This is a genomic window from Mycobacterium sp. 1245499.0, from assembly GCF_001673615.1.
GTDB classification, from domain to species: Bacteria; Actinomycetota; Actinomycetes; order Mycobacteriales; family Mycobacteriaceae; genus Mycobacterium; species Mycobacterium europaeum_A.
Map to the genome: position 1 here is coordinate 1 of NZ_LZMG01000354.1, position 42,998 is coordinate 42,998.

Annotated in this window: 35 protein-coding genes, 1 tRNA gene, 3 rRNA genes and 1 pseudogene; 9 read left to right on the plus strand and 31 right to left on the minus strand. The window is 64.8% G+C overall.

What is annotated here, in order from left to right; genetic code table 11:
* Positions 1-34: 34 nt before the first annotated feature.
* Together A5646_RS21965 and A5646_RS21970 are read right to left on the minus strand one after the other, a co-directional pair.
* On the minus strand, positions 35-952 hold the full coding sequence (locus A5646_RS21965; RefSeq protein WP_066864634.1) for a tetratricopeptide repeat protein: 918 nt from the start codon (positions 950-952) through the stop codon (positions 35-37).
* Between the two features lie 180 nt (positions 953-1,132).
* On the minus strand, positions 1,133-2,326 hold the full coding sequence (locus tag A5646_RS21970) for an acetyl-CoA C-acetyltransferase (protein WP_066879060.1): 1,194 nt from the start codon (positions 2,324-2,326) through the stop codon (positions 1,133-1,135).
* A 78-nt stretch (positions 2,327-2,404) separates the two neighbouring features.
* Between A5646_RS21970 and mce the strand changes: the two genes are divergently transcribed.
* Positions 2,405-2,872: a methylmalonyl-CoA epimerase gene (mce, locus tag A5646_RS21975; protein WP_082972021.1), complete on the plus strand. Its 468-nt coding sequence runs from the start codon at positions 2,405-2,407 to the stop codon at positions 2,870-2,872.
* 11 nt (positions 2,873-2,883) lie between these two features.
* On the opposite strand, the gene A5646_RS28455 is transcribed toward mce, so the two are convergent.
* The gene (locus A5646_RS28455; protein ID WP_082975945.1) at positions 2,884-3,192 is read right to left on the minus strand and encodes a hypothetical protein; all 309 of its coding nucleotides are present in this window, start codon (positions 3,190-3,192) and stop codon (positions 2,884-2,886) included.
* 23 nt (positions 3,193-3,215) lie between these two features.
* Positions 3,216-3,887 (minus strand): endonuclease NucS, encoded by a 672-nt coding sequence (gene nucS / locus A5646_RS21980; RefSeq protein WP_067024169.1) that lies wholly within the window; start codon positions 3,885-3,887, stop codon positions 3,216-3,218.
* A gap of 45 nt (positions 3,888-3,932) precedes the next feature.
* Here nucS and A5646_RS21985 point away from each other — a divergent pair, with 45 nt between their 5' ends.
* The gene (locus A5646_RS21985; protein WP_066864623.1) at positions 3,933-5,567 is read left to right on the plus strand and encodes an adenylate/guanylate cyclase domain-containing protein; all 1,635 of its coding nucleotides are present in this window, start codon (positions 3,933-3,935) and stop codon (positions 5,565-5,567) included.
* A gap of 59 nt (positions 5,568-5,626) precedes the next feature.
* Entirely contained in the window at positions 5,627-6,001 is a 375-nt protein-coding gene (locus tag A5646_RS21990) for a hypothetical protein (RefSeq protein WP_066879055.1), read from the plus strand.
* A 17-nt stretch (positions 6,002-6,018) separates the two neighbouring features.
* Here A5646_RS21990 and A5646_RS21995 read toward each other — a convergent pair whose 3' ends face one another.
* Positions 6,019-7,248: an MFS transporter gene (locus A5646_RS21995; RefSeq protein ID WP_197505258.1), complete on the minus strand. Its 1,230-nt coding sequence runs from the start codon at positions 7,246-7,248 to the stop codon at positions 6,019-6,021.
* A gap of 89 nt (positions 7,249-7,337) precedes the next feature.
* Between A5646_RS21995 and A5646_RS22000 the strand changes: the two genes are divergently transcribed.
* Positions 7,338-8,237 (plus strand): LysR family transcriptional regulator, encoded by a 900-nt coding sequence (locus A5646_RS22000; protein ID WP_067024176.1) that lies wholly within the window; start codon positions 7,338-7,340, stop codon positions 8,235-8,237.
* 26 nt (positions 8,238-8,263) lie between these two features.
* Here the strand turns inward: A5646_RS22000 and A5646_RS22005 are convergent, their stop codons facing one another.
* Entirely contained in the window at positions 8,264-9,337 is a 1,074-nt protein-coding gene (locus A5646_RS22005; protein ID WP_067024179.1) for a diguanylate cyclase, read from the minus strand.
* 227 nt (positions 9,338-9,564) lie between these two features.
* Here A5646_RS22005 and A5646_RS22010 point away from each other — a divergent pair, with 227 nt between their 5' ends.
* Both A5646_RS22010 and A5646_RS22015 read left to right on the plus strand, forming a co-directional pair.
* Positions 9,565-11,052, plus strand: coding sequence for a DNA-3-methyladenine glycosylase 2 family protein (locus A5646_RS22010; RefSeq protein ID WP_066864604.1), 1,488 nt, complete (start codon positions 9,565-9,567; stop codon positions 11,050-11,052).
* A 115-nt stretch (positions 11,053-11,167) separates the two neighbouring features.
* A complete protein-coding gene (locus tag A5646_RS22015; protein ID WP_067024206.1) occupies positions 11,168-11,659 on the plus strand; it encodes a methylated-DNA--[protein]-cysteine S-methyltransferase in 492 nt (163 codons plus the stop codon).
* A 46-nt stretch (positions 11,660-11,705) separates the two neighbouring features.
* On the opposite strand, the gene rrf is transcribed toward A5646_RS22015, so the two are convergent.
* The 4 genes from rrf to murA form a co-directional block, all read right to left on the minus strand.
* A 5S ribosomal RNA gene (gene rrf / locus A5646_RS22020) occupies positions 11,706-11,818 on the minus strand.
* Between the two features lie 80 nt (positions 11,819-11,898).
* Positions 11,899-15,008: ribosomal RNA gene (locus tag A5646_RS22025) — 23S ribosomal RNA — on the minus strand.
* Positions 15,009-15,291: 283 nt separating this feature from the next.
* Positions 15,292-16,822: ribosomal RNA gene (locus A5646_RS22030) — 16S ribosomal RNA — on the minus strand.
* Together the 16S, 23S and 5S rRNA genes form the textbook arrangement of a ribosomal RNA operon.
* Positions 16,823-17,192: 370 nt before the next feature.
* Entirely contained in the window at positions 17,193-18,446 is a 1,254-nt protein-coding gene (gene murA, locus A5646_RS22035) for a UDP-N-acetylglucosamine 1-carboxyvinyltransferase (RefSeq protein ID WP_066864597.1), read from the minus strand.
* 68 nt (positions 18,447-18,514) lie between these two features.
* Here murA and A5646_RS22040 point away from each other — a divergent pair, with 68 nt between their 5' ends.
* On the plus strand, positions 18,515-19,087 hold the full coding sequence (locus A5646_RS22040; protein ID WP_066864595.1) for a cob(I)yrinic acid a,c-diamide adenosyltransferase: 573 nt from the start codon (positions 18,515-18,517) through the stop codon (positions 19,085-19,087).
* Positions 19,088-19,117: 30 nt separating this feature from the next.
* On the opposite strand, the gene A5646_RS22045 is transcribed toward A5646_RS22040, so the two are convergent.
* From A5646_RS22045 to argS, 21 genes and pseudogenes are all read right to left on the minus strand, one after another.
* Complete coding sequence (locus tag A5646_RS22045) at positions 19,118-19,561, minus strand: DUF2550 domain-containing protein (RefSeq protein ID WP_066864592.1); 444 nt, start codon at positions 19,559-19,561, stop codon at positions 19,118-19,120.
* Positions 19,562-19,578: 17 nt separating this feature from the next.
* Positions 19,579-19,944: a F0F1 ATP synthase subunit epsilon gene (locus tag A5646_RS22050; protein ID WP_066864590.1), complete on the minus strand. Its 366-nt coding sequence runs from the start codon at positions 19,942-19,944 to the stop codon at positions 19,579-19,581.
* Between the two features lie 34 nt (positions 19,945-19,978).
* A complete protein-coding gene (atpD, locus tag A5646_RS22055; RefSeq protein ID WP_066864587.1) occupies positions 19,979-21,448 on the minus strand; it encodes a F0F1 ATP synthase subunit beta in 1,470 nt (489 codons plus the stop codon).
* Between the two features lie 21 nt (positions 21,449-21,469).
* Positions 21,470-22,378: a F0F1 ATP synthase subunit gamma gene (locus A5646_RS22060; protein ID WP_066864584.1), complete on the minus strand. Its 909-nt coding sequence runs from the start codon at positions 22,376-22,378 to the stop codon at positions 21,470-21,472.
* 6 nt (positions 22,379-22,384) lie between these two features.
* Positions 22,385-24,073: a F0F1 ATP synthase subunit alpha gene (atpA, locus tag A5646_RS22065; RefSeq protein WP_066864582.1), complete on the minus strand. Its 1,689-nt coding sequence runs from the start codon at positions 24,071-24,073 to the stop codon at positions 22,385-22,387.
* 59 nt (positions 24,074-24,132) lie between these two features.
* Positions 24,133-25,473 (minus strand): F0F1 ATP synthase subunit B/delta, encoded by a 1,341-nt coding sequence (locus tag A5646_RS22070; protein ID WP_066877011.1) that lies wholly within the window; start codon positions 25,471-25,473, stop codon positions 24,133-24,135.
* A 6-nt stretch (positions 25,474-25,479) separates the two neighbouring features.
* A complete protein-coding gene (locus A5646_RS22075) occupies positions 25,480-26,013 on the minus strand; it encodes a F0F1 ATP synthase subunit B (protein WP_066864576.1) in 534 nt (177 codons plus the stop codon).
* 9 nt (positions 26,014-26,022) lie between these two features.
* A complete protein-coding gene (locus tag A5646_RS22080) occupies positions 26,023-26,268 on the minus strand; it encodes a F0F1 ATP synthase subunit C (RefSeq protein WP_065052998.1) in 246 nt (81 codons plus the stop codon).
* A 95-nt stretch (positions 26,269-26,363) separates the two neighbouring features.
* Positions 26,364-27,122, minus strand: coding sequence for a F0F1 ATP synthase subunit A (atpB, locus tag A5646_RS22085; protein ID WP_066864573.1), 759 nt, complete (start codon positions 27,120-27,122; stop codon positions 26,364-26,366).
* Entirely contained in the window at positions 27,119-27,610 is a 492-nt protein-coding gene (locus A5646_RS22090) for an ATP synthase subunit I (RefSeq protein WP_066864568.1), read from the minus strand. The genes atpB and A5646_RS22090 overlap by 4 nt, the downstream gene beginning before the upstream one ends.
* A 215-nt stretch (positions 27,611-27,825) precedes the next feature.
* A pseudogene (locus A5646_RS22095) lies at positions 27,826-29,092 on the minus strand (glycosyltransferase family 4 protein).
* Entirely contained in the window at positions 29,064-29,723 is a 660-nt protein-coding gene (locus A5646_RS22100; protein WP_067024182.1) for an L-threonylcarbamoyladenylate synthase, read from the minus strand. The pseudogene A5646_RS22095 and the gene A5646_RS22100 overlap by 29 nt, the downstream one beginning before the upstream one ends.
* The gene (gene prmC, locus A5646_RS22105; RefSeq protein WP_231998455.1) at positions 29,716-30,615 is read right to left on the minus strand and encodes a peptide chain release factor N(5)-glutamine methyltransferase; all 900 of its coding nucleotides are present in this window, start codon (positions 30,613-30,615) and stop codon (positions 29,716-29,718) included. Before prmC ends, A5646_RS22100 begins: the two co-directional genes overlap by 8 nt.
* A gap of 27 nt (positions 30,616-30,642) precedes the next feature.
* A complete protein-coding gene (gene prfA / locus A5646_RS22110) occupies positions 30,643-31,716 on the minus strand; it encodes a peptide chain release factor 1 (protein WP_066876624.1) in 1,074 nt (357 codons plus the stop codon).
* Between the two features lie 99 nt (positions 31,717-31,815).
* Entirely contained in the window at positions 31,816-32,046 is a 231-nt protein-coding gene (gene rpmE, locus A5646_RS22115) for a 50S ribosomal protein L31 (RefSeq protein WP_066873624.1), read from the minus strand.
* 179 nt (positions 32,047-32,225) lie between these two features.
* Positions 32,226-34,079 carry a transcription termination factor Rho gene (gene rho, locus A5646_RS22120; protein ID WP_067024188.1) on the minus strand — a complete coding sequence of 618 codons (1,854 nt, stop codon included), beginning with the start codon at positions 34,077-34,079 and terminating at the stop codon, positions 32,226-32,228.
* A 266-nt stretch (positions 34,080-34,345) separates the two neighbouring features.
* A complete protein-coding gene (gene thrB, locus A5646_RS22125; protein WP_066873644.1) occupies positions 34,346-35,281 on the minus strand; it encodes a homoserine kinase in 936 nt (311 codons plus the stop codon).
* A 41-nt stretch (positions 35,282-35,322) separates the two neighbouring features.
* Positions 35,323-36,405: a threonine synthase gene (gene thrC / locus A5646_RS22130; RefSeq protein WP_067024190.1), complete on the minus strand. Its 1,083-nt coding sequence runs from the start codon at positions 36,403-36,405 to the stop codon at positions 35,323-35,325.
* Positions 36,402-37,727, minus strand: coding sequence for a homoserine dehydrogenase (locus tag A5646_RS22135; protein WP_067024195.1), 1,326 nt, complete (start codon positions 37,725-37,727; stop codon positions 36,402-36,404). Before A5646_RS22135 ends, thrC begins: the two co-directional genes overlap by 4 nt.
* A gap of 4 nt (positions 37,728-37,731) precedes the next feature.
* Complete coding sequence (gene lysA / locus A5646_RS22140; protein ID WP_197498045.1) at positions 37,732-39,090, minus strand: diaminopimelate decarboxylase; 1,359 nt, start codon at positions 39,088-39,090, stop codon at positions 37,732-37,734.
* Positions 39,091-39,146: 56 nt separating this feature from the next.
* Positions 39,147-40,811 carry an arginine--tRNA ligase gene (gene argS / locus A5646_RS22145; protein ID WP_067024200.1) on the minus strand — a complete coding sequence of 555 codons (1,665 nt, stop codon included), beginning with the start codon at positions 40,809-40,811 and terminating at the stop codon, positions 39,147-39,149.
* 123 nt (positions 40,812-40,934) lie between these two features.
* Between argS and A5646_RS22150 the strand changes: the two genes are divergently transcribed.
* Positions 40,935-41,010 (plus strand) — tRNA-Arg (locus A5646_RS22150).
* A gap of 149 nt (positions 41,011-41,159) precedes the next feature.
* The gene (locus A5646_RS22155) at positions 41,160-42,848 is read left to right on the plus strand and encodes an AIPR family protein (RefSeq protein ID WP_067024203.1); all 1,689 of its coding nucleotides are present in this window, start codon (positions 41,160-41,162) and stop codon (positions 42,846-42,848) included.
* Positions 42,849-42,998: the final 150 nt, after the last annotated feature.

Here is a 42,998-nt window from a genome sequence, read left to right on the forward strand (position 1 = left end):
CACGTCGGCGCTGTGGCTGGCCCCCGAGTAAACCTCAGTACAGCGCGTTGGCGAGGTTGCGCCGCCCGGCGACGACCTCGGGGTCAGTCGGGTCGAAGAGCTCGAAAAGCTCGACCAACCTGGTGCGCACTCGGGTGCGGTCGTCGCCGGATGTGCTGCGCACCAAAGCAATCAGGCGATCGAAGGCGGGTCCGACCTCCTGGTTGAGGATTTGCACGTCGGCCGCCGCGAGGGCGGCTTCGATGTCACCGGGCGCGGCGTCGGCCACGGCAACGGCGTCCGGGCGTTGCGCGGTTGCGCGCGTGAGGAATTCGATCTGCCGGATCGCGCCCTTGGCTTCGGCGTTGGCCGGATTGGCGTCCAGGATCGACTGATACGACGTCTTAGCCGCCTCGAAGTCGCCGTCTTCCAGCTGCTGGCGGGCCGCGGCCAGCTCCGGGTCGACCGCCTCGGCCTCCGCGGAACCGCTTGGGCCCCTAAGCTTTCCGGCGGTCGCCGAGAGAATCTGATCCAGCCAGCCGCGCAACTGCTCGGTCGGCTGCATCCCCTGAAAACTCGAGATCGGCTGCCCGGCGGCCAATGCCACCACGGTCGGGACGGCATCGACACCGAATATCTGCGCCACCCGGGGCGCGACGTCGACGTTGACCGTGGTCAACGACCACTTGCCATTGTCCTGGGCGGCCAGCCCGGCGAACGTGTCGAGCAGCTGGACACACGCATCGCTGCGCGGCGACCACAACAACACCACGACGGGCACTTCCTCGGACCGCAGCAAGACTTCGGCCTCGAAATTGGCCTCGGTGACCGCGATGATGCCGGGGTCACCGTCGGCGGCTGACTGTGTGGCCCCTGCGGCTGGGCCGGCCGCGGGCTGGGCCCGTTGCTTGAGACCGGAGAGATCGACCGCACCAGCCAGGGCGGGGCCGATAGGAGGTCGCGGACGAGTCACGCCGTCAAGTTTGTCATGCGGACGGGCTACCCATCCACCCGGTGGCGGAGCCGCTCAGACGGCGACGCAGCGGGCCGAAAACGCCCACCGAAAAGCCCCGTGATCGGCAAATATGACGAAGATCACAATCGGCCACCGGCGCGCCGCGCCAGCAACGTCGGCAAACGTCCGATCGGGCGGCTAACCCGCGCGCAGAATCAGCGCGTCGCCCTGTCCGCCGGCCCCACACAGCGCCGCGACGGCGTATCCGGAGCCGCGTCGCGACAATTCCAGGGCGGCGTGCAGAGTGATCCGCGCTCCCGACATCCCGATCGGATGCCCGACGGCGATCGCGCCGCCGTTGACGTTGACCAGGTCGGGATTCACGCCCAGTTCGCGGGTCGAGGCCAGCGCCACCGCGGAGAACGCCTCGTTGATCTCGATGACGTCGAGCTGGTCGACGGAGATGCCCTCACGGGCGATCGCCTTCTTGATCGCGTTGGCCGGCTGCGACTGCAGCGTGGAATCCGGCCCGGCCACCACGCCGTGCGCACCGATCTCTGCCAGCCAGCTCAGCCCCAGCTCCTGTGCCTTGGCCTTGCTCATCACCACCACCGCGGCGGCGCCATCGGAGATCTGGGAGGCCGATCCGGCGGTGATGGTGCCGTCACGGCGGAAGGCCGGCTTGAGGCCGGCCAGCGACTCGGCGGTGGTGTTGGCGCGGATCCCCTCGTCCTCGGTGAACTGCAGCGGATCGCCTTTGCGCTGCGGGATGTTGACCGGCACCACTTCGTCGGTGAAGACGCCGTCCTTCCATGCCGCGGCGGCCTTCTGGTGCGACCGGGCAGCGAACTCGTCCTGCTCCTGCCGGGTGAACTGGTCGACGTCGTTGCGCTGCTCGGTGAGCGCGCCCATCGGCTGGTCGGTGAACACGTCGTGCAGGCCGTCGTAGGCCATGTGGTCCAGCACCGTCACATCGCCGTACTTGTAGCCCGAGCGGCTGTCCATCAGCAGGTGCGGCGCCTTGGTCATGGACTCTTGGCCGCCGGCCACCACGACGTCGAACTCCCCGGCGCGAATGAGCTGGTCAGCCAGCGCGATGGAGTCGATGCCGGACAGACACATCTTGTTGATGGTCAACGCCGGAACGTCCCAGCCGATCCCGGCCGCCACGGCCGCCTGGCGTGCCGGCATCTGGCCGGCCCCGGCCGTCAACACCTGGCCCATGATCACGTAGTCGACCAGCGAACCCGGCTCTTGAACATTTGGGAAGGCCTTTTCCAGCGCCCCGGCGATCGCGATCGCCCCCAGATCGCTGGCCGAAAAGTCCTTCAGCGAACCCATCAGCTTGCCGATGGGTGTCCGTGCTCCAGCAACGATCACCGACGTCGTCATGACACTCTCCTAATCCTGCGCCGACGGCCGGTTCGGCCTCCCGGGGAAGCGCAATCTTTGCCGCCAGGTTACCGTTATGTGATGACGACCGATCAAGTTGACGCCCGTCAGATCCTGGCCACCTCACTGGTGACGGCGATCGATCACGTCGGCATCGCAGTCGCCGACCTGGACGCCGCCATCGACTGGTACCACGACACCCTCGGCATGATCCTGGTGCACGAGGAAGTCAACGAGGAGCAGGGAATCCGCGAAGCCATGCTGGCTGTGCGCGGCGCTCCGGCGGGCACCGCACAGATCCAGTTGATGGCCCCGATCGACGAGTCCTCGACGATCGCCAAGTTCCTCGACAAGCGCGGGCCGGGCATCCAGCAGATGGCCGTTCGGGTCAGCGACCTCGACGCCTTGGTCGCCCAGCTGCGCGAGCAGGGTGTGCGGCTGATCTACGACGCGCCCCGGCGCGGCACGGCAAACTCGCGGATCAACTTCATCCACCCCAAGGACGGTGGCGGAGTCCTGATCGAGCTCGTCGAGCCGGCCGCCTGAGACGCCGACCCTCACGACCACTTCCTGGTCGGACCGCGGGTAGCGCGGTGCGTCCAGCACGGCGTGTGCCAATGCCGGCGGTCCTCCACCTGTCCGGGGCCGCCTGCGAGCGTCGAATCGGTGGGCCATACCACCAGATGCGCTGAGCCGGAACGTATTTCGTGGTCGCAGCCGGGACACCGATAGGTCTTGGCCGCCCGGGCCGCCGGTACGGGCCGAACCTCGTACTCGTGGCCGTCCGGGCCGACCTCCACCCGCCGCAGGGCCGGGGGCGGCGCCAACGGCCGCTGCCGACGTGGCGGGGGGCGGCGCCGAGCCATCCGGTCAGTGTAGTGGCGAACCGTCAGAAGAGCCGGTACTCGTCACTGTCCATGCCGCGCATCTTGTCGTAATCCAATGTCAGACAACGGATACCGCGATCGGTGGCGAGCGTGCGGGCCTGCGGTTTGATCTGCTGGGCGGCGAACACTCCCCGGACCGGCGCGAGCACGGTGTCGCGGTTGAGCAATTCCAGGTACCGGGTGAGTTGTTCGACGCCGTCGATCTCGCCGCGCCGCTTGATCTCCACCGCCACCGAGCCCCCGTGTTCGTCGCGGCATAGCAGATCGACCGGACCGATGGCCGTCATGTACTCGCGGCGAACCAGCGTGTATCCCTCGCCGAGCAGTTGCACGTGCTCGGCGAGCAGCGCCTGCAGGTGCGCTTCGACGCCGTCCTTGACCAGGCCGGGGTCGACGCCGAGTTCGTGGCTGGAGTCGTGTTCGATCTCCTCGACGGTGATGCGCAGTTGCTCGCCCGCCTTGTTCTCGACCACCCACACCGGCGATCGATCACCGGGCTCCTCGGTCAGCCAGCACGGCGGGCTCATCCAGTTCAGCGGCTTGTAGGCGCGGTCGTCGGCGTGCACGCTGACCGATCCGTCGGCCTTGAACAACAACAACCTGCGTGCGGAGGGCAGATGCGCGGTGAGCCGGCCGACATAGTCCACGGTGCATTGAGCGATCACTAGACGCACCCGACTCACCTTAGAGCGTCGCCGACAAATTAGGCTGACGCCACCATGTCGGCCAACCAGTCCGTGGCGCAGCGAATAGGCCGGGTGCTCGAGCGGGTCACCCGTCAGAGCGGCCGTCTGCCGGCCACGCCCGCGTACGGCTCCCTGCTGCTGGGGCGGGTGTCGGAAAGCCAGGGCCGTCGCCGGGTACGCATCCAGATCATCATGACCGTCCTGGTGCTGGGGGCGAACCTGGTCGGGATCGTCGCGGGGCTGATCTTGGTCACCGTCGCCATCCCGGTACCGAGCATCTTCGACGACGCACCGGCGTGGCTCACGTTCGGGGTGTCACCGGCCTACATCCTGCTGGCGCTGACGCTGGGCACGTTTTGGATCACCCGCAGGACCGTGCTGGCGTTGCGGTGGGCCATCGAGGAGCGCGCGCCGACGCCCGAGGACGAACGCAACACGTTCATCGCCCCGTGGCGGATCGCGTTGGTCGACCTCGTCCTGTGGGGAACCGGGGCGGTGCTGTATTCGGTCCTCTACGGCCTGGTCAACACGATGTTCATCCCCCGCTTCCTGGTCGGGGTGAGTTTCTGCGGTGTGCTGGTGGCCACCGGCAGTTATCTGCTCGCCGAGTTCGCGTTGCGTCCGGTGGCGGCTCAGGCGCTCGAGGCCGGTCCGCCGCCCCGTCGGCTGGCGGCCGGGATCATGGGCCGGACCATGACGGTGTGGTTCCTCGGTTCAGGTGTTCCGGTCATCGGCATCGCGCTCTTGACGCTGTTCGAGATCTGGCTGAACAATCTCACCCAGACCCAGTTCGCAGTCGGTGTCCTGATCGTGTCGTCGGCGGCGCTGATCTTCGGCTGCATCCTGATGTGGATCCTGGCGTGGCTGACCGCGACACCGGTGCGCGTGGTGCGGGCCGCGCTTCAGCGCGTCGAAAAGGGTGATCTGCGCGGCGAATTGGTGGTATTCGACGGCACCGAACTCGGCGAGCTGCAGCGCGGCTTCAACGCGATGGTCAACGGACTGCGCGAGCGCGAACGCGTTCGCGACCTCTTCGGCCGCCACGTGGGGCGCGAAGTGGCCCTGGCCGCCGAACGCGAGAAGCCGAAGCTGGGCGGCGAAGAACGCCATGTCGCAGTCGTATTCATCGACATCATCGGCTCCACCCAGTTGGTGACCAGCCGCCCGCCGGCCGAGGTGGTGGCCGTGCTCAACCAATTTTTCGGGATCGTCGTCGAAGAGGTGGACCGTTATTGCGGGCTGGTCAACAAGTTCGAGGGCGATGCGACGCTGGCGATCTTCGGGGCTCCCAACCGCCTTGATTCACCGGAAGACGCGGCCCTTGCCGCCGGGCGCAGCATCTCCGAACGGCTGGCCAACGAAATGTCTGAGCTGTCGGCGGGCATCGGCGTGGCGGCCGGCCAAGCCGTGGCCGGAAACGTCGGTGCCAGGGAGCGCTTCGAATACACCGTGATCGGTGAGCCGGTCAACGAGGCGGCCCGGCTGTGCGAGCTGGCCAAGGCGCACGCGAGCCGGCTGCTCGCGACGGCCGACGCGATCGAGCGCGCCAGCGAAACCGAGCGGGCGCGTTGGTCTCTGGGCGACAGCGTGACCCTGCGCGGCCATGAGCGTCCCACCCGACTGGCGGTGCCCGTCGCGGTGGACGACCCGTCGGCCGGACACGGTTGATATCAGACCGAAATGGGTAGAGGGACACAAGAACTGACCCCTCAGAGATTGGTTTGCGCATGACCGGTAGTGGAGTCACCCGTGTTTCGGTCGCCGCGGGAATCGCCGCGGCGATCGCCTTGAGTTCGTTGACCGCGGGTTGCAGCTCGGGCAAGGACAACAAGAACCCCAGCACGTCGACCGTCACCACCACCGTCACGACGCCGGCGAGCGTCACGACAACCGCTCCGACGGCGCCGGGGACCGGCGGACCGGGCGGCGGTGGACCGGGCGTCGGGCCGGGCGGTGCGACCACCGCCGGACCGGGCGGTTCGGGGGCCGGCGCCGGACCCGGCGGGGCCAGCGCGGGCGTCCCGGGTGCCGGGGCGTCGGCGGGACCGGGCGGTGCGGGTGCCTGCGCCGGTGGCGTGTGCGTCGGAACGCCTCCCGGCTGAGGCGCAGGCCTAGCGGTTCATCGGGCGACGGCGACGGCCAGGCGCGCATCGGGCCGAGTTGCCGTCTGCCGCACTAACATTGCGACGAGCAAGGTACCGGCCGCCAGCAGCCCGCCCACGAACAACACGGTCGCCGGCCAGCCGCCGCTGCCGTACACGACGCCGCCCAAGGCGCCGGCCACCGATCCGCCCAGGTAGTAGCTGAACAGGTACAGCGCCGAGGCCTCCGCGCGGTCGCGCTGCGCCACCGCACCCACCCAGCCGCTGGCGACGGTGTGCGCGGCGAAGAAGCCGCCGGTGAACACGCCGACACCGATGACGATGACGGCCAGCGCGTGCGGGACGGTGAGCAGCAGGCCGGCCACGGTGATCGGCAATGCCGAGCCGAGCACGAGCCGGCGGCCCCTGCGGTCCGCGAGCCGCCCGGCCACCACCGACGTCCAGGTGCCCACCAGGTACAGCACGAACAACAGCCCGACCACCGAGGAGGCCAATCCGAAGGGCCGGTCCGTCAGCCGGTATCCGAGGTAGTTGTACACCGTGACGAACGCCCCCATCACCACCGAACCCAAGGCAAACAGCTTCAGCAGCACGGGGTTTCGCACATATGCGGCAAGGTTGCGCACGGTGTCGCGCACGCTCGCCGCCTTCGGGCTGAAGAACTGCGACCGGGGCACCAACAGGGCGAACACGACCGTGCCGGCAAGCGTCATCACCGAGCACACCAACAGCGCGACCCGCCAATTGCTGACGTCGACGACCAGGGACGGCACGATCCGCCCGACCAGCCCTCCCACCGTGGTGCCCGCGACGTAGCGGCCCATCGCCGAACCGAGCGACGAGGCGTGCACCTCCTCGGCCAGGAATGCCATGGCGACCGCCGGTATGCCGGCCAGCGCGACGCCATGCAGCGCGCGTCCGGCCAGTAGCACGCCGAGGGTGGGACTCAGCGGCAGCAACAGCCCGATAACGCTGGACGCTATGCCCGACGTCAGCATCACGGTGATGCGTCCGTAGCGCTCGGACAGCACGCTCGCCGGGATGATCGACAGCGCCAACATGCCCGTCGTCAGCGAAACCGTCAACGCCGCGGTCGCCGGCGTGATCCGGTAGGACGCCGACAACGCCGGGAGCAGCGCCTGCGTGCAGTACATGGCCGCGAAACTGGACAGGCCGGCACCGTACAGCGCGATCGTCATTCGCCGATATCCCTTGGATCCGGCCCGATGCGCGACGACGTGAGGCATGCCAACAATGCTTCGGGCCGTGCAGCCGAAAAGGAAATGAATTATTTCGGTGCTTATGATGCGTCAAACACATAAGCAGAGGTGGTTGCATGCCGGACGGCGACTACGAGTGGTTCATCACACTCGCCGAATTGCAGCACGTCACGGCGGCGGCACAGCAGCTCCATGTCGCCCAGCCGACGCTGACCCGGATGCTGGCTCGCCTGGAACAACAGGTGGGGACGCCGCTGTTCGACCGGCACGGCAGGCGCCTTGCCCTCAACACGTACGGCCGGATCTTCTATGAGCACGCGCGGCGGGCCCAGCTCGAGCTCGATTCGGCCCGGCGCGAGATCGATGACCTGACAAACCCGGCCGTCAGCGAGATCCGGTTGGCCTTTCTGAGCTCGTTCGGATCGACCGTAATTCCAAGGTTGATCGCGAAGTTCGGGGAATCGTCACCGCGGGTGACGTTCGCGCTGGAGGAAGGGCCCGCCGAGTCGATCGGCGATCGCGTGCGGTCCGGCGTCGTCGACATCGGCGTGGTATCGCCACGGCCGCGCAAACGAACGCTGGCCTGGCGCAGCCTGTTTCGTCAACGGCTGGGCATCGCCGTGCCCCAGGACCACCGCTTTTCGCACGGTGCGGCGGTGTCCATGATCGATCTGGCCGGCGAGCGCTTCGTGACGATGCACCGCGGATTCGGCATGCGGGGACTGCTCGACGAGCTCTGTGCGGCGGCGCAGTTTCGGCCCCGCATCGGATTGGAGGCCCCGACCCTCACGACGGTCGCCGGCTTAGTCGCCGCGGGACTGGGCGTCAGCCTGGTGCCCATCGACGGCAGCGAGTACGCGCCGGGGGTGCGGGTGCTGCGGCTGGCCGACGCGGACGCCTATCGCGATGTCGGCATGATCTGGAATTCCGATCGACCGCTGTCTCGCTCGGCACGCGACTTCATCGCCGCCGCCGCGGCGGTAGAACACCACTCGACGAAGGATCCGATCAGCTGAACGCAACGCGCCCCCGCGGATACCGCTCAGACCGCGATCTGGTGGTGACGGGTCTGATTACCGCCACACCGCTTGGCCTCGTACATCGCGGTGTCGGCATGGGCGACCAACTGGTGAAACGCGTGCTCGGCGTAGTCCGAGACCACGTTGCTCAGCGCCAGCGTGGCGATTCCGACGCTGGCGGTCACCGACACGTCCACCCCGGCCACGGCGTCGCAGAGCTGCCGACCCCAGTCCGGCAGCTGTTCTGTCGTCACGATGTCGGCGACCAGGAATTCCTCCCCGCCGACTCGCCCGACCACAGCGGTCTCGCCGCACGCGGTGGTCAAGGTGCCCGCCACAGCGATCAGCGCCTCGTCGCCGGCGGCGTGTCCGCGACTGTCGTTGAGCTCTTTGAAGCGGTCGAGATCGACCATGGCGACCGCCAGAAACATGTGATGGGCGCCGGCCAGCATTCGGCCGACAATGGCCCGGTCGCAGGCTCTCCGGTTCAGCAGACCGGTCAGCGGGTCACGGTTCGCGCGCAAGAGGTCCATCCACAGCGCGCGCACCACGACCTGGATGGCGAGCGGCACGACCACGTTGAGTTCCAGGACCAGAAAGTAACCGGTGAAGGCCAGCAGGGTCTGTCCGCTGGCGGCCAGCCGCACCGCCTGCCAGGCCCCGATCGCGCTGGCCAGAACGAAATTCAGCGCCATGAGCCGGACCGTGTGGAAGAACGCGATGTAGCCGCCGGTGACCGATAACGCCGAGCACGACATCAGCCCGACGAGTGGCTGAGGCTGCCACAGACAACCGCCACCAATGGATATGGCGCCGGTCAGGATGTAGAAGATGGACTGTCGTCGGGTGGGCCACCCGCTCAACCACAACGCCGCCATGCCCAGCCCCAAGACGGCGGCGACGACCGAAATCGCCAGCGCCACACGCGGATACAACGGGACGGGCCCGTACAGCACGTTGACGGGCACCAATACCAACGAGGACGCCACCACGGCGAGAACCCTGCGGGTGCTCGTGCTGAGCCCGTGGGCCTGCAAATAACCTGTCAGCCAATCGAAGTGGTCGTCTTGCGCCCACCACGTCGCTAGCCGCGTCATCGGTTCGCCTTTCCCCGAACTCGCTCACCCCGGTTCGGGCGATAGCAAAGGAGCCAGCGAGTTGCGTCACAGTTAATACCATCGCGCGCTGGAAATAGCTCGAATGGACGAGAAAGGCGCATCGGATGGTGCGCCGCCCACCAGGTTGAATAGGTCGCGCGGGTGCATCCCACGACGATGTCGCTTTTCCGCCAGTTTTGTCGGGGGCTGGGTGTAAGTGTGGAACCGTGCACGACGATTTCGAACGCTGCTACCGCGCCGTCCAGTCGAAGGACGCCCGGTTCGACGGCTGGTTCGTCACCGCGGTGCTGACCACCCGGATCTATTGCCGGCCCAGCTGCCCGGTGCGGCCACCGTTCGCCCGGAACGTGCGGTTTTATCCGACCGCGGCGGCCGCGCAGCGCGCCGGCTTCCGCGCGTGCAAGCGGTGCCGCCCCGACGCCTCCCCGGGGTCTCCGGAATGGAACGTGCGGGATGACATCGTGGCGCGAACGATGCGGCTGATCGCCGACGGCGCGGTGGACCGTGCGGGAGTCACCGGCCTGGCCGCCGAACTCGGTTACACCACCCGGCAGCTGGAGCGCCTCCTGCAGGCCGAGGTGGGGGCCGGCCCGCTAGCCCTGGCCCGTGCGCAACGGGCGCAAACCGCGCGCGTGCTGATCGAGACGACGGATCTGCCGTTCGGCGACGTCGCATTCGCCGCGGGCTTTTCCAGCATCCGTCAGTTCAACGACACCGTGCGCTCGGTGTTCGAGAACACACCGAGCGCGCTGCGGCGGCGCGCGGTGACACGCGCCGCGTCGGCCCCGAATTCGCCTGGCACGGTGAGCCTCCGGCTCCCGGTGCGCACGCCCTTCGCGTACGCCGGTGTCTTCGGTCATCTGGCGGCGGGCACGGTTCCCGGTTGTGAGGAGATCCGCGATGGCGCCTATCGGCGCAGCCTGCGCCTGCCGTTCGGCAACGCGATCGTCGCCCTGACGCCCGCCCTCGATCACGTCCGTTGCGTGCTCGTGCTCGACGACTTTCGCGATCTGACGACGGCCATCGCGCGCTGCCGGCGTCTGCTGGACCTCGATGCCGACCCGCAAGCCGTGGACGATGCGCTCGGCGCGGACGACGAGTTCGCCGCCGTCGTAGCCAAGGCGCCCGGACAGCGAATTCCGCGCACGGTCGACGAGGCCGAGCTCGCGGTGCGTGCGGTGCTGGGCCAGCAGGTGTCCACCAAGGCGGCGAGCACCCATGCGGGCCGCCTGGTCGCTGCCTATGGGCAGCCGATCGACGATCGGGAGGGATCGCTGACCCACACCTTCCCGTCCGTCGAGCAGTTGGCCGAGATCGATCCGGTTCATCTGGCGGTGCCCAGAGCCCGGCAACGAACCCTGAGCGCTTTGGTCGCCGGCCTCGCCGACGGCAGTGTGGTGCTGAGCCCCGGGTGCGACTGGGAAAGGGCCCGAACGCAACTGCTCGCCCTACCCGGGGTGGGCCCGTGGACCGCGGAGGTCATCGCCATGCGCGGCCTCGGCGATCCCGACGCGTTTCCCGCCAGCGATCTGGGCGTGCGCCTGGCCGCCGAACAGCTGGGCCTGCCGTCCGACGAACGGTCCCTCGCCGCTCGCGCCGCACGGTGGCGTCCGTGGCGTTCTTATGCCACCCAGTACCTTTGGACCACTCTCGAGCATCCGGTAAACCATTGGCCGCCACAGGAGGTCGCATGATTCGCGCCGGCGACGAGGCAGCGGGGGGACCTCCCGCTTGCGGGGGGACCTCCCGCTTGCGGGGGACGAAGCGATGCGGGGGCACCTCCCGCTTGCGGGGAGAGGAGTGGCGCACATGATCGAGTACCGCACCATCGACAGCCCGATCGGGCTGCTGACCCTGGCCGGTCGCGGCTCCGTGCTAACCAATCTGCGAATGGTCGACCAGACCTATGAACCGAGCCGCGCCGACTGGTCACCGAACCCCCGGGCGTTCGGTGAGGCTGTCGAACAACTCGCCGCGTATTTCGCCGGCGAGCTGACGAATTTTGATGTCGAGCTCGACCTGCGCGGCACCGAATTTCAGCGCCGAGTATGGCGGGCGCTGCTGACCATTCCTTACGGCGAAACGCGCTCGTACGGCGAAATCGCCGAGCAGATCGGAGCGCCGGGCGCCGCCCGCGCCGTCGGGTTGGCCAACGGCCACAACCCGATCGCCATCGTCGTTCCCTGCCATCGCGTCATCGGTGCCAATGGAAGCCTCACGGGCTTCGGCGGCGGACTCGGCCGAAAGCGCACATTGCTCGAATTAGAAAAGCAACGGGTGACTTTGACACTTTTCGACTAATTGCGCATGCAAAAACACCCCCGTTGCCGGGGGTGTTTTTGTGTATGTTCGGCGGTGTCCTACTTTTCCACCCGTATGGGCAGTATCATCGGCGCTGACAGGCTTAGCTTCCGGGTTCGGAATGGGACCGGGCGTTTCCCTGTCGCTGTGGCCGCCGTAACTCTATTTAAATTTGTTTGGTGGGGGGTGCGGTGTTCGCGGCATTGCTGCCGTGAATTGGACTGTGGTTGCGATTGTGTGTTGGTAAGTTTTCGGCCGGTTAGTGCCAGTTCCCTGCACCCATTACTGGGCTTCCAGGTCTGGCCTATCGAACCCGTGGTCTGCGGGGGGCCTTATCCCTCTAAAAGGGTGAGAAACCTGATCTTGGAGAAGGTTTCCCGCTTAGATGCTTTCAGCGGTTATCCTGTCCGAACGTGGCTATCCAGCCGTGCCCCTGGTGGGACAACTGGTATACCAGAGGTTCGTCCGTCCCGGTCCTCTCGTACTAGGGACAGGTTTCCTCAAGTTTCTGACGCGCGCGGCGGATAGAGACCGAACTGTCTCACGACGTTCTAAACCCAGCTCGCGTGCCGCTTTAATGGGCGAACAGCCCAACCCTTGGGACCTGCTCCAGCCCCAGGATGCGACGAGCCGACATCGAGGTGCCAAACCATCCCGTCGATATGGACTCTTGGGGAAGATCAGCCTGTTATCCCCGGGGTACCTTTTATCCGTTGAGCGACACCCCTTCCACTCAGAGGTGCCGGATCACTAGTCCCGACTTTCGTCCCTGCTTGACTTGTAAGTCTCGCAGTCAAGCTCCCTTGTGCACTTACACTCAACACCTGATTGCCGTCCAGGTTGAGGGAACCTTTGGGCGCCTCCGTTACATTTTAGGAGGCAACCGCCCCAGTTAAACTACCCGCCAGGCACTGTCCGTGAACCCGATAAGGGTTCGACGTTAGGTGTCCAATACGATCAGAGTGGTATTTCAACAACGACTCCATACAAACTGGCGTCTGTACTTCACAGTCTCCCACCTATCCTACACAAACCGTACCGAACACCAATACCAAGTTGTAGTGAAGGTCCCGGGGTCTTTTCGTCCTGCCGCGCGTAACGAGCATCTTTACTCGTAGTGCAATTTCGCCGAGTCTATGGTTGAGACAGTTGGGAAGTCGTTACGCCATTCGTGCAGGTCGGAACTTACCCGACAAGGAATTTCGCTACCTTAGGATGGTTATAGTTACCACCGCCGTTTACTGGGGCTTAAATTCTCCGCTTCACCTTACGGTTAACGGGTCCTCTTAACCTTCCAGCACCGGGCAGGCGTCAGTCCGTATACATCGTCTTGCGACTTCGCACGGACCTGTGTTTTTAGTAAACAGTCGCTACCCACTGGTTTCTGCGGCCGAATCCCGCTCCCACCGCAAGGGTGTTCACGGTATTCCGGCCCCCCTTCTCCCGAAGTTACGGGGGCATTTTGCCGAGTTCCTTAACCATAGTTATCTCGTACGCCTTGGTATTCTCTACCTGACCACCTGTGTTGGTTTGGGGTACGGGCCGTGTATGTGCTCGCTAGAGGCTTTTCTTGGCAGCAGAGGATCACCGAATTCGCCTCAATCGGCTATGCATCACCTCTCGGGATTAATGAGCGACGGATTTGCCTATCGCTCTCCCTACGGGCTTGCCCCAGTATTACCACTGACTGGTACGGCTACCTTCCTGCGTCACCCCATCGCTTGACTACTACCAGCGAAGGTCCCACGCAGCCCCGAAACTCCATGCCCCCGAAGGGGAATGGTCGATCCGGTTTTGGGTGGTTAGTACCGCTGATTCATCAGGGACGCCTATACACGGGTACGGGAATATCAACCCGTTGTCCATCGACTACGCCTGTCGGCCTCGCCTTAGGTCCCGACTCACCCTGGGCGGACTGGCCTGGCCCAGGAACCCTTGGTCTTACGGCGGGCAAGGTTCTCACTTGCCTTATCGCTACTCATGCCTGCATTCTCACTCCCCCACCCTCCACCACCGGTTACCCGGAGGCTTCGCTGAATGAGGGACGCTCCCCTACCCACATTCACGTAGACGTGAATGTGCCGCGGCTTCGGCGGTGTGCTTGAGCCCCGCTACATTATCGGCGCATAATCACTTGACCAGTGAGCTATTACGCACTCTTTCAAGGGTGGCTGCTTCTAAGCCAACCTCCTGGTTGTCTCTGCGACTACACATCCTTTTCCACTTAGCACACGCTTAGGGGCCTTAGCCGGCGATCTGGGCTGTTTCCCTTTCGACGTACGGAGCTTATCCCCCGCCGTCTCACTGCCACGCTTTACACCACGGCATTCGGAGTTTGGCTGACGTCAGTAACCTAGTAGGGCCCATCGGCCATCCAGTAGCTCTACCTCCGTGGTGAACCACGCAACGCTGCACCTAAATGCATTTCGGGGAGAACCAGCTATCACGGAGTTTGATTGGCCTTTCACCCCTACCCACAGCTCATCCCCTCAGTCTTCAACCTAAGTGGGTTCGGGCCTCCACGCGGTCTTACCCGCGCTTCACCCTGGCCATGGGTAGATCACTCCGCTTCGGGTCCAGAACACGCCACTACACCCCAAAGGGGATGCGCCCTATTCAGACTCGCTTTCGCTGCGGCTACCCCGCACGGGTTAACCTCGCGACGTGTCCCTGACTCGCAGGCTCATTCTTCAAAAGGCACGCCATCACCCCACGAGGAGGCTTTGACGGATTGTAGGCACACGGTTTCAGGTACTATTTCACTCCCCTCCCGGGGTACTTTTCACCATTCCCTCACGGTACTAATCCGCTATCGGTCATCGAGAAGTATTTAGGCTTACCGGGTGGTCCCGGCAGATTCACAGCAGATTCCACGGGCCCGCTGCTACTCGGGAGTTGATACTAGGTAGGTGACGGGTTTTCGCGTACCGGGCTCTCACCGTCTACGGCAGGCCATCCCAGGCCATTTCTGCTAACCACGACACTTTCTGACTACCCCTCAGCCAGGTAGAGCTGAGACATATCAATCCCACAACACCGCGCACACAACCCCTACCCGGTTATACATGCGTGCGGTTTAGCCTGTTCCGCGTTCGCTCGCCACTACTGACGGAATCACAATTGTTTTCTTCTCCTACGGGTACTGAGATGTTTCACTTCCCCGCGTTACCTCCCGCACCCTATATATTCAGATACGGGTAACACGACATCACTCGTGCTGGGTTTCCCCATTCGGAAATCCTCGGATCAATGCTTGGTTGACAGCTCCCCGAGGCATATCGCAGCCTCCCACGTCCTTCATCGGCTCTCGATGCCAAGGCATCCACCATGCGCCCTTAAACACTTACTTACACACAAGAGTTAAAAAAGAAATTACACATTTCGATGAACACGCCGGTCACGAAGGACCACGCGTTCATCTAGATGCTCGCAACCACTATCCAATACTCAAACACCACACCCCACCACCAAGATGGAGGGACTCCACACGGATCGACCGAGTGTTGTCTCAGGGCCCAATAGTGTGTCTGGCAATCATTTGCTGTTGTGCACCCGGTTTTCGTCCACTACAGACGAGAACCCCTCACGGCTCGCACTCCACCAATTGGAGTGCTTTTCGTGGTGCTCCTTAGAAAGGAGGTGATCCAGCCGCACCTTCCGGTACGGCTACCTTGTTACGACTTCGTCCCAATCGCCGATCCCACCTTCGACAGCTCCCTCCAAAAGGTTAGGCCACTGGCTTCGGGTGTTACCGACTTTCATGACGTGACGGGCGGTGTGTACAAGGCCCGGGAACGTATTCACCGCAGCGTTGCTGATCTGCGATTACTAGCGACTCCGACTTCATGGGGTCGAGTTGCAGACCCCAATCCGAACTGAGACCGGCTTTAAAAGGATTCGCTTAACCTTACGGCATCGCAGCCCTTTGTACCGGCCATTGTAGCATGTGTGAAGCCCTGGACATAAGGGGCATGATGACTTGACGTCATCCCCACCTTCCTCCGAGTTGACCCCGGCAGTCTCTCACGAGTCCCCGGCATTACCCGCTGGCAACATGAGACAAGGGTTGCGCTCGTTGCGGGACTTAACCCAACATCTCACGACACGAGCTGACGACAGCCATGCACCACCTGCACACAGGCCACAAGGGAACGCCTATCTCTAGACGCGTCCTGTGCATGTCAAACCCAGGTAAGGTTCTTCGCGTTGCATCGAATTAATCCACATGCTCCGCCGCTTGTGCGGGCCCCCGTCAATTCCTTTGAGTTTTAGCCTTGCGGCCGTACTCCCCAGGCGGGGTACTTAATGCGTTAGCTACGGCACGGATCCCAAGGAAGGAAACCCACACCTAGTACCCACCGTTTACGGCGTGGACTACCAGGGTATCTAATCCTGTTCGCTCCCCACGCTTTCGCTCCTCAGCGTCAGTTACTGCCCAGAGACCCGCCTTCGCCACCGGTGTTCCTCCTGATATCTGCGCATTCCACCGCTACACCAGGAATTCCAGTCTCCCCTGCAGTACTCTAGTCTGCCCGTATCGCCCGCACGCTCACAGTTAAGCCGTGAGATTTCACGAACAACGCGACAAACCACCTACGAGCTCTTTACGCCCAGTAATTCCGGACAACGCTCGCACCCTACGTATTACCGCGGCTGCTGGCACGTAGTTGGCCGGTGCTTCTTCTCCACCTACCGTCAATCCGAGAAAACCCGGACCTTCGTCGATGGTGAAAGAGGTTTACAACCCGAAGGCCGTCATCCCCCACGCGGCGTCGCTGCATCAGGCTTGCGCCCATTGTGCAATATTCCCCACTGCTGCCTCCCGTAGGAGTCTGGGCCGTATCTCAGTCCCAGTGTGGCCGGACACCCTCTCAGGCCGGCTACCCGTCGTCGCCTTGGTAGGCCATCACCCCACCAACAAGCTGATAGGCCGCGGGCCCATCCCACACCGCAAAAGCTTTCCACCAAAAGACATGCGTCTAAAGGTCCTATCCGGTATTAGACCCAGTTTCCCAGGCTTATCCCGAAGTGCAGGGCAGATTGCCCACGTGTTACTCACCCGTTCGCCACTCGAGTACCTCCGAAGAGGCCTTTCCGTTCGACTTGCATGTGTTAAGCACGCCGCCAGCGTTCGTCCTGAGCCAGGATCAAACTCTCCAAACAAAATCTCCTCGCAGAACGAGGTGAATTTCAAATCAGAGATAATCTGACCTAACAAAAAGACACCAAAAACTGGCATCAAAAAAACGACCATACCCACACACGGGGGGTGCGAAGTATGGTCAAAAAACAACAACAAATAAAAAGACCAAACACACTATTGAGTTCTCAAACAACACTTGTTTCGCCCGTTTTGGGGCAACCCTGCCAGCTTAATACAGATCCGGCAGGTAAGTCAACTCCCAGTTTTGATCTGCTAGAGACCGTCTCGGGAGCAGCCGTGCCAGGCTAGTACCAATCCAGCGAGGGAGTCAAGGCCCCGCTCTCGTCCACCTTCGCGTTGGTGACCGCGCTTGTGGGGCACTGACTTTGGTTACTGTACCCGCTCGATCTCCGCTCCCAAAATCGCCAGGTTTTCCACGAACAACGGGTAGCCGCGATCGATGTGGAACACGTCGTGGACCTCGGTGTCTCCGTCGGCGACAAGCCCGGCCAATACCAGGCCCGCGCCGGCCCGGATGTCCGAACACCACACCGGCGCGCTCGACAATTGCGGCAGCCCCCGAACGACGGCATGGTGTCCGTCGGTGCGGGCATCGGCGCCCAGGCGAATCATTTCCTCGACGAACCGAAAGCGCGCCTCGAATACGTTCTCGGTGATCATCGAGGTGCCGTCGGCGATCGAGGCTAAGGCGATGGCCATCGGCTGCAGGTCGGTCGGGAATCCGGGATATGGCAGGGTCGCCACGTTGACGGCCTTGGGGCGCTCGTACTGCGCCACCCGGAAGCTGTCGTCGGTCTGGGTCACGGTGGCGCCGGCGTCGTGCAATTTGTGCAGCACCACCTGCAGGTGTGCCGGGTCGATGCCCGTCACCGTGATGTCACCGCGGGTGATCGCGGCAGCGATCCCCCACGTGGCGGCGACGATGCGATCCCCGATGACGCGATGCTCGGTCGGGTGCAGCTTCGGGACGCCGGTGATGGTCATGGTCGGCGAACCGGCGCCTTCGATCTGCGCGCCCATCTGGTTCAACATCGTGCACAGGTCGACGACGTCGGGCTCGCGTGCCGCGTTGTGGATGACGGTCACGCCCTCGGCCACGACCGCGGCCATCAGAATGTTCTCAGTGGCTCCCACCGAGGGGAACTCCAGCTGAATCTCCGCGCCGCGCAGCGTATCGGCCTGCGCCACCACGCATCCGTGCTCGATGTTGCATTGCGCGCCGAGCTGGCGCAGGCCGGCCTGATGCATGTCCAGTGGGCGCGAACCGATCGCGTCACCACCGGGCAGCGCGACACGAGCGCGCTTGCACCGGCCGACCAGCGGTCCCAGCACGCACACCGACGCGCGAAACTGCCGGACCGCGGCGAAGTCGGCGTCATATTTCGGCTCGTCCGGAGAGGTGATGCGGGCGACGTCGCCGTCCAGTTCGACGGTCGCGCCCAGCCCGCGCAGCACCTCGGCCATCAACGGCACGTCCAGGATGTCGGGGCAGTTCGTGATCGTGCTGGTGCCTTCGGCCAGCAGCGTTGCGGCCATCAGCTTGAGCACGCTGTTTTTCGCGCCCCCTACTGCGACTTCGCCTGACAACCGGTTGCCGCCGGTCACCACGAATCGCTCAGCCACCCGCGTCAGTCTAGTGAAGCGGTATCGCCTTGTCAGTCGGCCGAGCCACACCCGAGTACGGTTTGCTCATGGCTGTACACCTGACTCGCATCTACACGCGAACCGGCGACGACGGCACCACGGGATTGAGCGACTTCTCCCGGGTCTCCAAGAACGATCCCCGGCTGGTGGCCTACGCCGATTGCGACGAAGCCAACGCGGCGATCGGTGTCGCGGTCGCCGTCGGCCGGCCCGACGAGCAGCTCACCAGCGTATTGCGCCAGATTCAAAACGACTTGTTCGACGCCGGCGCGGATCTGTCGACCCCCGTGGTCGACAACCCGGAATATCCCCCGCTGCGGGTCACCCAGCCTTACATCGATCGGCTCGAAAAGTGGTGTGACACGTACAACGAGCCCTTGCCGAAGCTGAATTCGTTTGTGCTGCCCGGTGGTTCGCCGTTGTCGGCGTTTCTGCACGTCGCTCGCACCGTGGTGCGCCGAGCCGAGCGGTCGGCGTGGGCCGCGGTCGATGCCGCGCCCGGGCAGGTCAGCGTGCTGCCCGCGAAATACCTGAACCGCCTCTCGGATCTGCTGTTCATCCTGTCGCGGGTGGCCAACCCCGACGGTGATGTGCTCTGGAAACCGGCGGCCGGAAGCTAGCAGGGGTCCGATCGCCTCAACGCGGCGCGGCTAGAGGCCGCGCCGGCGGGACCGCGGCGACGGACGCGATTCCAGCCAGGATAAAAACGCCGTCAACGCGCCCTTGTCGAGCGCGATCTCGTAGCCGGACCTGCGGTCCTGGGTGGTGTCACGCAGCTCGATGACGACGATCTCGTCGGTCATGATGTCGAACTCGTCGCCGCGTGGCGCCCTCCTCGAGACGATCTCGACGCCTCGCCGGCTCAGCCGTCGATCCGGCCACAATCGCAGACTGGACAATCGGTAGAACGCGGCTTCCCCACCGCGGTAACGGATTACGCCATGGCGCCAGCCGTGGCCTCCGACCGCGGGAATGTCTCGCATGATCCCCGCCGTGCCGCCCTGGCGCAGCTTCCACAATCGATAGCTCAGCGCGACGACGGCGCCTGCCAGCACGACGACCAGCACGACCATCCCAACCATGGGCGCGCTCATCGTCTGGACCGAGGCGGTTAGTCGATCGCGCCGACGGCGCGCAACCTTGCGCGCCCCTTGGCGGCGATACGCGGGTCGTCCGACTCGGAAGCCTCTCTGGCGGCGCTTTCGTCGATCTCCGACTCGAACTCGGCGGATTCGGCGAGGATTGTCACCGATTCCTCGGTGACGGACAGAAATCCGCCGTCCACCGCGATCCGCAGATCGTCTTCACCGTCTCGTTCGACGCGCACCATTGCATCGTCGACCAACTGCGCTACCAGCGGGATGTGCCGCGGCAGGATGCCGATCTCACCGACGGTGGTACGGGTGAACAGAAACGTCGCCTCACCCGACCAGATCTTTCGATCGACGGCGACTATCTCAACGTTCAAATCCGCCATGCCACGAGCCTTTCAGAGCCTTTTCGCTCACGCCTCAGGAATCCAGTTTGGCGCCAAAGCTTTCGGCCTTCTTCGCCAAGTCGTCCAGGCCGCCGATCAAGAAGAACGCCTGCTCCGGGATGTGGTCGAAATCGCCCTTGGTTAGGCGGTCGAACGCCTCGATGGTCTCCTTCAGCGGTACCGTCGAACCGGGCTGACCGGTGAACTGCTCGGCCGCCATCATGTTCTGCGACAGGAATCGCTCGATCCGTCGTGCACGCTGAACGAGCTGCTTGTCCTCTTCGGACAACTCGTCGATACCGAGGATCGCGATGATGTCCTGCAGGTCCTTGTACCGCTGCAAGATTCGGATGACTTCCTGGGCAACGCGGTAGTGCTCGTCACCGACAACACTCGGGTCCAGAATGGTCGAGCTCGACGCCAGGGGGTCCACCGCGGGGAAGATGCCCTTGGAGAACACGTTTCGAGAGAGCTCGGTGGTGGCGTCCAGGTGCGCGAATGTCGTCGCCGGCGCCGGGTCGGTGTAGTCGTCGGCGGGCACATAAACGGCCTGCATCGACGTGATCGACTTGCCTCGCGTCGAGGTGATGCGCTCCTGCAACTCGCCCATCTCGTCGGCCAGCGTCGGCTGGTAACCCACCGCGGACGGCATACGACCGAGCAGCGTCGAGACCTCGGATCCGGCCTGGGTGAACCGGAAGATGTTGTCGATGAACAGCAACACGTCCTGGCCGGCCTCGTCACGGAACCACTCCGCCATGGTCAGCGCGGACAGGGCCACCCGCATGCGGGTGCCGGGCGGCTCGTCCATCTGACCGAACACCAGCGCGGTGTCCTTGAGCACGTCGGCTTCCTTGAGTTCGACCCACAGGTCGTTGCCCTCACGGGTGCGCTCACCGACGCCGGCGAAAACCGAAGTGCCACCGAAGTTTCGGGCGATACGGTTGATCATCTCCTGGATCAGCACCGTCTTGCCCACGCCCGCACCGCCGAACAGTGCGATCTTGCCACCACGCACGTACGGGGTGAGCAGGTCGACGACCTTCAGACCCGTCTCGAGCATCTCGGTGCGGGGCTCGAGCTCCTCGAACGGCGGCGGTTTGCGGTGGATTGACCAGTGGTCGAACTCCTCGCCGTACCCTGGCTTATCCAGGCAGTCGCCCAAGGCGTTGAAGACGTGCCCCTTGACGCCCTCACCGACCGGCACCGAGATCGACTTTCCGGAGTCAGTGACCTCAACGCCGCGCACGAGGCCGTCGGTGGGCTGCAGCGAGATTGCCCGAACGAGGTTGTCGCCCAAGTGCTGCGCAACCTCGAGTGTCAGGGTCTTCTTGAGCTCCTCGAACGTGATCTCCGCGTTGAGAGCGTTGAATAGCTCGGGTACCGAGCCGCGCGGGAACTCGACGTCGACGACGGGGCCGGTCACCCGTACGATGCGGCCGTTGGTGTCGGCTTTGGTCGACTTCTTGTCGGTCTTCTCGGTGCTTTCAGTAGTAGCAGCCATATTTTTCTTCTTCCTCGTGTGCTACTGAGCGTCGGCGAGCGCGTTTGCGCCGCCGACGATTTCGCTGATCTCCTGGGTGATCTGAGCCTGGCGCTCCCGGTTCGCCATCAACGTCAGCTCTTTGATCAGGTCGTCGGCGTTGTCGGTCGCCGACTTCATCGCTCGTTGACGCGACGCGAGCTCCGATGCCGCCGATTCGAGCAACGCGGCATACACCCTGGTCGTCACATACCGCGGCAGCAGCGCGTCGAAAAGCGTTGTGGCGTCTGGTTCGAACGAGTACAAGGTGTGGAGTTCGTCGGTGTCCTCGACGTATTCCATGACCAGCGGAGCGATCCGATGGGCCACCGCGGCCTGCGACATCATCGACTTGAATTCCGAGTAGACGATGTGCAGTTCGTCGACGCCCTGGTCGTCCTGTGACTCGTCATCGCCGACCCCGGCCATGAAGCTCTCGACCAAAGTGGACGCGATCTCCTGGGCGTTCTCCACCTGGGGCTGCTCGGAGAAACCCGTCCAGGATTCGGTGATGTCCCAGTTGCGGAACTTGAAGTAGTTCTGCGCCTTCCGGCCCACCGTGTAAACGATGGGTGTCTTGCCCTCCTCCCGCAGCAACGAGAACAGTTCCTCGGCACGGCGGAAGATGCTTGAGTTGTACGCGCCGCACAGACCGCGGTCCGAGGACACCACCAGGACGCCGGCGCGCTTCGGCTCGTCACGCTCGACCAACAACGGATGGTCCAAAGCGGCTTCGGAGGACAACGTGGTGAGCATCGACGTGATCTGGAATGCGTAAGGCCGGGCGGATTCCAGCCGGGCCTGCGCCTTGCCGATGCGCGAGGTCGCGATCATCTCCTGGGCCTTGGTGATCTTCTTGATCGACCCGGCCGAACGGATCCGGCCCCGTAATTCGCGAAGTGTTGCCGCCATCGGTAGCTACTTCTTGTCCTTGCCGGAGGCCTTGGAATCCTTGGATTCCTTCTTGTCCTTCGGCTTCTCCTTCTTGACCTGTACGGACTCTTTCTCCAGATCCTCTTCGTCCAGGGGCTCGACGTGCTCGTCGGGCACGACCGAGCCGCCACCGGTGGCCGCGAAGCCCTTCTTGAAGTTGTTGATGATCTCGGTGAGCTGGTTCTCGCCCTCTTCGGAGAGCTTGCCGCTGTCGCGGACGCCGGCCAGGAACTTCTCTTCCGAGGCCCGCATGTGATCCAGCAGCTCGGTCTCGAAACGTCGGACGTCCTCGACGGGCACCGAGTCCAGGTGACCGCCGGTGCCCAGGAAGATCGACACCACCTGCTCCTCAACCGGCATGGGTTGGTACTGAGGCTGCTTCAACAGCTCGACCAGGCGTTCACCGCGCTCCAGCTGGGCCTTGGACGTCGCGTCCAGATCTGAGGCGAATGCGGCGAAGGACTCCAGCTCCCGGTACTGCGACAGGTCTAGACGCAACGAGCCTGCGACTTCCTTCATGGCCTTGATTTGCGCCGCACCACCCACGCGGGACACCGAGACACCGACGTTGATGGCCGGCCGCACGCCCTGGTTGAACAGGTCGGATTCCAGGAAGCACTGGCCGTCGGTGATCGAGATGACATTGGTGGGGATGTAGGCCGAGATGTCGTTCGCCTTGGTCTCGATAACCGGCAACCCGGTCAGCGAGCCGCCACCGAGGTCGTCGGACAGCTTGGCGCAACGCTCCAGCAGGCGGGAGTGCAGGTAGAAGACGTCGCCGGGGTACGCCTCGCGACCCGGCGGACGGCGGAGCAGCAGGGAAATGGCGCGGTAGGCCTCGGCCTGCTTGCTCAGGTCGTCGAAGACGATCAGCACGTGCTTGCCCTCGTACATCCAGTGCTGGGCAATCGCCGAACCCGTGTACGGCGCAAGCCATTTGAAGCCGGCGGAGTCGGATGCCGGCGCCGCCACGATGGTGGTGTAGTCCATGGCGCCACCCTCGTCGAGCGCGCGTCGGACCGAGGCGATCGTGGTGCCCTTCTGGCCGATGGCCACGTACACGCAGCGCACCTGCTTGCGTTCGTCGCCCGACTCCCAGTTCTCCCGCTGGTTGAGGATGGTATCCACGCAGACGGCGGTCTTGCCGGTCTTGCGGTCACCGATGATCAGCTGGCGCTGGCCGCGCCCGATCGGGGTCATCGCGTCGATGGCCTTGATCCCGGTCTGCAGCGGCTCGCTCACGCTCTGCCGCTGCACCACCGACGGCGCCTGGATCTCCAGCGCGCGGCGAATGTCGGTATCGATGTCGCCCTGGCCGTCGATCGGCTGGCCGAGCGGATTGACCACGCGCCCTAGGAACGCGTCGCCGACGGGCACCGACAGGACCTCGCCGGTGCGCTTAACCTGTTGGCCTTCTTCGATTTTCTCGAAGTCACCCAGGATCACCGCGCCGATGTCGTGTTCATCGAGGTTCAGGGCGACGCCAAGGACCCCGCCGGGGAACTCGAGCAACTCTTGGGTCATGACGGAGGGCAAACCCTCGACGTGCGCGATACCGTCCCCGGCCTCGATGACCGAGCCGACCTCCTCGCGGGCGGTGTCGGACGTGAAGGAGCCTACGTACTCCTCGATGGCGCTCTGGATGTCCTCAGCGGAGATGGTCAACTCGGCCATGGCTATTCGTCTTCCTACTTGATCTTGGTTCGCGTGGGATTGTGATTGGTCGATGGTGGTTAGTCGGGCAATTGAGCCTGGGCCGCGGCAAGTCGAGAAGCGAGCGTTCCGTCGATCACTTCGTCGGCCACGGAGATGAGCAGCCCGCCCAGCAGTTCGGCATCGATCTGGAGCTGCACCGCCACCGGGTGGTCGTAGATGCGGCCGAGCACGTCGGTGAGGCGGGTGCGCTGCGCATCGCTGAGTTCGGCTGCGGCGCTGACTTGCGCCACGATCTCGCCGCGGCGCGCCACCGCAACCTCCGCCAGGAACTGGATGGCCTCGTCGGCGTTCTGGCCCCTCAGCAGCTCCACAGTCTGGGTCAGCAGTGCCATCGTGATCGGATTGACCCGTCCGCTCGCGCTCTCAAGCACCTTGCGCAGGAGGCCGACTCGCCCTTCCACCGGAACGGAGTAGTCGCCCAGCAGGATCGCCAGCCGCGGCTCCGCGTCGAGGGCGCGGGAGAACCGGAACAGCTGTTCTTCGACCTCGTCGACCTTGTCCTCGCGTTCGGCGACTTCGAGCAGCGCCTGCCGAGACACGTGTTCGATGGCATCGACCAGATCGGAGTTGGCCGACCAACGCTCCGAGACCGCCGCGCGCAGCACCTCGAGCGTCGCGTCGCCGACCTTGCCGGAGACCAGTCTTTCGATCAACCGGACCCTGGGGGCGCCATCCTCGGCGGGAACGGTGAGATACCGCGTGACGACGATCTCGCGGTCCAGCATCTGAGCAACTTCTACCAGCTCACCGGAGACAGTCGAAAGCCCTTTGTTGTCAAGGTCTTTGGCTAGGGTGCCGAACTTGTCCGACAGGTTGCCCAGCGCGATGCGACTCGACGAACGCATCTTGGTCATCAACGGATACTGGACGTCAGCCGCAACGGGCGCCATCTCGTCGAGTTCATCGAGGAACCGGTCGACGGTGGCCGACTGCTGTTCGGAGTCGGCGACGTAGTTGCGGACCAACTCGCCCGCCTGGCGCACCGCTTCGTGGCCGAGTTCCAACCGGAGCTGCCGGCTCAACTGGGTCCGCAAGAGATCGACCTGACGGCTGCCCTGTGCGTTGATGCGATCGGACTCGACATCGGCCTGGGCCCGCAACTGCTCGACGATGCGGCCCGCGTCGGTCCGGGCCTCCTCGACCACCCGTTCGCCCTCCGTCTTCGCATCTTCCACGGCCTTGGTGTGCGCCGTGGTCGACTCGGTCAGCCGATCGCTCGCCGTCGCAGCGTCTTTCAGCTGTTGGCGCACGGCGTCTTGCCGCGCGGCCATCAGCCGACGCACCGGCGGCACGACATAGCGCACCACCAGAAACACGATGGCTGCAAAGCCCACCAACTGGCCGATGAAAGTCGACATACGTATTTACCGTCCGGATGTCTTGGTTGCGGATGTGGTCGTGGCGGCGGGGGCGACGTCGACGCCGAGGATGCGACTTGCCAACGTCGCCGACATCGACGCCACATTGGCACGCAGATCCAGCTCCACGGCGTCCCTCTCCCGCTTCAATTGCTCGGATGCCATTTGTAACGTCGACATCACCTGTTGTTCGGCACGGGCGCGCGCGTCTTCGACCACCTTACGACCTTCGGCGCGGGCATTGTCGCGCAACGACGAGGCCTGAACCCGCGCCTCGCTCAGGGCTTCTTCGTAGTCGGCCTTGGCCGCTTCGAATTGCTCGGTCGCCTTCTTGTTGTCAGCAGCCGTCTTGGCGACCATGGCCTCGCGCTCGTGCAAGACCCTCATCACCGGCGGCACGACGAATGTGCCGATGACGGCCAGCACGATCAGGAAGATCGCCAGCACGAAGAAGAAGGTGCCGTTGGGGACGAGGAAGTTGTTGCCTCCCTCGGCCACCACCTGGCTGGATGCCAAAATGCTCAGACTCGCGTCACGCATTGCAGCGAATTACTTGACCGGGGTAGCGAAGACGAACAACGCCATGAACGCCAGGTTGATGAAGTAGGCCGCCTCGACCAGACCGACCGTGATGAAGAACGGCGTGAACAGCCGGCCCTGCGCCTCGGGTTGCCGGGCGATACCCGAAACCAGCGCGTTACCAGCGATGCCGTCACCGATGCCGGCGCCGATCGCACCGCCACCCATGATCAGGCCTCCGCCGATGAGAGCGGCGGCAGCGATTTGAGGGTCCATGCCTGCCATTCTTTCCTCCTTTATTTGGGGCTTATCCGGTAGCGGTCTACCGAGCCTCTGTAATGGTGCGTGGGACAAAACAATTCATGGGCGTCTCAGTCATGGTGGTCCTCGATCTCCATCGACTGACTGAAGTACAGGATGGTCAGGATCGAGAAGATGAAGGCCTGGATCGCCCCGACGAAAAGGTCGAAGGCCTTCCAGATCGCGTTGGGCGCCCACATGATGTACGGCGGGAACATCGCGATCAGCGCGACCAGAATGCCGCCGGCGAAGATGTTGCCGAAAAGTCGGAGCGACAGCGAGATGGGCTTGGCGAGCTCTTCGACGAGGTTGATCGGCGCCAGGAACGCCACGTGACCCTTGACCACCGCCAGCGGATGCCCGATTATGCCGCGGCGCCAGATGCCCGCCACGTGATAGCAGACGAAGACGAAAAGGGCCAGCGCCAGAACGTAATTGATGTCCGCCGCCGCCGACTTCAGCAGCTCGCTCGCGTGCCCGGATTTGTCCTTGTATTGCAGCGGGAGGACCGACAGCCAGTTGGAGATCAGAATGAACACGAAGATCGTGACGGCCAACGGCAGCACGAACGGGGCGATCCGCATGCCGATAGCGCTCTCGATCTGTCCGCGCATCTGTTCGGTGATCGCCTCCCAGAACAGCTGAACGCCACTCGGCACGCCCTTGGAAGTGATCTTCGCGCGCAAGAAGAAGGCCAGCCCGAGCACGATCACCGCGGCGATCGCGGTCGACAGAATCGTGTCGGTGTTGACGGTCAGGCCAAGCCACGTGGCCTTATTGTGCTCGCCAACCTCGATTGCCGACTCGGCCAGGAACGTCGTGCCAGTCATCGTTGCTGTTCCTTATCTTCCGTTCCGTCCGACCCTGCGATCACGCCGCCTTCGGCGCCGTCCGATGGCTCCGCCCAGTCACCCGCGCGCAGCTTCTTCCACACCGGGAGCGCTGTCGAGGCAACCAACAGGACCTGGAAAAGCGCCAACCCGAACATGACGCCCAGGCCGGCGGGGCGAAAGACGTAGGCGATGATCAGCCCGAAGACCGTGATGATGGCCAGCCGTGACGCCGAGTTGACCGCCATTGACCTTTTCAGCGGGTGGTCCTTGGCGGTGATCGATTCAACCGAGCGACGCACCAATACTGCGTTGAGCAAACCCAGGAGAAGTCCGACGCCGAAGAAGACGCCGACCATCAGGTGGCCGGACAGCCCGGCGGCGAGCACCGCCACCGCAGTGATGGCAATGCTGATCGCGAAGAGCCGAACCGGACGGAAAGCAACAGAGGGAAACACCAACGGCGCGTCCTGCGCTGGTGTCGTCACTGCAGCACCTCAATCCCAGGTTGATGGAACGGGAACCCCCCGACCGACTGATCGGTGGTCCGCCGAGCGTATCGCACGTCACACTTGAATCACCCAAGGGGTATCTCCCGAGGCCGGTCTTGAACCAGCCCGGTCGGATTGACCTCCGATGGGCCGGTAGCCTGCGCGGCTTTTTGGGGTTCTACCAGCACCGTACCACATGCCGGACCCCACTACTACCCTTCGTCGTAGTAGTCGTCGCCCCGGCGCAACAGCGGGATCGCCGTCGCGATGCCGGCCACCACGATGGCGCCAAGCATCACCGCGGCGGTATCACGCGGACGGAAAAAGATTGTGCTGGCGGCGCCGAACGCGACGATCCCCACCCACAGATAGATCAGCAACACCACCCGGCGGTGCGAATGACCGATCTGCAGCAACCGATGGTGCAGATGCATCTTGTCGGGGCTGAACGCGCTGCGGCCCGCGCGTGTGCGGCGCACGATCGCCAGCAGCAAATCGAGCATCGGCACGAAGATGACGGCCGCGACCAGCAAGAACGGGGACAGCAGGACGAACACGTCGCGCGCGCCGTAGGCGTTCTGCGAGACGGGCCCGGCGGCCGTCGTGGACGCGGCCGACAGCATCAGGCCGATCAGCATCGAACCGGAGTCGCCCATGAAGATCTTGGCGCGGTGGAAGTTGTGCGGCAGGAAGCCCAGGCATGCCCCGGCGAGCACCACCGAGATTACCGCGGGCGGGTAGAACAAGACGTCCCCGCCGTGATCGCGCAGCAGCCCGACCGAGAACATGCAGATGGCCAGCGCGGTGATCAGTCCCAGCCCGGCCGCCAGGCCGTCGAGCCCGTCGACGAAGTTCATCGCGTTGACGACCGACACGGTGAGCGCCAGGGTCAGCAGGATCGACGAGGCCTGATCGAGCACGATGGTGCCCACGCCGCCAATAGGGATGTACAGGACGCTCCACGCCACGCCCATGGTGACCAGCACGCTGGCAGCGGTGATCTGGCCGGCGAACTTGGTCAGCGCGTCGAGGCCCCAACGGTCGTCGATGAGGCCGATGCCCATGATGACCGCGCCGGCCACCAGGACCGCGGGCATACCGGTGGAGTAGACGAACCCACGCGTGAGCGCCGGAAGCTGGGACGCCAGAAAGACGGCCGTGATGACGCCGAGAAACATCGCCAGCCCGCCCATCCGGGGGGTCGGCGTGACGTGGACGTCGCGCTCGCGCGGATAGGCGACCGCGCCCAGCCGGGTGGCCAGCACCCGCACCGGGCCGGTGGCGAAGTAGGTGATGATCGCCGCGGTCAGCCCGACCAGCGCCAGTTCGCGAAGCGGGACACCGGCGCCGCGGTCGCCCAGCGCGAGTAAACCACCGGCAAGGTTGGTCACGTCGCTGGACATCACCGAGACCGTACTGGACAAACCTGGGACCTCGACAACCGCTCCAGTCAGCCCTGGGCGGTGAGGCTTTCCGGATCGAGGGCGAGCACTTCCGCGATCCGCTCCGCGCTCACCGGGCCCGGCCGCAGAATCCGCGGCGTGGCCCCGGTCAGGTCGACGATCGTGGATGCCGCCCCCTGGGCGGACGGACCCGCTTCCAGGTAGACGTCGACCAGATCGCCGAGCTGGCTGCGCGCCTCGCCGGCGTCCAGGGCGGCCGGACGGCCGGAGATGTTGGCGCTGGACACCGCCAGGGGCCCGACTTCGCGCAGCAGCTCGATGGCCACGGGATGCAGCGGCATGCGCAGCATCACGGTGCCGCGCGCGTCGCCGAGGTCCCACTGCAGCGACGGCGCCTGGGTGACCACCAGGCTCAACGCGCCCGGCCAGAAGGCGCGGATCAGGTCGCGGGCCCCGTCCGGCATGGTGTACACGAGCCCCTCGATGGTGTGCCAGGAGCCGACCAGCACGCCCACCGGCATGTCGCGCCCGCGCCCCTTCGCCGACAGCAGCGCGGAGACCGCCGCGCTGTTGAACGCATCGGCGCCGATCCCATAGACCGTGTCGGTCGGCATGACAACCAGGCGGCCACCCTTGAGCGCTGCCGCGGCGGCGGCGATTCCGAGTGAGCGCTGATCGGGATCCGCACAGTCGAAGACGTCAGTCATGGGCGCCGCCCCTCCCCCGTTCCGCTCTCCTGCGGGCCGTGACGAACCGTGGCCGCCCGGTCAGGTCTCGGCGGGCCCGGACGTCGTCGAATGCCCCTGTGCGGTCGAACAATTCCACGGTCTGCGCCGCGGTGGTGTCATCGTGCTCGACGCCGATGAGTCCTCCCGGACACAGCCAGCGACCGGCGAGGCTCAGCAGCGGCGCGATCACCGCCATTCCGTCCGGGCCGGCGAAGACGGCCTGGTGCGGATCATGTTGCGCGACTTCGGGATCCAGCACAGCACCATCGGGAACGTAGGGCGGGTTGGCCACCACCAGGTCGACCCGGCCATCCAGATCGGCGAGCGGGCCCGGCTCGCCGGCCAGCTCTGTGACGTCGGCGCAGATCAGCTCGACCTCCGTGCCTTGCGCGTTGCGGCGGGCGTACTCGAGGGCGGCGTCAGAGTTGTCGATGGCGACGATTCGCGCCCCGGGCAAGTGGTGGGCCAGCGCCACCGCCAGGGCGCCCGACCCCGTGCACAGGTCGACGATGACAGGTCGCGGCGGAAGTTGTTGTGCCCTAGCCCATTCCAGCAGCGCTTCGGTCTCCGGGCGGGGTATGAAAACCCCGGGGCCGACGTGCAGGAGGACGGGCCCGAACGCCGCGGTCCCCAGCAGATGTTGCAGGGGAACACGTCGCGAGCGCGCGGCCACGACATCGCGGTAGCGCCCCAGGAAGTCCGCGTCCGGCGGGTCGAGCAGGGATAGGCGTCCGCGATCGGTGCCCGCCAGGTGCGCGGCCAGCTGTTCGGCATCCCAACGCGCAGAATCGATTCCCGCCTCGGCAAGGGTGGCCGCAGCATCGTCGATCGTGCGCCGCAGGCTGAGGTGGGTTGTCGCGCTTCTCCTCATCGTTTCACTCTGCATCGTCGCGCGACGTCATGCCTGTTGCAGCCGGCTCTGCTTGTCGGCGGCGGCCAGGGCGTCGAACAGGGCGTCCAGGTCACCGTCGAGGACCTGATCGAGATTGTGCGACTTGAAGTTGATGCGGTGATCCGCGATCCGGTTCTCCGGGAAGTTGTAGGTGCGGATGCGCTCGCTGCGGTCCACCGTGCGGATCTGGCTGGCCCGGTCCGCCGAGGCATCGGCGAGCGCCTGCTCTTCGGCCAGGGCCTGCAGACGGGCGGCCAAAACCTGCAGGGCGCGGGCCTTGTTCTGCAGCTGCGAGCGCTCGTTCTGGCAGGTGACGACGATGCCGGTGGGCAGGTGCGTGATGCGCACCGCGGAGTCAGTGGTGTTGACGCCCTGGCCGCCCTTGCCCGACGAGCGGTAGACGTCGATGCGCAGGTCCGACTCGTCGATCTGCACCTCGCCGACTTCTTCGGGTTCGGGATACACCAGCACGCCAGCCGCCGAAGTGTGAACGCGGCCTTGGGATTCGGTCACCGGGACGCGTTGCACCCGGTGCACTCCACCCTCGAATTTCATCCGGGACCAGACCCCGTCGGCGCTATCGCCCTTGCTGGCGATGGCCAGCGTCGCGTCCTTGTAGCCGCCCAGATCCGAGGTGGTCTCATCCAGCACGGTGACGGTCCAGCCGTGCCGCTCGGCGTAGCGGATGTACATCCGGGCCAAGTCGGCGGCGAACAAGGCCGACTCTTCGCCGCCCTCACCGGATTTCACTTCGAGGACGATGTCGTCGGCGTCATGCGGGTCGCGCGGGGCCAGCATGTCGGTGAGCTGGGTGTCCAGCTCGGCCACCTGGGCTTCCAGATCCGTGACCTCGGCGGCGAAGGAGGCGTCGTCGGCGGCCAGCTCTCGCGCCGTCTCCAAGTCGTCGCGGGCGGCCGCCAACTTGCGGTAGGTGCCCACGATTGGGGCCAGCCGGGCGAACCGGCGTCCGGCCTTGCGCGCCTCGTCGGGATTGCTGTGCAATTCGGGGTCGGCCAGCCGGCGTTCGAGGTCGGCGTGCTCGGCCAGCAGCACGTCTATGGTCTGTACCGGTTTGGTCACTGCCTTACCTCCTGCCCCGTTTCGCCCGTCGTTGCCGCAAACGCAAACCGACGCCCGGCCCGTGCGAGGAGTCGCACAGTTCGGGCGTCGGTATCCGAGCTATTTGTCGGCAGCAGCTCCGGCGTTGCGCTTGCCGTAGCGCTTCTCGAAGCGGGCCACCCGGCCACCGCTGTCCAGGATCTTCTGCTTGCCGGTGTAGAAGGGGTGGCACTGCGAGCAGACCTCGACGACGATGCGGCCGCCGTCCTTGGTGCTGCGCGTCTGGAAGGTGTTGCCACAACCGCAGAGCACCGTGGTCTCCGCGTAGGCGGGGTGAATGTCAGCTTTCATGATTCCTCTTCGATCGTGTCGAGCGTGATTATGCCAGGTCAACCCCTGTCCTCCCAAAACACGGGGACGCCCCCTGGCATTCCCGGCCCGTGGGTGGCCGGCGCGAGACATAGACCACGACGATCGCACGCGGCGTGTCGGGTGCGTGGTTTACGTGTCACGGCCGCCGGCGGACCGGGTTAGTCGTTGTCCATCCCGGGGGTTGTCTTGGACACCTGGACCAGGAACTCGTAGTTGTTCTTCGTCTTGCGCAGCTGCGACATCAGCAGGTCGATGGCCTGGTGTGAGTCCAGCCCCGACAGCACGCGGCGCAGCTTGTGCACGATGCCGAACTCGTCCGGCGAGAGCAGCAGCTCGTCCTTGCGCGTACCGGACGGGTTGACGTCGACCGCGGGGAAGACCCGCCGCTCGGAGATCTTGCGGTCCAGCTTCAGCTCGGCGTTACCGGTGCCCTTGAACTCCTCGAAGATGACCGTGTCACCGGTGGAGCCCGTCTCGACCATCGCGGTGGCGATGATGGTCAGCGATCCGCCTTCCTCGATGTTGCGGGCCGCACCCAGGAACCGCTTGGGCGGGTACAACGCGGTGGAGTCGACACCACCGGACAGGATCCGGCCCGACGCCGGCGACGCGTTGTTGTACGCGCGCCCGAGGCGGGTGATCGAGTCCAGCAGCACGACGACGTCCTTGCCCTGCTCGACCAGCCGCTTTGCCCGCTCGATCGCCAGCTCGGCGACCGAGGTGTGGTCGGACGGCGGCCGGTCGAAGGTCGATGCGATGACCTCACCCTTGACCGAGCGGGTCATGTCGGTGACCTCCTCGGGACGCTCGTCGACGAGCACGACCATGAGGTGGCATTCCGGGTTGTTCTTGGTGATCGCGTTCGCGATGTCCTGCAGGATCGTGGTCTTACCGGCCTTGGGCGGCGACACGATCAGCGCGCGCTGGCCCTTGCCGATCGGCATGATCAGGTCGATGACCCGGGTGGTCAGCCGGTCGCTGGTGGTCTCCAGACGCAGGCGCTGGTTGGGGTACAACGGCGTCAGCTTGGAGAAGTCGGGACGCTTCTTGGCGTCCTCGACCGAGCCGCCGTTGACGCTGTCCAGGCGCACCAACGGGTTGAACTTCTGCCGCTGGTTGGGCTGTTCGCCTTCCTTGGGCACGCGGACCGCGCCGGTGACGGCGTCACCGCGACGGAGGCCGTTCTTGCGCACCATGTTCATCGACACGTAGACGTCGTGCGGGCCGGCCAGGTAGCCGGAGGTGCGCACGAAGGCGTAATTGTCGAGAACGTCAAGGATGCCGGCTACCGGCTGGACGATGTCGTCCTCGCGCAGTTCGGTGTCGCCACCCTCGCCGGATCGCTCGCCCCGGCGGCGGCGGTCGCGGAAGCGGCGTCCCCGCCGGCCCTGACGGCCCTCGCCGTCGTCGTCCTGTTGGTTGGAACCGCCGCGGCCCTGCTGGCCGCCCGAATTCTGATCCTGGTCGTTGCCGCCGCCGTCCTGGCCGCGGTCGTCGTTCTGGTTGTCGTTTTTGGGCTTCTGGCGCCGCTCGGCCTCACCGGTGGCTGCGCCCTCACGGCCGCCCGAGCCCTCGCGGTCGGCCTCGTCGTTGCCGCGGCCGGCCGAACCGGCCTCGCGGGAGGCGCCGCGTCGTTCGCGGCGGGGCGTCTCGGTGCTGGCGCCGTTCTGGTCGCCCTTGGCGGCCGGCGCTTCTGCGCTTTCGGTGCCGTTCTTGGCGTTGTCGTTGATGTCCGACTTGCCGCTGTCCTCAGCGGTCTTAGTGCCATTGGCCGGAACGCCATTGGCCTGTCCCCGGACTTCTTTGATCGCGGCGATCAGTTCGTTCTTACGCATGCCCGACGTCCCTTTGACGCCAACTTGATTGGCCAGCGCGCGCAGCTCGGGCAGCACCATCGTGGACAGTGCACCTCCCGAGACGGCGGGTTTCGCGTCTGGAGTGTCAGTCACGGCATTCGACAGTTGATTGGCGTCAGTGTTTTCGCCAGCCGTGAACAGGTCCGTATCAGTCACGGATTTCCTTTCTTCCCCCGCTGATCAGGTCATACGGGGGGTTCGTTGCATTCAGGCAATTGCCGAGTGCGCCCAATCATCGACTCTGCAACGGTGATCGCCTGGATCGGCGGAGTAAACGGCGAACCTCGTCCACAAGAAGAATTGGTGTTGTCCTAGCGGCAAGGCAGTATGGATGCAGATGCAGATGCTGCGATTGCTGGACGGCTCCGAGGATAGCCCCCATCCCTGTCGGAAGCAAGCAAACCCTCCGGCCACGCTGTGGATCAACCGACGACGGTGACCCCCGGGCTCCAGCGAACAGGTTCGCCAGCCGTCATTTTGGTGATGGCAAATCCGTGTGTCGCCCCGTACTCCACCACTTCGGAGGGGAGCTCCGACGCCGTGGTCAGCGCAATCAGCGATGGTCCGGCCCCGGAGAGCGTCGTCGCAACGTTATGACGCCGCAGCAGCCGCAAATATTCCGCCGAGGCGGGCATGGCCGGTGCGCGCTGCGGCTGGTGCAACACGTCCTCGGTCGCCGCCATGAGCAGGTCGGGGCGCTCGGTCAGCGCCACCACCAGCAACGCCGCGCGACTGACGTTGAAGCGGGCGTCCTCGTGGCTGACCTGCGCGGGCAGCAGCACGCGGGTCTCCGCGGTGAGCGAGCGTTCCTCGGGAATCGCCGAGTACAGGTGGATATCGGGGTGCAGTCGTAGCGGCACCGCCGCGTACGCGGGGCGATCACCACCGCGGTCCACCCACGACACGACCGCACCGCCCAGGACGGCGGCCGCCGCGTTGTCGGGATGACCCTCGAACTCCGAGGACAGCTGGATCAGCTGGGTCTCGCTGAGGGGATTTGAATCCGCCTGTGCGACAAGGCCATTAGCGGCCGCCAGCCCGCCGACCACCGCGGCCGCGGACGAGCCGAGGCCGCGCGAATGCGGGATGGCGTTGCGGCAACGCACCAGAAGGCCCGGTGCGCGGACCCCGACGGCCCGCAGCCCACATTCCACGGCACGCACCACCAGGTGCTCCGGACCTACCGGCAGCTGACCCGCCCCCTCGCCCTCGACCAACACCACCAAGCCGGAATCGGTTGTCTCGACGGTGATTTCGTCATAGAGGCTCAACGCCAGGCCGATGCTGTCGAAGCCGGGACCGAGGTTGGCGCTGGACGCCGACACCACCGCGCTGGCCACCAGCCCCGCGGGCAGCATCGGGGTCATCAACAGCCCTTCGTTGCGAGCGCGCACATTTGTCAGGCCAGCCCCAGCTTTTCGACCACCAAGCCCGGGTCCACCGGCAGCGGGGTCACGGTCGGCATGTCGCGCAGCGCGGTGTCGGGGTCCTTGAGGCCGTTGCCGGTCACCGTGCACACGACCGTCGACCCGCGGGCCACCCAACCGTCGTCGACGGCCTTGAGCAGTCCGGCGATGCTGGCCGCCGAGGCCGGTTCGACGAACACGCCTTCGGACTCGGCCACCAGGTGATAGGCGGACAGGATCTCCTCGTCGGTCGCGGCCAGGAACCGGCCATTCGATTGCTGCTGCGCGTCAACGGCCGCCGTCCACGACGCGGGCGCGCCGATACGGATGGCGGTCGCGATGGTCTCCGGGTTCTTTACCGGCGCGCCATGCACCAGCGGGGCCGCACCGGCCGCCTGGGTGCCCAGCATGCGCGGCAACCTCTCGATCAGCCCTTCGTGGTGATACTCGGTGTATCCCTTCCAGTACGCGGTGATGTTGCCCGCGTTGCCGACCGGCAGGGCGTGCACGTCGGGCGCGGTTCCCAGCGCGTCGACGATCTCGAACGCCGCCGTCTTCTGGCCCTCGATGCGCACCGGGTTGACCGAGTTGACCAATGCGATGGTCGGGAAGTCGGCGGCCATCTTGCGGGCCAACTCCAGACAATCGTCGAAGTTGCCGTCGATCTGAATGATCTTGGCGCCGTGCATGACCGCCTGCGCGAGCTTGCCCATCGCGATCTTGCCCTGCGGTATCAGCACCGCGCAGGTGATGCCGGCGCGCGCCGCGTAGGCCGCCGCCGACGCCGAGGTGTTTCCGGTGGACGCGCACAGCACCGCCTGCTGACCGCGCGCCAGCGCATCGGTGACCGCCATCGTCATGCCCCGGTCTTTGAACGAGCCGGTGGGATTGAGGCCTTCGACCTTGAGATGCACGCTGCAGCCGGTCTTTTCCGAGAGCCGACGCGCCGCGATCAGGGGGGTGCCACCCTCGAGCAGGGTGACCGGGGTCCAGTCGTCGCCCACGGGCAACCGATCCCGGTAGGCCTCGATGAGACCCGGCCACGGTTTGTGGACGGCGGTGCGCGGGGCGCTCATAGGGTGGTCCCTTCCAGTCGCAGCACGCTGGTCACGCCCTGCACGACATCCAAATCGGCCAGCGCCTCCACGGTTTCGGACAGCGCGGCATCGGTGGCGCTGTGGGTGACCACCACGATGCGGGCGCCCACCCGTCGTCCATCCTCGTCCGCGACGCCTTCCTGACGAACTTCGGCGATGCTCACCTCGCGCTTGGCGAATTCGGCCGCGACCGAGGACAGCACGCCGGGCTTGTCGGCGACGTTCATGCTGACGTAGTAGCGCGTGGAGATGAAACCCATTGGTGCGATGGGCAGTTGGGCGTACTTGGATTCCTTCGGCCCGCGGCTGCCCAGCACCCGGTTGCGCGCGGCCATCACCATGTCACCGGCCACCGCGGACGCGGTGGGCGCGCCGCCAGCGCCCTGACCGTAGAACATCAGCCGGCCGGAGGCCTTCGCCTCGACCACCACCGCGTTGAACGCGCCGTTGACCGTGGCCAGCGGGTGTGACAGCGGCACCAGCGCCGGATAGACGCGCGCCGAAACCCGTTCTTGGCCATCGTCGGTCGTGATGCGCTCGCAGATGGACAGCAGCTTGATGGTGCAACCGAGGGCCCGGGCCGACTCGAAGTCGGCCGGGGTGACCTTGGTGATGCCCTCGCGGTGGACGTCGTCGGCGGTCACCCGGGTGTGGAAGGCGATGGACGCCAGGATCGCGGCCTTGGCCGCCGCGTCGTAGCCCTCGACGTCGGCGGTGGGGTCGGCCTCGGCGTAGCCCAGCGCGCTGGCTTCGGCCAGCGCCGCGTCGTAGTCGGCGCCGGTGCTGTCCATCGCGGACAAGATGTAGTTAGTGGTGCCGTTGACGATGCCGGCCACCCGCAGCACCGTGTCGCCGGCCAGCGACTGTGTGAGCGGGCGGATGACCGGAATGGCGCCCGCGACGGCCGCCTCGAAATACAGGTCCACGTGCGCGCTTTCGGCGGCCTGCGCCAGCTCGCCGGTGGAGGTGGCCAGCAGCGCCTTGTTCGCGGTGACGACCGACTTACCGTGCTCGAGGGCGCACAGGATGGCCTTGCGGGCCGGTTCCACCGGCCCCATCAGTTCCACGACGATGTCGACGTCGTCGCGCGCGGCGAGCTCTTCGATGTCGTCGGTGAGCAGTTCGACCGGGACACCGCGGTCATCGGCGACGCGGCGCACTCCGATGCCGCGCAACACCAGGGGTGCGCCGACACGGGCGGCGAGGTCATCGGCGCTGTCCTCGATGATTCGGACAACTTCGCTGCCGACGTTGCCCAACCCGAGTACCGCTACACCGACCGGCTTTTCGTCACGGGGCACAGTTTCACCTCACTTCCAGACTTAGGAGATCGTCGACCGTCTCGCGCCGCAAGATCAGACGCGCGCGGCCGTCGCGCACCGCGACGACGGCGGGGCGGCAGATCATGTTGTAACGGCTCGACAATGAATAGCAGTAGGCGCCGGTAGCGGCCACCCCGAGCAGGTCGCCGGGCCGCAGATCGCCGGGAACCCAGGTGTCGCGCACCACGATATCGCCGCTCTCGCAATGCTTTCCGACGACACGAGCCAACTCCGCTGGCGCATCGCTGAGCCGCGAGACCAGCCGGGCGTCGTACTGCGCGTCATACAGGGCGGTGCGGATGTTGTCGCTCATACCGCCGTCGACGCTGACGTAGCGCCGGTGTGCGGTGGCGCTGACGTCGACGTCCTTGACGGTGCCCACCTCGTAGAGCGTGATGGTGCCCGGCCCAGCGATCGCGCGCCCGGGCTCGACCACCAGCCGCGGGGTCGGCAGTCCGACGGCCGCCGACTCGTTGCGCACAATCGCGCTCAGCTTGGCGGCCAGCTCACCCATCGGCGGCGGATCGTCGGCGGCGAGGTAGGAAATGCCAAGCCCGCCACCGAGGTCCACGGCGGAGATCTGCGCCGTCTTGTCGACACCGAACCGCTCCACGGCGTCGTGCAACAGGCCGATGACCCGGTGCGCGGCGATTTCGAAGCCGGCGACGTCGAAGATCTGCGAACCGATGTGACTGTGCAGACCCACCAGCCGCAGGTGCTGGGTCTCGAATACCTTGCCCACGGCGTCCAGGGCCGCACCGCTGGCCAACGACAGGCCGAACTTCTGGTCCTCGTGTGCGGTGGAGATGAACTCGTGGGTGTGCGCCTCGACGCCGACCGTGAGACGCACGAAGACGTCCTGGACGATGCCCGCCTCGGCCGCGATGGCATCGAGGCGTTCGATCTCGATCATCGAGTCCAAAACGACATGCCCGACACCGGCTTTGACCGCCGCCGTCAGTTCGGCGACGGATTTGTTGTTGCCGTGAAAGGTGATCCGCTCCGGTGGGAAGTTGGCGTGCAACGCGACGGCCAGTTCACCGCCGGTGCACACGTCGAGCGACAGCCCTTCTTCGTCGATCCAGCGCGCGATCTCGCTGCACAGGAACGCCTTGGCGGCATAGTGCACGTTCGTGCCGCCACCGAAGGCGGTCGCGATCTCGCGACAGCGGGACCGAAAGTCTTCCTCGTCGACGACGAACAGCGGGGTGCCGTACTCCTGGGCCAGGTCGGTCACCGGGACTCCCGCGATGGCGGCGACTCCATCGTCATTGCGAACTGTGTTGCGCGGCCACACGTTCGGCGCCAGCAGCAGCAACTCCTCGGGGGATTGCGGCCGCAGCGGGCTTTCGGCGTGGCGGGCCTCTTCGGCGTGCCGAGGGCCGGCGGGGTGAACGTTCACATTCGCTCCGGAGCCGTGACGCCCAGTATCGCCAGGCCGTTGGCGATCACCTGGCGGGTCGCCTGGCACAGCGCCAGGCGTGCGGTGTGCAGGTCGCTCGGTTGCTCATCGCCCTGCGGCAAGACCCGGCAGGAGTCGTAGAACCGGTGGTAGTCGCCGGCGAGGTCTTCCAGGTACCGGCACACCCGGTGGGGTTCGCGCAAGGTGGCCGCCGTGTCGAGCACCCGCGGGAACTCGCCGATGGTGCGCAGCAGCGTCCCCTCCTTGTCGTGGCTGAGCAACTCGAGGTGGCCTTCAAAACCGGCGCCGCCGGGGATCAGGCCGAGTTCGGCCGCGTTGCGGGCCAGCGCCGAGAGTCGGGCATGCGCGTATTGCACGTAATAGACCGGGTTTTCATTCGACGCCGACGACCACAGCGCGAGGTCGATGTCGATCGGGGTGTCCACCGAGGAGCGAATCAGGCTGTAGCGCGCCGCATCGACGCCGATCGCCTCCACCAGGTCGTCCAGCGTGATCACCGTTCCGGCCCGCTTGCTCATCCGGACCGGCTGGCCGTCACGGACCAGGTTGACCATCTGCCCGATGAGCACCTCGACGGCGGCCGGGTCGTCGCCGAACGCCGCCGCCACGGCCTTGAGCCGGGCGATGTATCCGTGGTGGTCGGCCCCCAGCATGTAGATGGCCAGGTCGAAGCCGCGCTGGCGCTTGTCCAGGTAGTAGGCGATGTCACCGGCGATGTAGGCGGGCTTGCCGTCGCTCTTGATGACGACGCGGTCCTTGTCGTCACCAAAGGCGCTGGTGCGCAACCAGGTTGCGCCGTCCTTCTCGTAGATGTTGCCGGTCTCGCGCAGCCTGCCGATGGCTTGGTCGACCAGGCCCTTGGTATGCATCGAGTCTTCGTGGGTGTAGACGTCGAAGTCGGTGCCGAACTCGTGCAACGACTCCTTGATGTGGGTGAACATCAGGTCGACGCCGATCTCGCGGAAGGTCTCGCGCATCTCGTCGTCGGGCAGGCTCAGCGCGTCGGGCGCCTTCTGCAGCACCTGAGCGGCGATGTCGTTGATGTAGGCGCCCGCGTACCCGTCTTCGGGGGTGGGCTCGCCCTTGGCCGCGGCGATCAGCGAGCTGGCGAACCGGTCGATCTGCGCGCCATGGTCGTTGAAATAGTATTCGCGCACCACCGCGGCGCCCTGTGTGGACAACAGCCGCCCCAACGCGTCGCCGACGGCGGCCCAGCGGGTCCCGCCGATGTGGATCGGCCCGGTGGGGTTGGCCGAGACGAATTCCAGGTTGATGTTGCGTCCGGCCAGTGCGTCGGAGTGGCCGTATCGGTCGCCGGCGTCGATGACGTTGGTGACGACGACGGCCTGCGCCGACGCCTCGAGGCGCAGGTTGATGAAGCCGGGTCCGGCCACCTCGGCCGAGGCGACGCCGTCGGCGGAGGCCAGCGCCTCGGCGAGCCATCCGGCCAGGTCGCGGGGGTTGGCACCGACCTTCTTGCCCAGCTGCAGCGCCAGGTTGCTGGCGTAATCGCCGTGCTCGGGATTGCGGGGACGTTCCACGGTGACCGTCGGCGGCAGCGCGGCAGCATCGAGCCCGCGCTCGGCCAACACCGCGGCGGCGGTGGTCTTGAGCAGCTCAGCCAGGTCAGCGGGGGTCACGAGCGTCCATCCTATTGGCTGGTGCGCCCCCACCCCGAATCCATTGCGGTGACGGGGCGGCCGCTTGGATGCGTTAGTCTGTCCGTGCTTGTTCGAAAGCCCCATGGCGCAACAGGTACGTGCGCCCCCGTAGCTCAGGGGATAGAGCGTCTGCCTCCGGAGCAGAAGGCCGCAGGTTCGAATCCTGCCGGGGGCACCAGGTCAGCCTATGTTTGTACAGTGGTTGGGCAACTTCCGGGCGATAGCCGCCTTTTGCAGGGGTGCGGCGTGATGCCGTCCATCGCAGCCGTGGTTTAGGTTGCTTTGAGGGGTTAGTCTCATTGCGATCTGGCTTTAGGGAAGGTTTGCGTGGATCGAGTTACGAAGGGCCTTCTGAAGACCTACGTGGACGGTGCAGGACTCGGGAGGCTTAGCGAGAGTCAGCAATTCGAGCGCTTCGTTGCGCATATTGCATTGTCCAAGATATATGGGGGCAGTTTCTCGGCCGATGACTTCTGCGTGGGCGATGGCGTGCAAGGCGTTGACGCGGTCGCACTCTCGGTGAACGGTAGCTTGGTAGAAGATTACGCAGAGCTTGAGGACGTTCTATCGGAAACCGACTCCATCCGAGCAGACTTAGTTTTCATTCAGGCCAAAACATCTGCGAAATTCGAACTCGGCGACTTCAGCGTTTTCGCGGATACCGCTGCTTCACTTGTTACGAGTGATCATTCCGATGTGCTACCGGAATTTTCTGAAATGGTCAACATGTTGTGGGAACACTCGGATCGTTTCGTCGAGAACCCAATAGTCCGACTTTATTACGTCACCACGGGCAAGTGGGAGTCTCCAGACCCTCTGTTGAAAAAGATTGCTCAAACCAAGAACTTCCTACTCGACTCTAACCTCATATCGCGTGCCGATTTCCACACCTGGGGTGCGCCAGAGGTACAAACGAACTGGAGGGCAATTGATCGAGGGCTACAAACGACAATCCTCTTCGAAAGTAAGACGACGCTCCCTGAAATGCCGCAGGTTGAGCAAGCCTTTCTGGGAATCCTCCCTGCAGATCAATTGCTCGAATTAATCACTGACGAGGAAGGCGAGATTCGCAAAGCATTATTCTATGACAACGTACGCGATTTCCAAGGCGACGTCGATGTAAACGCCGATATTCGGAGGACTTTAAGGTCCAGCGATCGAAAGCGCTTCTGTGTCCTAAACAATGGCGTAACGGTTGTCGCGAGGGCTCTCAAGACGACTGGTGACCGATTTACGCTTGAGGACTATCAGGTAGTGAATGGCTGCCAAACGAGCCATGTCCTGTACGCGGAGAGGGAGTTTTTAAAGGGCGTTCATGTGCCTTTCCGCTTAATTGTGACAGCTGACGATGAGGTGGCGAAGTCCATCACTACTGCCACAAATCAACAAACGCAGGTCAGTAAAGAAAACCTTCTCGCATTACTTGACGAACAGAAGGCGATCGAGCAGTACTTCAATGCCTACAGAGCGGATGAGGGTCACCGTATCTACTATGAGCGTAGGTCCAAGCAATGGGCAGGATCACAGCAAGTTCGCGGGGCTTGGCGAGTTATAACGCTTCGAAACCTTCTGCAGTCATTTGCGTCCATGTATCAAAAGGTACCCCACACGGCCGCTCGATATTACGGCGACCTTCGTGACCGCGCCAAAACTGAAGTATTTATCGGCGCGAACCACCCAGCGTACTTTTACTCGGCTGCGTATGCGTATTGCAAACTCGACCAGTTCTTCCGCAATGAACAAATCGATCGGAGGTTCAAGCCGGCGCGATACCACCTGCTTGCTGGCGTTCGTACTGCATTCACTGGATCGCAGCAGGCAGACAAGATCGAAAGGACGGAAGCAAAAGCTGAACGAGCACTTGCCTCGTTCAACAAATTTCTTTGGGATGACAAGAAATATTTAAGGGGACTCCTTGATGTTGGCGCGGTCGTCGACCGATTAGCGAACGGCGAAATTACCCGAGACTTCGGTCGAAACAGGGAGCAGACGGAGGCGTTGCTCGCCGAACCATAATCGCATTGACGCCGCTGGTCACAACGCGGTCAGTGGGGACACTCCACTAGGTGAGCTTTACACTTTTGAGAACTTCGGCGAGCAACGCCTCCGTCTGCTCCCTGTTTCGACCGAAGTCTCGGGTAATTTCGCCGTTCGCTAATCGGTAGC

What these genes read in the sequence shown, in the direction of transcription:
- atpD (WP_066864587.1), bottom strand. Translation starts at nt 21,448, where the DNA reads ATGGCTGCTACTACTGAAAGCACCGAGAAGACCGACAAGAAGTCGACC.
- A5646_RS22005 (WP_067024179.1), bottom strand. Translation starts at nt 9,337, where the DNA reads ATGACGCGGCTAGCGACGTGGTGGGCGCAAGACGACCACTTCGATTGG.
- A5646_RS22050 (WP_066864590.1), bottom strand. Translation starts at nt 19,944, where the DNA reads ATGGCGGATTTGAACGTTGAGATAGTCGCCGTCGATCGAAAGATCTGG.
- A5646_RS22015 (WP_067024206.1), top strand. Translation starts at nt 11,168, where the DNA reads ATGATCGAGTACCGCACCATCGACAGCCCGATCGGGCTGCTGACCCTG.
- rpmE (WP_066873624.1), bottom strand. Translation starts at nt 32,046, where the DNA reads ATGAAAGCTGACATTCACCCCGCCTACGCGGAGACCACGGTGCTCTGC.
- thrC (WP_067024190.1), bottom strand. Translation starts at nt 36,405, where the DNA reads ATGAGCGCCCCGCGCACCGCCGTCCACAAACCGTGGCCGGGTCTCATC.
- A5646_RS22100 (WP_067024182.1), bottom strand. Translation starts at nt 29,723, where the DNA reads ATGACTGACGTCTTCGACTGTGCGGATCCCGATCAGCGCTCACTCGGA.
- atpA (WP_066864582.1), bottom strand. Translation starts at nt 24,073, where the DNA reads ATGGCCGAGTTGACCATCTCCGCTGAGGACATCCAGAGCGCCATCGAG.
- A5646_RS22070 (WP_066877011.1), bottom strand. Translation starts at nt 25,473, where the DNA reads ATGTCGACTTTCATCGGCCAGTTGGTGGGCTTTGCAGCCATCGTGTTT.
- A5646_RS22000 (WP_067024176.1), top strand. Translation starts at nt 7,338, where the DNA reads ATGCCGGACGGCGACTACGAGTGGTTCATCACACTCGCCGAATTGCAG.
- A5646_RS21985 (WP_066864623.1), top strand. Translation starts at nt 3,933, where the DNA reads ATGTCGGCCAACCAGTCCGTGGCGCAGCGAATAGGCCGGGTGCTCGAG.
- A5646_RS22045 (WP_066864592.1), bottom strand. Translation starts at nt 19,561, where the DNA reads ATGAGCGCGCCCATGGTTGGGATGGTCGTGCTGGTCGTCGTGCTGGCA.
- A5646_RS22040 (WP_066864595.1), top strand. Translation starts at nt 18,515, where the DNA reads ATGGCTGTACACCTGACTCGCATCTACACGCGAACCGGCGACGACGGC.
- A5646_RS22080 (WP_065052998.1), bottom strand. Translation starts at nt 26,268, where the DNA reads ATGGACCCTCAAATCGCTGCCGCCGCTCTCATCGGCGGAGGCCTGATC.
- A5646_RS28455 (WP_082975945.1), bottom strand. Translation starts at nt 3,192, where the DNA reads ATGGCTCGGCGCCGCCCCCCGCCACGTCGGCAGCGGCCGTTGGCGCCG.
- A5646_RS21970 (WP_066879060.1), bottom strand. Translation starts at nt 2,326, where the DNA reads ATGACGACGTCGGTGATCGTTGCTGGAGCACGGACACCCATCGGCAAG.
- A5646_RS22075 (WP_066864576.1), bottom strand. Translation starts at nt 26,013, where the DNA reads ATGCGTGACGCGAGTCTGAGCATTTTGGCATCCAGCCAGGTGGTGGCC.
- atpB (WP_066864573.1), bottom strand. Translation starts at nt 27,122, where the DNA reads ATGACTGGCACGACGTTCCTGGCCGAGTCGGCAATCGAGGTTGGCGAG.
- thrB (WP_066873644.1), bottom strand. Translation starts at nt 35,281, where the DNA reads ATGCTGCCCGCGGGGCTGGTGGCCAGCGCGGTGGTGTCGGCGTCCAGC.
- A5646_RS22060 (WP_066864584.1), bottom strand. Translation starts at nt 22,378, where the DNA reads ATGGCGGCAACACTTCGCGAATTACGGGGCCGGATCCGTTCGGCCGGG.
- A5646_RS21995 (WP_197505258.1), bottom strand. Translation starts at nt 7,248, where the DNA reads ATGCCTCACGTCGTCGCGCATCGGGCCGGATCCAAGGGATATCGGCGA.
- prmC (WP_231998455.1), bottom strand. Translation starts at nt 30,615, where the DNA reads ATGAGGAGAAGCGCGACAACCCACCTCAGCCTGCGGCGCACGATCGAC.
- A5646_RS21990 (WP_066879055.1), top strand. Translation starts at nt 5,627, where the DNA reads ATGACCGGTAGTGGAGTCACCCGTGTTTCGGTCGCCGCGGGAATCGCC.